Below are 48,685 nucleotides of genomic sequence, written 5' to 3'. Positions count from 1 at the left end.
CACCGATACCGTGGTCGCGTTCGCGCACGGTGGGGTGGTCAATATCCTGCTCCAGGACATTCTCGGCCAGCCCCGGATCCGCCGCCCCATCGACCTGCTCGATCCGGACGGGCTGGGCATGGCGAACGAGAATCAACTGCACACCCCTACTGTGCCGCATGGCGGCAGGCGGCGCGCACCGGGCATGTCGGTCGAGGGCCGCCCACGCCGAAACCACTCATTCCCCACCCGGCCGGCACGGTCCGCTCTCTCGACCCCGGCGGAGGAGCCATCACCCCCGGGAGCTTCAGCACACACATAGCGATCCCCGGAAAAGAGCCGACAACCTAGAGTTTCGAATTCCGGCAGCCGAATATGCGTGCGGCGTAAGAGAATCAGCAAATCCGATATTCCGCCGCTGTCCAACCCTCTTGCAGCGCAACGAATTGCGCGCGATAGGGTCACCGTGTGTCCGTTCATGGGGGACGGGCAAAGCGGAGGGAATTCACAGAATGAAGTTCGGAAAGATCACTGCTGCCGTTTTCATGGCCGTCACCGCGGTGGGGATCACCGCGGCCACTGCTAATGGTCAGCCCGCTGTGGCGAACGAGTCGGCCGTGGTGACCTCGGGGGACGCGACTTCCGGTGTTGTGCAGGGTATCAACTACAACACCACCGTTTCCCCTTCTGACAAGACCATCACCTGGGCCGTCGACAAGGGCCGGTTCGAGGTCGCCGCGGACGGCTCGGCCGTGCTGTTGAAGTCCGAGGACGGCGCGACCGTCGACCAGGTGCCGCTGCGCTCGGAGGTCGCGGGCCTGCCGATCGCGGTGGAAGAGGAGATCAGCGCCGATGGCCGCACCGTCACGCTGGCCGCCACCATGACGCCCGAGGACAGCGCCGAGCTGAAGGACGTCTCGAACCTGAAGGACATCAGCTCCTACGACCGGCTGATGGAGCAGGTCAACAAGAACCTGCCCGGCATCGCCATCGGCGCCCTGATCGGCTGCTTCGTGCCGTTCCTGTGGATCATCACCATCCCGGCAGGCGCCGTCATCGGTGGTTACGTGATGGGCGGCCAGCCGTTCCTGGACGCGCTGATCGCGTTCGCGACCGGCCAGCCGTGAGCTGAATCGACACAGTAAGTAGGGGTGCGCAGGCATATTGCCTGCGCACCCTTTGTGTTTCGGGAACCGAAACGATCGGGCACCGCGCCGGATTCTTCGATCACCGGGCGAAACCCCAGAACGCAAAAGGCGTTGTGCAGGAACACATCCTGCACAACGCCTTTTCGGCTGCTATCGGCTCAGCGCTGGGCGACCATCGTCGGGGTGATGGGCGCCGGGAGGGCGGTCTCACCCTCCAGGAACGTGTCCACCGCAGACGCCGCGGCGCGGCCTTCGGCGATGGCCCACACGATCAGCGACTGGCCGCGACCCATATCGCCGGCGACGTAGACGCCGGGGATGTTGGTGGCCCAGTTCTTGTCACGCTGGACGTTGCCGCGCTGGTCGTAGCCGACGCCGAGGTCGGTGAGCAGGCCCGGCTTCTCGGGGCCGACGAAGCCCATGGCCAGCAGCACCAGATCGGCTTCGAGGGTGAAGTCGGTGCCTTCGACCTTCTCGAAGCGGCCGTTCACCATCTTCACCTCGTGCGCCTCGAGGCCGGTGACCTTGCCGTTCTTGCCGACGAAGCGTTCGGTGTTCACCGAGAACACCCGCTCGCCGCCCTCCTCGTGGGCCGAGGACACCCGGTACATGAGCGGGTAGGTCGGCCACGGGGTGGAGCTGGCGCGCTCCTCCGGCGGACGCGGCATGATCTCGAACTGGTGCACGCTCTCGGCGCCCTGACGGTGCGAGGTACCGAGGCAGTCGGCGCCGGTGTCGCCACCGCCGATGATGACGACCTTCTTGCCGCGGGCGTGGATCGGCGGCAGGCCTTCGGCGTCGGTGACCGGATCGCCGTGCTGCACCCGGTTGGCCCAGGGCAGGAACTCCATCGCCTGATGGATGCCGTCCAGTTCACGACCGGGAATCGGCAGGTCGCGGGCCTGGGTGGCACCGCCGGCCAGCACGATCGCGTCGAACTGCTCGCGCAGTTCGTCGGCGGTGATGTCGACACCGACGTTCACACCGGTCTTGAAGATGGTGCCTTCGGCCTCCATCTGCGCCAGGCGGCGGTCGATGAAGCGCTTCTCCATCTTGAATTCCGGGATGCCGTAGCGCAGCAGACCACCGATGCGGTCGGCCCGCTCGAACACGGTCACGGTGTGACCGGCGCGGGTCAGCTGCTGGGCGGCGGCCAGACCGGCCGGGCCGGAACCGACGACGGCGACCTTCTTACCGGTGAGCCGGGTCGGGTACACCGGGGCGACCCAGCCCTCGTCGAAGGCGTTCTCGATGATCTCGACCTCGACCTGCTTGATGGTCACCGGGTCCTGGTTGATCCCGAGCACGCACGACGCCTCACACGGCGCCGGGCACAGCCGCCCGGTGAACTCCGGGAAGTTGTTGGTCGCGTGCAGCCGGTCGATACCGTCGCGCCAGCGGTCCTTGTAGACCAGGTCGTTCCATTCCGGAATCAGATTGCCCAGCGGACAACCGTTGTGACAGAACGGAATACCGCAGTCCATGCACCGGCTGGCCTGACGCTGGAGGGTCTCGTGGGAGAAGTTCTCCTCGTAGACCTCTTTCCAGTCCATCAGTCGCAGCGGCACCGGACGCCGCTTGGGCAGCTCACGCGAGGTGTGCTTCAAAAATCCCTGCGCGTCACCCACGAGCAGCCTCCATAATTGCCTCGTCCACGTCCTTGCCGCTCTTCTCAGCCTCGGAGATAGCGAGCAGCACCTTCTTGTATTCGCGTGGCATAACCTTCACAAAGTGGTTCACCTGCTGCGACCAGTCACTCAGAATGCGTTCGGCCACAGCCGATCCGGTCTGGTCGCGGTGCTGCGTGATGATGTCGCGCAGCCAGGTGAAGTCGTCGCCGGACAGCGGCTCGATGGCATCGGCCTGGTCCGGGTTCACCTTCGCTTCGAAGGTGCCGTTCGGGTTGTAGACGAACGCCACACCGCCCGACATACCGGCGCCGAAGTTGCGGCCGGTCTCACCGAGGATGACGACCTTGCCGCCGGTCATGTACTCACAACCGTGATCGCCGACGCCCTCGACCACCGCCGTGGCGCCCGAGTTACGCACCGCGAACCGCTCACCCACGATGCCGTTGATGAACGCCAGGCCGCTGGTCGCGCCGAACAGGATCACGTTGCCGGCGATGATGTTCTCTTCGGCCACGAACTCCGGCGGCGCGGTGGGCGCCGGGCGGACCACGATGTGGCCGCCGGACAGGCCCTTGCCGACGTAGTCGTTGGCATCGCCCTGCACCCGCAGGGTGATACCGGCCGGGACGAACGCGCCGAAGCTGTTGCCCGCCGAACCGGTGAAGGTGATGTCGATGGTGTCGTCGGGCAGACCCGCGCCACCGTAGAGCTTGGTCACCTCGTGGCCGAGCATGGTGCCGACCGTCCGGTTCACGTTGGTGATCTTGGTTTCGAACTTGACCGGCTTGCCGCGCTCGAGCGCATCGGCCGACTGGGCGATGAGCTCGTTGTCCAGCGCCTTGTCCAGCCCGTGGTCCTGGGTCTTGGTGCAGCGGCGGTCCTGGTACATGAACGCCGTCTCGACGTCGTCGAGGATCGGCGACAGGTCCAGCTTGGCCGCCTTCCAGTGCTGCTTGGCCTTGCTGGTGTCGAGCAGGTCGACCCGGCCGATGGCCTCGTCCAGCGTGCGGAAGCCCAGCGAGGCCAGCAGTTCGCGCACCTCTTCGGCGATGAACATGAAGAAGTTCTCGACGAATTCCGGCTTGCCGGTGAAGCGCTGGCGCAGAATCGGGTTCTGCGTGGCCACACCCACGGGGCAGGTGTCCAGATGGCACACCCGCATCATGATGCAGCCGGAGACCACCAGCGGCGCGGTGGCGAAGCCGTACTCCTCGGCGCCGAGCAGCGCGGCGATCATCACGTCGCGGCCGGTCTTCATCTGGCCGTCGACCTGCACCACGATGCGGTCGCGCAGACCGTTGAGCAGCAGCGTCTGCTGGGTCTCGGCCAGGCCGAGCTCCCAGGGACCGCCCGCGTGCTTGAGCGAGGTGAGCGGCGAGGCGCCGGTGCCACCGTCGTGGCCGGAGATCAGCACCACATCGGCGTGCGCCTTGGACACACCGGCGGCGACGGTGCCGACGCCGGGCTCGGCGACCAGTTTCACGTGAATCCGCGCCTGCGGATTCGCGTTCTTCAGGTCGTGGATCAGCTGGGCCAGATCCTCGATCGAGTAGATGTCGTGGTGCGGCGGCGGCGAGATCAGGCCGACACCGGGCGTGGAGTGCCGCACCTCGGCGACCCACGGGTACACCTTGTGCGCGGGCAGTTGACCGCCCTCACCGGGCTTGGCACCCTGGGCCATCTTGATCTGGATGTCGGTGCAATTGGTCAGGTAGTGCGCGGTGACACCGAAACGACCCGAGGCCACCTGCTTGATCGCGCTGCGGCGCCAGTCGCCGTTCTCCTCGACCTCGAACCGAGCCGGATGCTCGCCGCCCTCACCGGAGTTGGAGCGTCCACCGAGCCGGTTCATCGCGATGGCGAGGGTCTCGTGCGATTCGGCGGAGATGGAGCCGTAGCTCATCGCACCGGTGGAGAACCGCTTGACGATCTCGCTGGCGGGCTCGACCTCGTCGATCGAGATCGGCGCGCGCTCACCGGACTTGAACTTGAACAGGCCGCGCAGCGAGGCCAGCCGCTCGGACTGGTCGTCGACCAGCTTGGTGTACTCCTTGAAGATCGAGTACTGCCCGGTGCGGGTGGAGTGCTGCAGCTTGAACACGGTGTCCGGGTTGAACAGGTGGTACTCGCCCTCGCGCCGCCACTGGTATTCACCGCCGACCTCGAGCTCGCGGTGCGCGCGCTCGGTGCGGTTCTCCAGGAACGCGATCCGGTGCCTGGCCGCGACCTCGTCGGCGATGTCGTCGAGGCCGATACCGCCCAGGTGCGAGCGCAGACCGGTGAAGTACTCGTCGACCAGGCCCTGATCCAGGCCGATCACCTGGAACAGCTGGGCGCCGTTGTAGGAGGCCAGGGTGGAGATGCCCATCTTGGACATCACCTTCAGCACACCCTTGCTCGCGGCCTTGTTGTAGTTGGCCACGGCCTTGCGGAAATCGGCGGCGTGATCGCCGGTGCTGCCCGGCAGCTCCAGAGCGCCGCGCTCCATCATGTCCTCGATGGACTCGAAGGCCATGTACGGGTTGATGGCCGCCGCGCCGAAGCCGACGAGCATCGCCATGTGGTGCACCTCGCGGGCGTCACCGGCCTCGACGACCAGCCCGACCATGGTGCGGGTGCGCTCGCGGACCAGATGGTGATGCACCGAGGAGGTGAGCAGCAGCGACGGGATCGGCGCCAGCTTCTCGTTGGACTCACGGTCGGACAGCACGATGATGCGGGCGCCGCCGTCGATGGCGGCCGAGACCTGGGTGTTGATGGCGGCCAGCGCCCTGCGCAGACCCTCGCCACCCTCGGCGACCGGGTACAGGCCGCGCACGACCACCGAACGCAGATCGGGGTGCGAGCCGTCGTCGTTGATGTGCACGAGCTTGGCCAGCTCGTCGTTGTCCAGGATCGGCTGCTCGATGGCGATCTGCTTACAGGATTCCGGGCTCGGATGCAGCAGGTCGGCCTCTGGACCGATATTGCGCTTGAGGCTGGTGACCACCTCTTCCCGGATCGCGTCCAGCGGCGGGTTGGTGACCTGCGCGAACAGCTGGGAGAAGTAGTCGAACAGCAGCCGCGACCGGCTCGACAGCACCGCGATCGGGGTGTCGGTGCCCATCGAACCGAGCGCCTCACCGCCGGTCTTGGCCATCGGCGCGATCAGCAGGTTCAGTTCCTCGGTGGTGTAGCCGAAGATCTGCTGCCGGATCAGCACCCGGTCGTGCGACATGTGCACGTGCGGGCGGTCGGGCAGATCGGCCAGCCGGCTCACGCCCGCGTCCAGCCATTCCTGGTACGGGTGCTCGGAGGCGAGCTGATCCTTGAGCTCGTCGTCGCCGACGATGCGGCCCTGCGCGGTGTCGACCAGGAACATGCGGCCGGGCTGCAGGCGGACCTTCTTGATCACCTTGGCCGGATCGATGTCGAGCACGCCGACCTCGGAGGCCATGACGACGAGGCCGTCGTCGGTGACCCAGATGCGGCTGGGGCGCAGGCCGTTGCGGTCGAGCACCGCACCGATGACGGTGCCGTCGGAGAAGCACACCGATGCCGGGCCGTCCCACGGCTCCATCAGCATCGAGTGGTACTCGTAGAACGCGCGTCGCTTCGCGTCCATGGTCTCGTTGCGTTCCCAGGCCTCGGGAATCATCATCAGCACCGCGTGCGGCAGGCTGCGACCGCCCAGGTGCAGCAGCTCGAGCACCTCGTCGAAGCGGGCGGTGTCGCTGGCGCCGGGGGTGCAGACCGGGAAGATCTTCTCCAGCCGGTTCTTGCCCGCGGAGTCGGTGCCGAAGACATCGGAGCGCAGCAGCGCCTCACGCGCGCGCATCCAGTTCTCGTTACCGCTGACGGTGTTGATCTCACCGTTGTGCGCGACCCGGCGGAACGGGTGGGCCAGCGGCCAGGACGGGAAGGTGTTGGTGGAGAAGCGCGAGTGCACGATGCCGAGCGCCGACTCCACCCGGTCGTCCTGCAGGTCGAGGTAGAACGCCCGCAGCTGCGGGGTGGTGAACATGCCCTTGTAGACGAAGGTCTGCCCGGACAGGCTCGGGAAGTACACCGACTCGCGGCCGACCGCGCCCTCACCGGCGCCGGACTTGCCGAGCTCGCGCTCGACCCGCTTGCGGATGACGTAGGCACGACGCTCCAGGTCCATCCCGGACAGCTGCTCGCCGTCGGCGGGGGAACCGATGAAGATCTGCCGGAAGGTCGGCATGGCATCGCGCGAGAGTGCGCCGAGCGAGGACTCGTCGATCGGCACCTCACGCCAGCCGAGGACGGCGAGGCCCTCTTCCTTGACGATCTTGTCCACGCCGTACGCGGCGACGGCGGCTTCGCGACGGGCCTGCGGCAGGAAGGCGATACCGGTGGCGTAGGAGCCCTCCGGCGGCAGCTCGAAGTCGACCACGGCACGGAAGAACCGGTCCGGCACCTGGATCAGGATGCCTGCGCCGTCACCACTGTTGGGCTCGGCGCCCGCGGCACCACGGTGCTCCAGGTTCAACAAGGCGGTGATGGCCTTGTCGACGATGTCACGGCTGCGGCGGCCGTGCATGTCCACGACGAAGGCGACGCCACACGCGTCGTGCTCGTTCGCCGGGTCGTAGAGACCGATGGGTCCAGGTGACCTGTGGCCAGGAAGTTGCGTCATGCCTCTGCCTTCAAGAAAGTCGGCCCTCGATTCGGGCGGCCGTCGAAGACGGCCTGTCGAACGCCTCCGTCAAGACTGCGCCGGTACCTTCGGGAAGCCAGCCGCGCTGATGGTTCCCTGTATCCGATTCGCGGCGCTCGCCGCTGGGTGCAGTCACGTCTCTAGTTGTCCACCCGCTCCTGTTATGCAGTAGGGGTGCTCGGTGGTAACGGAACGCTTACGTGTTCCTTACCGCCGCGCGGGGTTGTGCCCGCTACGCTCGGCACCGGGTCAGGGTGCCTGTACGGGCGTTCGGGCACCGAACATTCTGTGTTCGGCGTAAGAGCAAACGATAAGTCAGGTCCCGAGCCCAACCAACTTAGGTTTCGCTAATAACCAGGTCTAGCTGGGCTTCTTCATTCAGGTCCTCCACGTGTGCGCGTCGTCCAGTGTAAAGCAGCATCCGGGCACTGATCGATCCCGTTCCGTGCAGGTCGGAGGGGGTTGTCAGGGGGCTTCCCGGAGGGTGACCGAGCGCGCCATTGCGCTCGAACACCCGCTTTCACCTGCATCGAAGCAGATTTCCCCGCGCCGGAGCCGGACAAACCATTCGTGGTGCGGCTAACCATTGCGCGGGCCGATGAGATATTTCCGACAGCGTTGTGACGAGCACAGAACATGATCCGACCGTCCGGCCTGTTTTACCCGATGTGCGCTTCAGCACACTTGCAGCAAACGGCGCCCGAGTGGTCTTCGACACATCTGATCGTGGTCTCGGCCGCGTGTGACGCCGGTCCGGATCTCGTTGCGGCAGCGCGGTCTTCGGCACATAGGGCGCTACCTGCGGCATCGGATCCGCGCGCGCGGCGGTCCGCCCCGCCGATCTCCGCCGCCGGCGACATCGACGCCGGCTGTGAGGCTGACCACATCACCCGCTCCGCGCTCGGTGGATCGGCAGATCGCCTGTCACGCTGTGACAACGAATCCGTGACACTTTCGCCACGCGCGGGCGATCGCCGTGGCAGTCGAGAAGCGAGCTGCGCGCGAACATCGGGGCCGAGCGCGACAAGGACTCGGACATAGAGGATGTGGGAATCCCATGACCGTCATCGGCATGCTCACCTGGCTCGGCGGGGACAGGGCCGGCGCCCGGCCTGATATCGACGACAGCCGAGAACACAGTGCATACGCGCTCACCGGCGCGGTGGTCGTGCTGTTCGCGGTGGTCGCGGGAGCGGTCACCGGTGCGGCGGGTGCGGCTTCGGGATGGCCTGCCTTCGGTGTGATCGCGGCGGCGGTGATCGTCGTGCTGCTGGCGGGCACCGTCGGCAAGGCGCTGGCCACGGTCGACCCGGAAACCGTGCTGCGCCGCGACGGCGAGACCGGCGACCGGCGCGGTTCGATCGGGCGGGTGGTCGTGGCCGCCCTGACCGGGGTGCTGCTGGCGGAACTGGCCTCGACCCTGCTGTTCGGCGGCACCATCGACCGGCTGCTCGATGAACGCGGTGCCGCCGCGGCGGCCTCGACGCCGTCCGTGCGCGATGCCCGCGCCGATCTCGACCGGGCCCGCACCGACCGTTCCAACCTGAACCAGACGATCGCGCAGGCGCAGGCCGATATCGACAAGGCCCTCATCACCGCGCGCTGCGAATACAACCCCACCCCGGAATGCCCGCAGACCCGGATCACCGGCGTCCCCGGGCGCGGACCGGAATCACAGACCGCCGAAGACATGCTCGCCGACGCCCGCGCCCAGCACGCCGCCGCGCTGGACCGGATCGCACCACTCGACCAGGCCGTCACCGATGCGCAGGTGCGCGTCGACGCCGCCGAGACCGCCGCCCTCGCCGCCGCCGACCGTGGACTCGGCGCGCGCTGGGTCGCCATGCACGACCACACCACCGCCCACGCCGGCGCCCTGCTGCTGCGGCTGCTGACGGTGACCGCGTTCGTGCTGCTCGCACTGCTGCCGCTGATCCTGCGACGCTGGCGCGGGGAAACCGCGCAGGACCGGCGGCTGGCCGCCGACACCATCCGGGACCGGGCCGAGCGGACCGCCGATGCCGCCATCGCGGTGAAGCGAGCCGAAGTGCGCACCGAGGCCGAGCGGTTGCGCGCCGATCAACAGCTCACCGCCGCCCGGCTGGCCGTCGAGGCCGATACCGCCATCGACCGGGAACGCCAGCGCACCCGCGTCATCGCCGCCATCGGCGGCCTGGAGATCGGCATCACCGAACCCCCGCGCCGGGCCGTCGGCGCGGGCGCGACCGCCGAACTACCGGCCGGAACTCCGGCCGCCGACCGAAAGGACCCCACCGTGTCGCACGACGGGATCGCCAGCCCGACGAATCTGCCCGCCCCGGTCGGCGCGAACGCGATCGCCCCGGCACCGGGCCCCCTCGCCCCCGCGGTGCCGGCGGCAGCGCCCGACCGGTCCGAACGCTCCGGTGCGGGTGGCGGACTGGAGTTGCCGCTGATCGGTCAGGTGCCGTTCACCGACACCGCCGCCCGCTGGATCCGCCCGCTGGTCCCCTCCTTCGTCGCCAACGCCATCGATACGGCGACCCATCCGCTGCGTACCGCGCGCCAGGCGTTCGAAGAGGTCGAGGAGATCACCTTCACGCTGCGCCGCACCCGCAAGGTCACCGTCGACTCCGAAGACTCGGCCGCCCAAGCCGCCCCGCAGGTGGGCTACCAGGTGCCGCCCGGGTACCAGCTGACGCCGGGCACGCCGGAGTACTGGCACGCTCAGCGCATCGCCGCCGCGGCCGTCGACCCCCAGGTGCCGCACTACTACCCGACCACCGACCCCCGCTACTCCACCGATCCGCGCTATTCGGCACTGCCGCAGGCCTCGGCCTCCGGGTACGGGCTGCCGTCGGCCACTCACGATGAACTGCCCGGCCGACAGAGCCCGGAGCTGCCCGGCCCGTCGGGCCCGCGTGAACTGCCGCCCGGTCGCTGAGCACCGTCCGCCCCGGACCCGAGCCGTGGCCGCGAGCACACGCCCGAACCGACGGTGGCCTCGGGGGCGAACTATGAGAGCCCGGCAGCGGCGGCGCGGTTCATCGGGCGGATCCGGGGCGGTTCACAACGGGACGGGGGCGCGCTTGTCCGGTCTCACCGCCGACGGCGCCGACCGGCCTGGCGGGCGCGCACCAGCGCATACGCTGCCAACCATGCCCGATAGCCAGCTCACGCCCGAAGCCTTCGGTTCCAAACCGTGGGGTTCGCGACTGCTCGGGCCCGCAGATGAGAAGTCCGGGATCCGGCGGGTGCGGATTCAGCTGCTACTGACGATTCCCTTGATCGGGGCCAACCTGATCGGGATCGCGGTGGCGATCGTGCTGATCGGGTTCGTGCTGCCGGGGCCGACCATCTTCACCCTGCGGCTGCTGCCGCTCAATGCGATCGCCGCGCCGCTGTATGCGGTGCTGGCGGTGGTCGTCGGCCTGCTGTGGGGAACGGTATCGGGGCTGCGGACATTGCGCTGGGCGACCGATCCCGAACATGTGCCCACCGAGGCCGAACAGCGCGCGGCCGTGCGGGTGCCGCGGCGGTTGGTGCGCCAGCAGGCATGGCTGTGGTTCGGCGGTGCCGTGGTGCTGAGCCTGCTCTACGGGCTCGCCGATCCGGCATTGATCCCGAAGATCGTGCTCGGCATCGGGTTCAGCGCGATCGTGGTGTGCGCCAACAGCTATCTGATCGCGGAGTTCGCGTTGCGTTCGGTGACGGCGCGGGTGCTCGACGCCGCTCCGGGGCAGGTCATCCACAGCATCGGCGTCTTCGGGCGGACCATGCTGATGTGGTTGCTCGGTTCGGCCGTCCCGGTGGCGCTGTCGATGGTGGTGGCGCTGTTGTCGCTGACCGGTTTCGACGTCAGCACCGAACGCATGGCGGTCTGCGTACTGACCCTCGGCGGCGCCACTTTGATATTCGGGATGCTGTTGATGATGCAGGCCTCGGCCGCGACGGTGGCGCCGATCCGCGGGGTGCGCCGGGCGCTGCGGCAGGTGGAGGGCGGCGACCTGAATGTGGCGGTCACCGTCTACGACGGCACCGAATTGGGCGAGCTGCAAAGCGGATTCAACCGGATGGTGCACGGGCTGCGGGAACGTGAACAGATCCGCGACCTGTTCGGCAGGCACGTCGGCCACGAGGTCGCGGTCGCCGCCATCGGCAGCAATCCGCAATTGGGTGGCCAGGAGTGCGAGGCGGCGGCGCTGTTCATCGACATCATCGGTTCCACCACCCTGACCGCGACCCGCCCCGCCGCCGAGATCGTCGCCATCCTCAACGAATTCTTCGCCATCGTGGTCGACGAGGTGGAACGCCACGGCGGGCTGGTCAACAAATTCGAAGGTGATGCGGCGCTGGCGATTTTCGGCGCCCCGGCACCGCTGCCCGATGCGGCGGGCTCGGCCCTGGCGTGTGCTCGCGCCATCCGCGTCCGGCTCGACGCGCACTCCTCCGACTTCTCCGCCGCCATCGGGGTGGCCGCGGGGCGGGTGGTCGCAGGCAATGTGGGCGCGCATCAGCGCTATGAGTTCACCGTCATCGGCGATGCGGTGAACGAGGCCGCGCGCCTGTGCGAGCTGGCCAAACAGGATCCGGGGCTGCTGCTGAGTTCGGCATCCACCGTCGCCTCCGCCGATGCCGAGGAGGCAGCGCAGTGGAAGCTGGGCGAGTCGGTGACGTTGCGCGGCCGTACTCAGCGCACCGAACTCGCCCGGCCCCGGACGAAGTGAGCGCGACCGGTCGGACAGGACGCTCACCACGTCACCCGATGAGCGGTTCAGCGCGACGACTCCCCCGTCAGCTCCGCGCGGCCCGCGAGCGGAACGCAAGTACCGCCGCCACCAGCAGGATGCCCGCGATGCCGACCGAGGCCAGGTGAATGCCGGTGACGAACGATTCGTGTGCCGACGTCAGCAGCGCCGAGCCGGCCGCCTCCGGTAGCTGCCGCGCCAGTTCCGCCGCACCGCCCAGCGATTCGGCGGCCGCGCCGGACGCCTCCGACGGCAGCTCCGCCAGGTCGAGCCCATTGCGGAACACCGCCATCACCGCACTGCCGAGCAGCGCCACACCGAGCGCGATACCGGTTTCGTAGGCGGTCTCGGAAATCGCCGCCGCCGCACCGGCCCGCTCGACCGGAGCCGAGCTGACCACCAGATCCGACGACACCGTCAGCGCGATGCCGACGCCGGTGCCGATCAGGCCGAAGCCGAGCACGAACGGCACGATCCCGGTCGCGGCGTCGGCGGTCAGCCAGCAGAACAGCGCCGCACCGACCGCCGCCACGGCCAGTGATCCACCGAGCACCGCGGTCGGCCGCCAGCGCTGCACGAGTACGGCGGCCAGCAGCGAGCCGACGACGCTTGCCGCGAGCCCCGGCAGGAGCAGCAATCCCGCCTGCATCGGCGAGCGGCCGAGCACCAGTTGCAGGTACTGCGAGCCGAAGAACAGCACGCCGGCCAGCGCGAAGACCGCGAGCAGGTTGGTCAGCACCGCCGTGCGGAACTGCGGCACCGCGAACAGTCGCAGGTCGAGCATGGGCTGTTCGATGGTGCGCTGCCTGCGCACGAACAGCACGCCCGCGACAACGCCGACCACACCGGCGACCATCGGCACCGCGCGCACACCGTGCGCCGCGAATTCCTTGACCGCGTACACGAACGGCACCAGCGCCAGCATCGACAGCACCGCGCTGGGGATGTCGAAGCGGCCCGGGTTCGGGTCCTTCGATTCCGGGATGAGCAGCGGTCCGAGCGCGACCAACACCAGCATCACCGGCAGGTTCGCCAGGAACACCGAACCCCACCAGTAGTGCTCGAGCAGCCAGCCGCCCAGCAGCGGACCCGCCGCGGCGCCACCACCGGCCATGGCACCCCAGACCGCGATGGCGAAGGTGCGCTGACGCGGGTCGAGGAACATCGCGCGGATCAGGCCGAGGGTGGCAGGCATCAGGGTCGCGCCGGTGATGCCCTGCAGTACGCGAGCGGCGATCAGCATCTCCGGGCTGACCGACCAGGCCGCGAGCAGCGAGGCGAGCCCGAAGCCCGCCGCGCCGATCAGCAGCAGCTTGCGCCGGCCGATCCGGTCGCCGAGGTTGCCCATCACCACCAGTAGGCCGGCGAGCACGAACGAGTAGACGTCGATGATCCACAGCAGCTGGGTGGTGCTCGGCGCCAGATCGGCGCTGATGGCGGGCACCGCGATATCGAGGACGGTCGCGTCGACCGCGAGCAGCAGCAGGGCAAGGGCCAGCACGGCCAGGCCGATCCAGTCCCGGGTGGTGGCGCGGGGTGGGGTGTCGCGCAGGTCGGGGCCGATCCCGGTGGTGATGTCCATGATCCTTCTCGACTTCCGTCGTTCGTGATTCTTACCGTCCAGACGGTATAGTACCGAACATTACCGTCCAGCCGGTATAGTGAATTCCGTGACAACCACCACCCGCGACCGCATCCTGGACGCCCTGGAAACACTGGTGCTGGACAAGGGCATGTCCCAGGTGACCCTGGAGAACGTCGCCGCCACCGCCGGCGTCTCGAAGGGCGGGCTGCTCTACCACTTCAAGAGCAAGGACGCCCTGCTCGCGGGACTGGTCCGGCGGCTCACCGAACGCGCCCGCACCCAGCTGGAAGATTCGGTGGCCGCGGGCGGTTCGGTGGCGCAGTGGTATCTCCAGATCCCGAACCCCGACTCCGCCGACGAAGCACTCGAGCTCGAGCTGTACCGATCGATGCTGGCCACCATGCGCACCGTCGACGCCAATGCGGGCCCGGAGGCCGACGCCGTCCAGCAGGCCTTGGCCGAGATGATGACCTCCTGGTCCGACGGCCTGGACGACGAGATCGACGATCCGGTGCGCGCGGACCTGATCCGCCTGGTCGGCGACGGGGTCTACCTGCGCGCCCTGCTCGGCCTGCCCTCGATCGACCCGGAGCGCTACCGGCGCGTGGTCGACCATCTACTGCGCTGAAGGCGCCCGGCGCACCCGGCCCCGACGGCAGTGCCCGCGCTGCACCGCGTCATCGGCGGGCTCGGCGCTCGCCGACCGGTTACACTCGGCCGCGTGCCACCAGCCGAAACGGCCGGTGCCGTCGGGGCGGGGAACGATCCGGTACCGGGGACTCTCGGAACGACGGTGCCGATCCGTCCGATGACCTTCCGCGAACTGCTCGATACGCCGTTCGCGCTCATCCAGTCGGCCATCCGGCCGCTGGCCGGTTTCGGTGCGACGCTGCTCGTGCTGGCCGAACTCGTCATCACCGGTGTGACGGCCGGCGTCGCGCGGCTGTCCGATGACGACGATGCCGCGGTCGCGTGGGCGGTGGTGGTCAGCACCCTGGTCTGCCTCTGGCTGGTCCGCATCGCGCTGCGCGGGCTCACCACCGCGATCGGCACCGGTGTGATCGCGGGCGCGCCCATCGATTGGCGCACCGCGCTGCGGCGTTCCGGGGCGCGGCTGGGCCCGCAACTGGTGTTCGGATCGCTGTTCACGCTGGTCGGCGTCGCGGTGCTCGGGCTGGGCACCGTGCTCATCATCGGGCTGCCGTTCGCCCTGCTGTGGCTGGGCTGGCTGCGCGCCAATCGTTTCGTGGCGGTGCCGGTGATCTTCGCCGAAGGTGCGAACCATCGGACCGCGGTGGCGCGCTCGAAATTGCTCATCGCGGGAGCCCAGTGGCCGACGGTATGGCTGTGGCTGTGTCTGCGCGCGCTGCTGTTGCTGACGGCCTTGCCGCTGCTCGGTATCCCGTGGTTCCTCTCCGATTTCTCCGGCACCCATCGTTGGGCGGTCATCGTCCTGACCACCTCGGCGGTGCTGCTGATCGTCGCGTTCGGTGAGATCGTCGAATCCGCCACCAGGGTGGTGGTCTACGTGGACCGCCGCTGCCGGCGCGAAGGCATGGACATCCGGCTGCCCGCTCCCGCGCCGGTCGCCCAGGGGGTGCGATGGCCGAGCTGAACACCCCCGACAACGGCTCGGCGCCGCAACCACCTCGGCTCGGCTCGGCCGCCGAGCACCGCGCCGCCGCCGACTCCGCGCTCGAGCGCCGCGATTACGACTCCGCCCTGCGGGAACGCTTCCGCGCCACCCTGCGCGGGCTCGAACAGCGCGGCCTGCTCGACGTCCGCCGATCCCGTACCGCCGCCGAGACCGCGGACGAGGTCACAGCCGCGGCCGCCCCGGTGCAGCATGCCGACGAATTCCGGCCCGCCGCACACAGTTTCGACGAGGTCGTCTACGGCGGCAGGCATGCGACCGAGGACGAGTACCGCAGGCTCGAATTCGTCGATCAATTCTCCGCGGCCGCGCCGGCACCGGCGGCCGAACCCCGCGAAGTCGACGCCGCCGAACGCACCTCACGCACCCGCCGGAGCCTGCCGCCGCTGCCGGATCTGCTGCGCGACCCGAAGTTCTGGGCCACCCTCGCCGGCATCGCGGTGCTGATTCTGCTGCTGTGGGCGGCACTGCAATCGTGCGACGCGCCCGACGCTCCCCCGCCACCGCAGCCGCCGGACATTCCGCCGGACCTGCCGGAACCCGACTACCCCGAGGACGTCGACCCCGACTTCGGCTCCGGATCGGATTCCATCTTCGAACGCCTGCCCGCGCCCGTCGCCTTCGGCGGCCTGCAGTTCCTCATCGCGGGGGCTCTGCTGGTGTGGTGGCGGGCGCGACGGCGCGGCGCGCTGGTCGGGGAACCGCGCCCGGTCGAAGTCACCGCCAATGAGCTGCTCGCCGGGCAGGCAGCGCTGTACCGGCGGTCGAAAGACTACGAATACGTCGCTGCGAAACTGCGTGCGGCCACCCTGCGCCGGGTGCGTTCGCCGCTCGGGATCACCGCCGATACCGCGCCGGATCAGGTGGCAGCCGCACTCACCGCACGCACGGGTGCGGACCCGAACTGGGTGTACACCGCGCTCTACGGGCCGGTACCCGATGAACACACCTTGGAAATGGTTGCCGCGCAACTCGAATGGATCGAAGCGGAGGTCTCGTGACCAGCATTGACACCAGCAAGGCGCCGAGCGCCGAGGAGGCGGCGGCCGCGTTCGCGGCGCTGCGCACCGAGATCGGTAAGGCGGTGGTCGGCAACGACAACGCCATCATGTATCTGGTGCTCGCGCTGCTGTGCCGCGGCCACGTGCTGCTCGAAGGCGTTCCGGGCGTGGCGAAGACGCTGCTGGTGCGTGCACTGGCCACCGCATTGGATCTGGAGCATTCCCGGGTGCAGTTCACCCCGGATCTGATGCCGGGTGACGTCACCGGCTCGCAGATCTACGACCCGCACACCACCGAATTCACCTTCCGCTCCGGCCCGGTGTTCACCAACCTGCTGCTGGCCGACGAGATCAACCGCACGCCGCCGAAAACTCAGTCCGCGCTGCTGGAGTCGATGGAGGAACGCCAGGTCTCCGTCGACGGGACCCCGCGCCCGCTGCCGGATCCGTTCGTGGTGGTCGCCACCCAGAATCCGATCGAACAGGAAGGCACCTATCCGCTGCCCGAGGCGCAGCTGGACCGCTTCCTGTTCAAGGTCGACATCCAGCTGCCCGAACGCGACGACGAATTCCGCATCCTGCAACGGCATGCCGGCGGTTTCGATCCGCGCGATCTGGCCGCGGCCGGTCTGCGCCCGGTAGCCGGTCCGGCGCATATCGCCGCGGGGCGGGCCGCGATCGGCACCGTCACGATCAGCCCCGAGGTGCTGGCCTACATCGTCGACATCTGCCGAGCCACCCGGGCGGCCCCGGCCGTGCAGCACGGCGCCTCCACCCGCGGCGCGACCGCGCTGATGGCGGCGGCCAGGGCGTTCGCCTGGTTGAACGGACGCGGCTTCGTTACCCCGGACGACGTGAAAACCGTTGCGGTGGCGGTGCTGCGGCATCGGATGCAGCTGCGCCCGGAGGCCGAGCTGGACGGGGTGAGCGCCGAAGGCGTCGTGCGGTCGCTACTGCTCGCGGTCCCGGTTCCGGTGTAGGCCCGTGGTCGTCACCGGTCGGTTGTTCGCCGTCGCCGTGGCGGCGGCGCTGGTGGTCACCTTCGTGCTGCCGTCCTGGTTCGGCGTCGCCGTGCTGAGCGCGCTGCTGGCGGTGGCGGTGCTCGTCGATCTCGGTGCGGCCGGTAGCGCCGCCGCGCTGACCTTGACCAGAGATCCGCTGACGGTGGTGCGGCTCGGACGCAGCACCGACGTGGAGCTCGTGGTGACCAACACCGGCCCGCGCACCGTCCGCGGTGTGCTGTGGGACGACTGGCCCGGCAGCGCGCACGCCGCCGGTCGCACCCACCGGCTCGCCGTCGAGCCGGGCACCCGCACCCGCTACCGCACCACCCTCACCCCCACCCGGCGCGGTGATCGGGTCGCCGGGCCGATCACCGTGCGCGTCATCGGCCCGCTTGGCCTGGCCGGACGGCAGACTCGGCACACGGTGCCCGCCCGGGTCCGTGCGCTGCCGCCGTTCCGCAGCGAGAAACTGCTGCGCTCGAAGGTCAAACGACTGCAGCATCTCGAGGGCCGCACGGTGGCGAACATGCGCGGGCAGGGCACCGAATTCGATTCGTTCCGCGAGTATGTCGCCGGCGACGACGTGCGCGCGATCGACTGGCGCGCCACCGCTCGCGCCGCCGACGTCCTGGTGCGCACCTGGCGCCCGGAACGCAACCGGCACATGCTCATGCTGCTCGACACCGGCCGCGTCAGCGCCGGACGGGTGGGCACCGGCGGTGCGGACGGCACCCGGCTGGATGCGAGCATCGAAGCGGCGTTGTTGTTGGGCGGGCTGGCCGCCGCGGCCGGCGATTCGGTCGATCTGCTCGCCTTCGACCGTCAGGTGCGCGCGGAGGTGCGCGGCATCGGCGGCAGACGGCTGCAATCGAAGCTGATGCACGCCCTGGCCGGGGTGACGCCGGCGCTGGTCGATACCGATACCGCCGCCCTGGTGCGCGCCGCCATCGACCGCACCCGGCGGCGCAGCCTGATCGTCTGGTTCACCACTCTCGACGGCGCCGCGGTGCAGGAGAATCTGATGCCGGTGCTCCCGGTGCTCGCCCATCGTCATCGGGTGCTGATCGTCTCGGTCACCGACCCGGAGGTCGCCGCGGCCGCCACCCGCCGCGACACTCCCGGCGAGCTCTACGGGGCGGCAGCGGCCGAATCGCTACTCGCCGAACGCGCGCTGGTGCGGGAATCGCTGCGCCGCAGCGGAATCGACGTGGTAGCGGCGGAGCCGGCGAAATTGCCGGAAGCGCTCGCCGACGAGTACCTGGAGCTGAAACAGTCCGGAGGGCTGTAGACCACCGGCCCGCGCGATCGGTGGGGCTCTTCGGCCGCACCGTCGCGTGCGCTGGACGGGGCTCCTCGACGCCCCCCACCGCCGGGTCCGGAGATACCTTTCGCCCGCATATGAGCGACAGAATTCCGAGTTGTCGCTCAAAGCCGGGCGAAAGGTGTTTGCCGGTAGCGTCGCGATCCGCTCACGTTCGGGCGACGGCAGGTTTTGTCGCCCACCCGAGGACCGCTGGTGCCGCGACCGGCGCCGCCAGCGCGCGACGCTGCCGTTCGGCCATGACGCTGCCGAGAATCTGGGGTGCCGGGTAATCGCCGGGGCGGGTGATGCCGAGGCGCGCGCAGACGGCGTCGGTGAGGGCATTGCCGAGTTCGACCTGTGCTGCCGGGGTGAGCGTGCGCAGCCGGGTCAGGTACTGACGGACTGCCAGCGCCAGATCGTCGGGCAGCGGGCTCGGATCGAGTCGGGTGGCCCACTCGGCGAGCCAGGGCGGCGGTACGGCGAGCGCCGGGATCGGCAGCCGCTGCTGCCCGTGGACGACGACCGTGCCCGCGAGCACATCGCCGACGCGGCGGGCGTTGGGCGAGCACAGCGAGCTGATCATGGCGATGGCGCCGAACCCGCCGAGCATCCAGAAATCGACGATCGCGCCGGCCAGGCCGCGGGTCAGCGCGTGCCGGAAATCGATCGGGCCGCCGTCGGCGCGCACCACGCGCAACCCGAAGATCAGCTTGCCGAGGGTGCGCCCGCGGCTGAGGGTTTCGCAGGCCACCGGATAGCCGACCAGCACCGTGACCACGGTGACGAGCACCGCCGTGGCCAGCCACGCGGAGTCGAGTTCGCTCGGCAGCAGGAGCGAGACGACGCCCAGCATCAGCGTCCAGCCCAGGATCAGCTGCATGATCACGTCGACGAGGAACGCCGCCGCCCTGGTGGGGATGCGCGCGATGGGCAGCTCCAGGGCCACTGCTTCGCCGGTGGTGAACTCAGCCATGTCGCCTAGCATTCTTCCCAGAGCGGGAGTGGGAGGCAACCGAATGGACGTGGACGCATACAGCTACGCGCATCGCGGGTCCTGGAACCGGCTGGACTTCCTGGCCCGCAAGGGCACCCTCACCGGCGCCGAGGCCGACGAGCTTGTCGCGCTGTATCGGCGCACCTCGCAGCAGCTGGCCCGGTTACAGACCCATAGCCCGGATCCGGAATTGGTGGCTGGGCTGAGCGCGGTACTGGCGCGGGCGCGGGCGAAGGTGCTCGGCACCAGGGCCGACACCTGGTCGGAGGTCGGCCGCTTCTTCACCCACCGCTTCCCCGCCGCCGTGTATCGCGCGTGGCCGTGGTGGGTGTCGGTGGGCGCGGTGTTCCTGCTGGTCTCGGGTGGGATCGCGGGCTGGGTGGCCGAGTCCGATTCGGCGCGTTCGGTTCTCGGCATTCCAGCCGATACCCGCGCGGTCACCGCGCCCGGTGGCGCGTTCGAGACCTACTACTCCGAGCATCCGAACGAGGCGTTCGCCGCGCAGGTGTGGACCAATAACGCCTGGGTGTCGGCGATCGCGCTGTTCACCGGGGTGTTGATCCTGCCCGCGCTGTATCTGCTGTTCATGAACGCGCTCAATCTCGGTGTCACGGCGGGATTGATGGCCGAGGCCGGGCGCTTGGAATCGTTCTTCGGGTTCATCCTTCCGCACGGCACGCTCGAGCTGACGGCGGTCTTCGTCGCGGGTGGCGCGGGCCTGAAACTCGGCTGGACGCTGATCGATCCGGGGCGGTCGAGCCGGTTGGAGGCGGTGGCGCGGCAGGGCAGGACCACCGCCACGATCGCGCTAGGGCTGGTCGGCGTGCTGCTGGTGGCGGGCCTGCTGGAAGGTTTCGTGACCCCGAGCGGCCTGCCCGCGCCGGTGCGGATCGCGATCGGGTTCGCGGCCGAGGCGCTGTTTCTGCTGTACGTGTTCGGTGCGGGCCGGCGGGCAGTGCTGGAACGGGACCGTTCTGAAACCGACCAGACGGTAGCTATCGCGACGGATCGGTGACTGCAGCCATCGCCGAGCACACGGTGAGCGATCACGGCTCTGGCAACCGTTGGCAACGCCGGGAATCGGATCGGTGAAGAACTCCCCCATTTGAGTTCCGCTGGCCGCAGCGAGTCGTGCTCAGCTGCGGCCAGCGTTGCCGTCGACTCTACACAATCGTTATGCCCACGCAACCCTCTGCGCGGCCGCCGAGCGTATAAAGCAGACCGCCCGCAAACCCATGTGAAGTCCTCGTTTTTCACGGTTCCAGCTAACTCACAGCGGCCGATGTGAACCGCGATTTGGTCCTTTCATCTGCAATTGCATTTCGTTTTTCGAGGTCACGGACTCGCTACAGCCGGACACCCCCAGGCGATTAGCCACGCCTACCCGCTCACTACCGGTCGGTACTCACAAGATGGCCCGCTACCTGGGGATTCAGTGTGGATAATGGGGATAGCTGAACGAAGCGTGGCGAGAAAGCGACCGCAGGTTTGTTTATCACGGAACAAACACGATCAGCATCATGCAGAGGGCGATCTACATGTACCAATACACAGTTAACCGGCAGGTTATCCGGTCGCCGCAATGCGATCAGCGCGCTCGACGGCGGGCGCGGATCAGCACCATCGGAGTTACTGAAATCTCTAGTGTGATCTTCGCCTCATCAGAGGTTTAAACGGGTGAATCGGACAGATCCGGCGGCCGTCAGCCCACCCGGACGATCCCCGTGACGGTGCCCTGTAAGAGCTTGCCGCTCTTGGTGATCAACGCCGACATCTGCAACGGATCACCGACGATCGTCGGAGGCAGCACACTGTTCGCCAGTACGCCACCGGTTTCCGGGTCGATCACCGTCAACGCGTAACCATCCAGCGGCGTCGTGGTCGGCAGCCCGATCCGCGACACGGTGTACACCAGGCCGTCCGCGGTCGACAGATGCGGTACCGCCGCGCTGCGCACCGGGCTGTCCCACACTGTGCGGCAACCGTTGTCGTCCACATCGACTCGGGTGAGGCCGCCGGCGAACGGCGCCGTCGGCGGCACCGCGGGACCCGCGCCCTCGGGCACGGCCGGATACGGGTAGCCGTAGGTGCTCGCGACGAACACCGACCGGCCGATCCCGATCGGCGAATTCTCGCTGCCCGCACCGTCTTCGGTCAGCACCGGCCGAGTGCAGACCAACTCCCCGCTGCCGGTGCGGAAGACCAGCAGGCTGACCCGGCCCTCGGCGTTGTCGACGATGGTGAGGTACTCGGCGCCGGTCCGCGGGCCGAAATAGGTGGGGGTGGAACCGGTCCCCCAGCTCAGCTGCCCCGGTTTGCGCGCCGGACCACGCTCATAGGGCGCGCGCCACAACACCTCGGGACCCGAACCACTTGCCCGCAGCTCGTAGAGCGCATGCGTGGTGGCCACCGCGACCCGCCCGCTCGGCGCCGCCGAGATGCTGTTGGCCACCTGCTCGCCGCCGGGCAGCGCGATCGCCGCCACCGCCCCTGCGGGCCGCACGAAGCCGACCACCCCGCCGCCGGTGGCGAACCAGACATTGCCGGACCAATCCGGCACCAGCCCGGTCACGTTGTCACCCGCCGGAATCGAGCCCGCCAGCGGCACGGAGGAGTCGACGGTGAGTTGCCAGCGTCCGGATTCGGTGCGGCGGTGCCCGATTCGCAGCAGATCCCGGTTGCCGTCCACCACCACCAGGCGGTCGGCGTTGTCGAGGTAGGCGTACACACCGCCGAGCAGACTGCCCTTGACCAGCGTCAGCGAGGCCAGCGGCAGGCCGACCGGTGACTGCGGGTCGATCAGGAACACCGTCGGCTCGCGCCCGGCGACCGTGGTGCACAACGCCACCACCAGACCGTCGTTGCCCTGCAACAGGGTCGGGCAGGCGGCGGCCAGCGGATAGATCGTCACCGCGTGCTTGCCGGCGCCCGGACCCGCCAGCGGTGTCGCGTCCGACGAGCCGGCGTCGCCGTGCATGGTCGCGGTGCCGAGCGGTCCCAGATGCGGATTGGGCGGCGCGAGTGGGCCCCAGACCGGTGCGGCGCTCGCGCTGCCCGCACTCATCAGGACACAGGTGGCGAGCAGGGCCAGTGGTGCGCGCATGGCGACCGCCTTTCGTTCGACATTTCCGTCCTATTGGAGACGCTGACGCAAATGCGCCGCCTGCTCGGCGGCCGGCCGTGACCGCGCCAGAACAGTATTGCCGCACCGGCACTCACGCCCGGCGCCGATACCATGGCCGCATGAGTGGGCTTCGTGACCGCATCCTGTCGACCGTCGCCGGACAGCTCGGTAATCCGCACGGCCTGCTCGGCAAGGTGGTCGCGCCGATATTGGATCGCGGCAACGGTCGCGCCGTCGCGGCGGCCGTCGACGCCGCTCTCGAGCCGGACGACACCGCCGGACAACCGCTCGGCGCACCGGCTGTCGCCGATATCGGTTTCGGCGGCGGCATCGGCCTGAAGAAGCTGCTGGGCCGGGTGGGTGCGGACGGCATCGTGCACGGCATCGAGATCTCCGCCGACATGCTCGATCGGGCCCGATCCGGTTTCGCCGGCGATATCGCCGCGGGCCGGCTGCGGCTGGCCGAGGGTTCGCTCACCGCACTGCCACTCGACACCGACAGCCTCGATGCCGCGATCACCTGCAACACCGTCTACTTCGTCGACGACCTGCCCGCCGCCTGCGCCGAACTGGCGCGGGTAGTCCGCCCCGGGGGCAGGCTCGTAATCGGCATCGGCGATCCCGATGCGATGAGGAAGTTGCCGTTCACCGGCTACGGATTCACCCTTCGCCCGGTCGCCGAGGTGATCGACACGCTGCGCGCGGCCGGCTGCGCGGTCGAGCACCGGCGGATCCCCAACCCGCCGATCCCGTTCCATCTGCTGATCGCCCGGCCCGCCGCGTCCTGATCGCACCGGCGCTCACATGAGGGCGCCGCCGTCGACCCGCAGCTCGGTGCCCGTCATATAGCGGCCGTCGTCGGAGGCGACCATGGCGACGACGCCGGCGATGTCCTCCGGGCTGCCGAGTGCGCCGCCGTTGAGCCAGCCGGTGAGCCGCGCGAACAGGCTCGGATCAAAACCCTCCGGCTGCTCCAGGATCGATTTGGTGGTGATCCCGCTGGTGATCCCCGCCGGCACGATGTTCACCGCGCGCAGGCCCTGCTTGGCGTATTCGAGCGCGATGGCATGGGTGAAGCTGGCCACGCCGCCCTTGGAGGCCGCGTAGGCGGCCAGATAGGGCGAACCCTGGAACGCCGCGGTCGACGACAGGTTCACCACCACGCCGCGTCCGGAATCGAGCAGGGCGGGCAGCGCGGCCTGGGTCATCAGGAAGGTGCCGGTGAGGTTCACCCGGATCACCGTGTCCCAGGCGTCGAGCGGCATTTCGTGCGTGCGGGCCGGTCGCAGGATGCCTGCGGAGTTCACCAGCACATCGAGCCCACCGAGGTACTCGAGGGCGGTCTCGGTGCCGGTGCGGACCGAGTCCTGATCGGCGATGTCGAGCCGGACCGTCCGCAGCCGGTCGGCGGCGTCGCCTGCCTTGTCCGCGGTCGCGGCCAGGCCGGGCTCGTCGATATCGACGGCGACCAGCTGGGCGCCCTCATCGAGCAGTCGCAAAGCGATGCCCTGTCCGATACCCGATCCGGCACCTGTCACCACCACCCGGCGGCCGTCAAATCTGCGCATGCCATGAATTAGAACAGGTTCTCATTGTCGGTCAAGCCTGTTCAACGAATTCTGCGGCAACACAATGCAACGCGTTCCACGAGTCAGTGGCCGGCTGCCAGGGGTCTTCACCGCGCCGACCGAGGCTTGCGGGACGACCGTGCTGAACCACGTGCCGACGTGGCGCGTATCACCTGACAGCGCGCAGCAGGCGCGGCAGCGGAGCCCACCACATTTCAGGTGGGTGGGGGTCGGTAGGAGCCGGCGGCGGCGCCGGGCTCCGGAATCAGTGGGGCGGGGCCACATGGGCGGAGAAAGCTATGACACAGACAATGCACACCGATCTGGGCGCATTGCGTTCGATGATCAGCGGGCCGGTGTTCGGTCCCGGCGAGGCGGGCTACGACACCGCCCGCTCCCTCTGGAACGGCGATATCGATAGGCACCCGGCCGCGATCGCCGGCTGTCTGTCCGCCGAAGACGTCTCCGCGGCGCTGTCCTTCGGCCGCGAGCGCGATCTCGAGATCGCCGTCCGCGGCGGCGGCCATGCCTTCAGCGGCTCCTCGTGCGTCGACGACGGGCTGATGATCAACCTCAGCGCGATGAACAAGGTCGTGGTCGATCCGGAGAAGGAAATCGCCAGCGTCGGCGGCGGCGCGACGATGGCCGATATGGATGCCGCCACCCAGGCCCACGGCCTGGCGGTACCCGCGGGCACCATCAGCCATACCGGCGTGGGCGGGCTGACCCTCGGCGGCGGGATGGGCTGGCTCACCCACAGCTTCGGACTCACCATCGACAACCTGGTCGCCGCACAGGTCGTGCTGGCCGACGGCAGCATCGTGCGTGCCTCGGACCAGGAGAATGCCGACCTGTTCTGGGGCCTGCGTGGTGGCGGCGGCAATTTCGGCGTGGTCACCGAGTTCGAATTCCGGCTGCACCGGCTCGGGCCCGAGATCCATTTCGGACTGTTCTTCTGGGACCGCGCCGCGGGCGCCGACATGCTGCGGATGTGCCGCGAGTTCCTCCCGACCCTGCCCGAGCGGGCGGGCGCGCTGATGGGACTCGGCCTGAGCGCACCGCCGGAGCCGTTCGTGCCGGAGCAATACCACCTGATGCCGGGCTATGCCCTGCTGGTGGCCGGTTTCGGCACCGCCGCCGAACATGCCCGGATGGTCGCGCCGATCCGTGACGCGCTGCCGCCGCTGTTCGAATTCGTCACACCCATGCCCTACACGGCATTGCAGAGCCTGCTCGACAACGCCGCGCCCTGGGGCATCTACGGCTATGAGAAGGCCGTGGATATAGACGACATCTCCGACGAGGCGATCGCGGTCATCACCGACGCCATTCCGAAGAAGGCCTCGCCGATGTCGTTCATGCCGTGCTTCTGCCTGGACGGCGCGTTCGCCGCGGTCGCCGCCGATGACACCGCCTTCGGCGGGGCGCGCACGCCGCATTACGTCTGCAATATCGCCGCCGTCGCCCCCGACCCGGAACTGCTGGCCGGAGATCGGCAGTGGGCCAGGCAGACGTGGTCCGCGCTCGGGCCGTTGTCGTCGAACCCAGGCAGCTATATCAACTTCATGGCCGAACCCGATGAGGAGCTGATCCGTAGGTCCTACGGTGCGAAGTACGCGAGGCTGGCCGCGCTCAAGGCGCAGTACGACCCGGGCAATGTGCTGCACCGCAACGCCAATATCAAGCCGGCCTGACCCGGAAACGAGAAAAGCCGCAGATCAGATTATCCATCTGATCTGCGGCTTTCCCGCATCTGTGGGCGAAGGGGGACTTGAACCCCCACGTCCCGAAGGACACTGGCACCTGAAGCCAGCGCGTCTGCCATTCCGCCACTCGCCCGAGCGACTGGGAGACAGTATCACGGAGCCCGCCCGGATACGAAATCGCGGTCCACCCCCGGCGACGACCCGCGGGAACCCGGCGCGAGTTCCATCAGTTACAGGTGTAGACGATCGCGGATATCATGCAAAGAACGTGCTCGTTGAACGACACGCCACGTCCGCGTGTCGTCGTTGCGAATGAGGAGACATCTCACCGAAGGGAGGGCCGAGATGGGCATCGTTTCGAGATTCGAGCGTCGCCTGCAAGGCGCCGTCGGTGATGTGTTCGCCAGGGTCTTCGGTGGGAGCGTCGTGCCGCAGGAGGTGGAGGCGGCGTTGCAGCGCGAGGCGGCCGATCACGTCCAGGAACTCGGCGGCGGGCATCTGCTCGCACCCAACAGTTATGTGATCACGATCAACTCGTCGGATCATCAGCAGCTCGACGCCGATCACGACCTCACGACGCGCGCGTTCGCCAAGCATCTGCAGGACTTCATCCGCGAACAAGGGTGGCAGACCTACGGCGAAGTACACGTGGCGTTCGAGGCATCCCCTACGCTGCACACCGGACAGTTCAGGGCGAGCGGCCGGGTCGATCCCGACGTCGGCCGTGCGGCTCCCGCAGCTCGCAGCCCGGAACCCCCGCCACAACGACCCGCACACCCGCAACCAGGAGCTGGCCCCATGACGCAGAACTCTGGCTACGACCCGAGCCGTGAGCCCGCGGAGTCCGATCCACGCAACCGCGGGTACGCACCCCCGCCCGCGGGACGCGGGCCGCAGAACGGCGCGTACCCCGAGGACTACGGTTCGGGCGCGCCCTACGGTTCGGGCGCCGACTATCGCGCGCCGGAGTCGCAGGGCTACGGCGATTACCAGGGTGGCGATTACCAGAACGGCTACGACTACCAGCAGGGCGGTCAGCAGGCCTACGGCCAGCAGGGCGGCTACGGCGACCAGGGTTACGGCCAGGCCGATCCCGGTTACGGTCAGCCCGGCTACGCCGACCAGGGCTACCAGCAGCAGGGCTACGCCGATCAGGGCTACGGCCAGCAAGGCGGGGGCTACTCCGAGCCCGGCTACGGGCAGCCCGGTTACGCCGATCAGGGCTACGCACCGGCCCCGGGCGGTCAGCAAAGCGCGGGGCAACCCGGCTACGGCGAGCAGGCCTACGCCGACCCGGCCTACGGCGCCCAGCCGGGCTACGGCCCGCAGGGGGCTCAGCAGGGCTACGGCCAGCCCGGCTACGCCGACCAGGGCTACGCGGATCCGGGATACGGCGATCAGGCCGGCTACGGCGACGATCAGAGCTACGGCCAGGCGTACTCCCAGCAGCCCGGTTACGGCGCGCAGGGCGGCTACGCCGGCGGCGGATATGCCGCGGCTCCCGCGGCCGGCTCGGGCTATTCGGCAACCCTCCAGCTCGACGACGGCAGCGGCCGCACCTACCAGCTGCGTGAGGGCAGCAACATCATCGGCCGCGGCCAGGACGCGCACTTCCGCCTGCCGGACACCGGCGTCTCCCGTCGGCACATCGAGGTCCGCTGGGACGGGCAGACCGCCATGCTGTCGGATCTCGGCTCGACCAACGGCACCCTGGTGAACGGTTCCCCGGTGCAGGACTGGCAACTGGCCGACGGCGATGTGATCCGCGCCGGGCATTCCGAGATCCTGATCCGCATCGTCTGATCCCGTAAGCTCGCGATGCAGGTCACGACATGACTGTCCGGAAATGGGCGGTCGTGGCGTGTCCGTATCGGCTGACGGCCCTATGATGTGCCCACACACGCGAGGCACCGCATACGGAGCCGGCAAGACCAGCACAGCGGTGGGGGTGGGTCGAACCACACCTACGGCACCGACACACGGTCGAACAGGAGGTGGAGCGCCGTGCAGGGACTGATCCTGCAGCTGACCCGTGCGGGCTTCCTGCTGCTGTTGTGGCTGTTCGTGTGGGCGGTGCTGCGGACCTTGCGCAGCGACATCTACGCGGCCTCCGGCATCCGGGTCCAGCCGAGGGCCGCGCGCGGTCCCGCGGTGCTGCCGTCCCTGCGCCGAGGCCAGAAGGGCGCCAAATATCTTGTGGTGACTCAAGGTTCACTAGCCGGCACCCGCATCACCCTCGGCACCCAACCGGTGCTGATCGGCCGTGCGGACGATTCCACGCTGGTACTCACCGACGACTACGCTTCGACCAGACATGCGCGGCTGTCACAGCGTGGTGACGACTGGTACGTCGAGGATCTCGGCTCGACGAACGGTACGTATCTCGACCGCGCGAAGGTCACCACCGCTGTCCGTGTTCCGCTCGGCGCTCCCGTCCGGGTCGGCAAAACTGTGATCGAGCTCCGATCGTGACACTTGTTCTCCGCTACGCAGCGCGCAGCGACCGCGGTCTGGTCCGGGCCAACAACGAAGATTCCGTCTACGCGGGTGCCCGCCTGCTCGCCCTCGCCGACGGCATGGGCGGACACGCGGCGGGCGAAGTGGCCTCGCAGCTGATGATCGCGGCGCTGGCCCACCTCGACGACGACGAACCGGGCGACGATCTGCTCGGCAAGCTCGACCGCGCCACCCGTGAGGGCAATGCGGCCATCGCCGATCAGGTCGAGGAGGAACCCGAGCTCGACGGCATGGGCACCACGCTCACCGCCATGCTGTTCGCCGGTAAGAAGCTCGGCCTCGTGCACATCGGCGATTCGCGCGCCTACATGTTGCGCGACGGCGAGCTGGCCCAGATCACCAGGGACGACACCTTCGTCCAGTCACTGGTCGACGAGGGCCGGATCACCCCGGAGCAGGCGCACACGCATCCGCAGCGTTCGCTGATCATGCGGGCGCTCACCGGCAACGAGATCGAGCCGACGCTGGTGATGCGCGAGGCACGCGCGGGCGACCGGTATCTGCTGTGCTCGGACGGGCTTTCGGATGTGGTCAGCGATGAGACCATCGCCAACACCATGCGCGAGGGCAGCACCGACGAATGCGCCGACCGGCTGATCGAACTCGCCTTGCGCAGCGGCGGACCCGACAACGTCACCGTGGTCGTCGCCGATGTCATCGACCTGGATTACGGGCAGAGCCACCCCATCGTCGCGGGCGCGGCGTCGGGCCAGGACGAGGACACTCCACCGCCGAACACCGCGGCCGGCCGAGCCGCCGCCATGCGCCCGCCGCGTGCGGCGCCGCGCCGGGCCGCCTCCGCACCGGAACCGCCGCCCGCGGCGAAATCGCATCGGCTGCGCTGGATCCTGCTCGCGGTCGCGCTGGTGGCCGCGGTCGGCGTCGGTCTGCTGGTCGGGTACAAGATGATCCGGTCCAACTACTACGTCGGCGCCGACAACGATCGCGTCGTCGTCATGCGCGGGCTGCCGGGCTCGATCCTCGGCTACTCGATCCATGAGGTCGATCTGGTCGGCTGTGTCGCCGCCGACGGCAAGCTGACGCTGGTCGACGCCGATGCGGACATGCCGGCCGATTGCCGGGAACTGAAGGTCGAGGACCTGAAGCAGACCGGACGCGACCAGGTGGACAAGGGCCTGCCGCCCGGCTCGCTGGACAAGGCCAAGGACCAGATGGCCGTGCTGGCCGACCGGGAACTGCTGCCGCCGTGCGACACCAAGAGCTCGGTGCCGCAGCCAGGTGTCGTCGCGCCGCCGGTTGTTCCGCCGACGGGCCCCGCCCCGACCACCACCACCGCGCCACCCCCGGCTCCGGCACCCAATGGTGAAGGCGCGCCGCCGGCCTCGGCCACCCCGACGCCGGCGCCGCCGACCACCACGGCTCCGCCGACCCAGCCCCAGACCGCGGGGGAGAACTGCCGGGTGACGGACTGATGTCCGCACCGGCACCACCGTCCGCCGGGGCCTATCCGAGTCCCCCGGGCGGCTTCGCTCCCGCGCCTGCGCCGAGCACCAGACGCAACAACGAGCTGTTGTTGCTCGGCTTCGCGGCAGTGGTCACCACCGCATCGCTGTTCCTGGTCGAGGCCAGCCAGGAGCAGTCGATCACCTGGGATATCGCCAAATACGGTCTGGCCTACCTCGCTCTGTTCGGGATCGCGCATCTGGCGATCCGCCGCTTCGCACCCTTCGCCGACCCGTTGCTGCTGCCCATCGTCGCGCTGCTCAACGGCCTCGGCCTGGTGCTGATCCATCGTCTCGATCTGGCCGATCAGCAGGCCGCCGCCTACAACGACTGGCCGGTGCCCTCCCCCGACGCCACCCAGCAGATCCTGTGGACGGCGCTCGGCACGATCGTGTTCATCACCTTGCTGATCGTGCTGCGCGACTATCGCACGCTGGCCCGCTACAGCTACACCCTGGGACTGATCGGGCTGGTCGCGCTGGCGATCCCGGCGCTGCTGCCGAGCCGATTCTCCGAAACCAACGGCGCCAAGATCTGGATCCGGCTGCCGGGTTTCAGCATGCAGCCGGGCGAGTTCGCCAAGATCCTGCTGATCATCTTCTTCGCCTCGGTGCTGGTGGCCAAGCGCGATCTGTTCACCGCCGCGGGCAAGCATTTCCTCGGCATGGAGTTCCCAAGGGCCCGCGATCTCGGCCCGATCCTCGCGGTGTGGATCGTGTGCATCGGGGTGCTGGTGTTCGAAAAGGATCTCGGCACGTCGCTGCTGATCTTCGGCACCGTGCTGGTGATGCTCTACATCGCCACCGAGCGGGTGGGCTGGCTGATCATCGGTGGCGGGCTGCTCGCACTCGGATTCGTCTTCGCCTATCAGCTGTTCGGGCACGTGCGGGTGCGCGTGGAAACCTGGCTGCACCCCTTCGACGACTACAACAACACCGGCTACCAGATCTCGCAGTCGCTGTTCGGGCTGGCCACCGGCGGGCTCGCGGGCACCGGGCTCGGTAGCGGCCGCCCGTCCCAGGTGCCCTTCGCCAAGACCGACTTCATCGTCACCACCATCGGTGAGGAACTCGGCCTGATCGGGCTGACCGCGGTGCTGGTCCTGTTCCTGGTGTTCATCATGCGCGGGATGCGCACCGCGCTCGCGGTCCGCGACAGCTTCGGCAAACTGCTCGCCGCTGGTCTGTCGTTCACCATCGCGGTCCAGTTGTTCGTTGTGGTCGGCGGTGTCACCAAGCTGATCCCGCTGACCGGTCTGACCACGCCGTTCATGTCCTATGGTGGTTCGTCGCTGCTGGCCAACTACGCGCTGCTCGCGCTGTTGATCAAGATCTCCGACGCGGCCCGCGCGCCGGCGCCGGTCCGCAAGAAGGAAGTCGCACCGCCGCCGATCGCCGAGGCGCCGACCGAGATGATGCGGCGGGATCAGAACCGTCAGGAAGGGGGGCCGAGGTAGTGAACACTCCCCTACGCCGGGTCGCCGTCGCGGTGATGGTCATGGTCGTCGCGCTGCTGGCCAACATCACCTATGTCCAGGTCATCAAGGCCGACGATCTGCGCGCGGATCCACGCAACTCCCGGGTGCTGCTCGACGAGTACTCGCGCCAGCGCGGCCAGATCTCGGCCGGCGGCACCGTGCTCGCCAGCTCGGTTGCCACCGACGACCGCTACAAATACCTGCGCACCTACCCCACCGCGCCCGAGGCCTTCGCCCCTGTCACCGGCTTCTACTCCATGCAGTACGGCAGCACCGGGCTCGAACGCGCGGAGGATCCGGTGCTCAACGGCTCGGACAATCAGCTGTTCGGCAGCCGGCTGGTCGATCTGTTCTCCGGGCGCGATCCGCGCGGCGGCAATGTGGTCACCACCATCGACCCGGTCATGCAGCAGGTCGCCTACGACGAGCTGACCAGCAAGGGCTACACCGGATCGGTGGTCGCGATCGAGCCGAGCACCGGCAAGATCCTGACGATGGTGTCCACCCCGAGCTACGACCCGAACCTGCTGTCGGGCCACGACGGCGCCCAGGGCACCAAGGCCTGGGAGCAGCTGAGCTCGGACCCGAACCAGCCGATGCTCAATCGCGCCGTCTCGCAGACCTATCCGCCCGGCTCCACCTTCAAGGTGATCGTCACCGCGGCGGCGCTGTCCAACGGGGTCGCCACCCCGGAAAGCCAGTTCACCGCCGCGCCGAACATCACCCTGCCCGGCACCAGCACCACGCTGGAGAACTACAACGGCACCACCTGCGGCCCAGGCCCGACCGCCTCGCTGTACGACGCGTTCCGTATGTCGTGCAACACCGCGTTCGTCGAGCTCGGTGTCGATGTGGGCGCCTCGAACCTGAAGGACGAGGCCGCCGCCTTCGGCATCGGGCCGCATCGCGGGGTGCCGATCCCGGTCGCCGAGAGCACCGTCGGGCCGATCCCCGACGATGCCGCACTCGGCCAGACCAGCATCGGTCAGCGCGACGTCGCGCTGACCCCGCTCAACAACGCGGTGATCGCCGCGACCATCGCCAACGGCGGCGTGCGGATGGAGCCGTACCTGGTCGACCAGCTGCAGGGCCCCGATCTGAGCGTGCTGTCGGAAACCACACCGGTGTCGGTCGGGCAGGCCGTGAGCGCCCAGGTAGCGTCGACCGTGACCAACCTGATGGTCGCCTCCGAACAGAACACCAAGGGCGGTGGCGGACGGCCGTACCAGATCGCGTCCAAGACCGGAACGGCCGAACACGGCTCGGACCCGCGTAATACCCCACCGCACGCCTGGTATATCGCCTTCGCGCCCGCGCAGAACCCGAAGATCGCGATTGCGGTCATCGTGGAGAACGGCGGTGACCGCGGGGAGGCGGCAACCGGTGGGTCGGTCGCCGCGCCGGTAGCCCGCGCGGTACTGGACGCGGGCCTGCAAGGGCGCTGAACGAGATGGATGTGCGAGTGAATCTGCGGGGAATCCGATGCTGAACAACGGTGCGATGATCGCGGACCGGTACCGGCTGCAGCGGCTGATCGCCACCGGCGGTATGGGCCAGGTCTGGGAAGCCCTCGACACCCGTCTCGACCGGCGGGTGGCGGTCAAGGTGCTCAAGTCGGAGTTCTCGGCCGATCCCACCTTCCGGCATCGGTTCCGCACCGAGGCCAAGACCACCGCGCAGCTCAACCACTCCGGCATCGCCGGCATCTACGACTACGGCGAGACCGTCGACCCGCAGGGCGGGGAGGTGGCCTACCTGGTCATGGAACTGGTGCAGGGCGAACCGCTCAATACGGTGCTCAACCGCCTCGGCAGGCTTTCGGTGGCGCAGGGCCTCGACATGCTCGAACAGACCGGCCGGGCGCTGCAGGTGGCGCACGCCGCCGGTGTGGTACACCGCGATGTGAAGCCCGGCAATATCCTGGTTACCCCCGCCGGGCAGGTGAAGATCACCGACTTCGGCATCGCCAAAGCGGTGGACGCCTCGCCGGTCACCAAGACCGGCATGGTGATGGGCACCGCGCAGTACATCGCACCGGAGCAGGCCGTCGGCGAGGACGCCACCGCCTCCAGCGACGTGTACTCCCTCGGCATCGTCGGCTACGAGGCGCTGGCGGGCCAGCGCCCGTTCAGCGGCGACGGCGCGATCACCGTCGCGATGAAGCATGTGCGCGAGACACCACCGCCGATGCCCTCGGATCTGCCGCCCAACGTGCGCGAACTGATCGACATCACCATCGGGAAGGATCCGGCCCAGCGGTACGCCGATGGCGGCGAATTCGCCGACGCCGTCGCCGCGGTGCGCGCGGGCCGTAGGCCACCGCCGCCGCGCGGGATGGGCACCGGGCCCGCGCCCACCGGCGCCACCAGGGTGCTCCCACCGGGGCCGACGGTGGTGCTGCCCTCGGCCCAGCCCGCCTACGACAACGGCGCGACCGTGCGTTATCCGACGGCGGCGGCGACCGGCGCGGCGACTCCGACGACGGTCGGTGCCACCGCCGCCTCCGGGCGCGCGCCGATGCCGCCCGACGACCACAAGCGCGGCCCGACCTCTACCCAGAAGTGGATGGCCGGGCTCGGTGTCGGCGCCGTGGTGCTCGGCGGGCTGGTGATCTGGCTGCTGTTCGGTGGCGACACCAACCCCGATCCGACCAGGCAGATCGAGTCGACCACGGTCGCGCCGCACACCACAAAGCCGCTGCCGCCGCCGGTCACCACGACGGTGCGGCCGCTGCCGCCCCCGGTGACCACCACCGAGGAACCGACCACCACGCAGCCGCCGACCACCACCACCGAACCGCCCACGTCGACGACCACCGAACCGACCACCACCGAACCGTCGACGACCGAGCCGACCACCACGGTTCAGCGCACCTCGACACAGCCGACGACCACCCGCGGGCGGGTGCCGACCGTCGACATACCATTGCCCGAGATTCCCGGTGCCCGACGTCCCGTCGTCACCGAAAGCAGCACGCCGGCTACTTCCCAGCAAGGACTGCCATGACGACCCCGAAGAATCTCTCCTCCCGGTACGAGCTGGGCGAGATCATCGGGTTCGGCGGGATGTCGGAGGTCCACAAGGCACGCGACCTGCGACTGAGCCGGGATGTGGCGATCAAGGTGCTGCGCGCCGACCTCGCCCGCGACCCCACCTTCTATCTGCGCTTCAAACGAGAGGCGCAGAACGCGGCCGCGTTGAATCATCCGGCCATCGTCGCGGTGTACGACACCGGCGAGGCCGAGGTCGACGGCGGCCCGCTGCCCTACATCGTGATGGAGTACGTGGACGGCGAGACGCTGCGCGACATCGTGCGCGGCAAGGGTCCGCTGCCGCCGCGCCGGGCGATGGAGATCATCGCCGATGTCTGCGCCGCACTGGATTTCAGCCACAAGGCCGGGATCGTGCACCGCGATATGAAGCCGGCCAACATCATGATCAATCGGTCCGGCGCGGTGAAGGTGATGGACTTCGGCATCGCCCGCGCCATCGCCGATGCCGCCAACCCGATGACGCAGACCGCCGCCGTCATCGGTACCGCGCAATACCTCTCGCCGGAGCAGGCGCGCGGCGAATCCGTCGACGCCCGCTCGGATGTGTACTCGGTGGGCTGTGTGCTCTTCGAGATCCTCACCGGCGAACCGCCTTTCACCGGCGACTCGCCGGTGGCGGTGGCCTATCAGCATGTGCGCGAGGATCCGCGGCTGCCCTCGCTCGTGCACGACGGGGTGCCACGCGAACTGGATTCGGTGGTGCTCAAGGCGATGAGCAAGAACCCGGCCAACCGGTATCAGACCGCCGCCGAAATGCGCGCGGATCTGATCCGGGTGCTCGGCGGGCAGAAGCCGAGCGCGCCGATGGTGATGACCGACGAGGACCGCACCACCATCCTCGGCTCGGAGGAACCGGCACAGCACTCGTACCACACCGTCGACAACCATGACCGCTCCGCTTATCGCGGCGGTGACGACACCGGTGAACAGGAGCCGGTGGAGCCGCCGAGCCAGCGGCGCACCGCCTATCTGACGTTGGGCGCGGTGGCCGCGGTGATCGTCGCGATCGCCCTGTTCTGGGTGCTGATCGGGCCGGGCAGCAAGCCCGATCAGATCGCGGTGCCGGATCTGTCGAACAGTTCGGTGCAGCAGGCCGAGCAGAAACTCGAGGATCTCGGTTTCCACGTCGCCATCCAGGAGAAGCCCGACGCCAGGGTCGCTCCCGGCAATGTGATCGCCACCCAGCCGCTCGGCGGTTCCCGCGTCGACGAGGGCAGCACCATCACCCTGCACGTGTCCACCGGGCCCGCGCAGATCCAGGTGCCCCGGCTGACCGGATTGACCAGGCAGGAGGCCGAGCAGAAGCTCAACGCCATCGGATTGCGGCTGGATCCCCAGGTCGACAAGGAGGCCTCCAGCACCGCCGAGTTGGACAAGGTGATCGGCCAGAACCCGGCCGAGGGCGCGAGCGTAGAGGTCGACCGGGCCGTCAAGGTGACCATCGGCAGCGGGCCGGAGCAGGTCCGGGTGCCCAATGTGGTCGGCCAAGACATCGAGGTCGCCGAACCGAATCTGGTGGAGGGCGCGCAGTTCAAGGTCGTCGTCCAGGAGGTCGTCTCGTCCCGGCCGAAGGGTGAGGTCATCGCGACCAGCCCGGCCGGCGGTTCTACGGCGGAGAAGGGATCGACCGTCACGGTGCAGGTCTCGCTCGGCGCCGATTTCACCATGCCCAGCCTGGTCGGGCTGAACGCCTCGCAGGCCGTCGACCGGCTGCGCCAGGCCGGCTGGGCCGGCTCGACCACCCAGATCGTGCAGAACACGCAGGTCACGCTGGATTCGGCGAATGTCGGCAAGGTGCTGAACCAGCAGCCGGCGGCGGGCTCCTCGGTCGGGCGCAACAGTACCGTCGTCATCTACACCGGGGTGCTTCCGCTCGGCCCGCCGTGATCCGACGCGCCGCCGGACCGGCCGCCGGATTCGGGTGAACGGGATGCCGATTCACCGAACCGGTCGGTCCGTGCGGTGCGACAATTGATGGGCTCCATCCCGATCAGCTCAGCTGAATCCATGAGGAGGTAGCCCAGATGACCACTGCCAGGGACATCATGAAGCCCGGCGCTCAGTGGATTTCCCGAGATCAAACGGTCGCACAGGCGGCCCGCGTGATGGCCGAACTCGGTGTCGGCTCGCTCGTCATCGCCGACGAGAACGAACGGATGTGCGGCATCATCACCGACCGCGACATCGTGGTGAAATGCATCGCCCAGGGTCTGTCCCCGTCGGGCACTCGCGCCGCGGAGCTGTGCGAAGCGACGCCGCGCTGGATCTCGGCCGACGCCGACGTCGACGAGGTGCTCGACGAAATGGAGACCCACCAGGTCAAACGCATGCCGGTGATCGAGAACAAGCGCCTGATCGGCATGATCAGCGAGGCCGATCTGGCCAGGCATCTCGATGACAACCAGCTCGGCGAGTTCGTCACCGCCGTCTACGGCAGGCCGTGACGCGCTGAACCGATCAGGACAGGTCGAGGTGGCGGTTCATCGCCATCGCCGCCTCGGCCAGTTCCGGTAGTTCGACCACCTCGACGCCCTGCTGCCGCAGCCGTTCCACGCCGACGCAGTTGGTGACAAAGGTGCCCGGTTCCCGCCAGGCGATGACGACTCTGGGGATTCCGGCCCGCAGGATCCGCTCGGTGCACGGCAGCCGCGTCGCCGTGGCGCGCTCCGAACACGGTTCGAGGGTGCTGTAGATCGTCGCACCCGCCAACCGGGGATCATCCGCGGCCACTTTGTCCAGCGCGGACTCTTCCGCGTGCACCTTCGGATCGGTTTCCCGCGAATATCCGGAGCTGATCTCGACACCGTCGGCGACGATCACCGCACCGACGGAGAAGGCGGTCGCGCTGCGCGGGGCGAGGTTGGCGAGGTTGATCGCGCGCAGCATCCAGTTGTGGTCGGTCGACGCGATACCCACTATTGCCGCCTCCTTTTACGCTTCGGGCAGATCACCGGTCTTGGGTAGATAGCGCAGCACCGCCACATCGCCGGCGCGCCCGACCTCGGCCAGCCGCATCCGCCGCCGCGCACCACCGGGGAAATCGGCCGGTTCCAGTATCCGCGGGGCGGCGGCGTCGCCGACGATCAGCGGCGCGATCGCGAGCACCAGTTCATCGGCGAGCCCGGCCGCCAGGAAACCGGTGAGGATGCGGGTGCCGCCCTCGACCATCAACCGGCCGATTCCACGATGGCCGAGATCATCGAGCAACCGGCCGAGCTCGATCTGTTCGCCGAGCGCGACGACCTCGGCGGACTCGCCAAGCCGGTCGCCGAGCCGAGCCGCTCCGGCGACGGTGGTGTAGACCAGCTTGTCACCGCCGTGATGCCAGAACCGCAGCTCGGGATCGAGGTCACCGCCGGCCGTCACCGTGACCTTGAGCGGGTACTCGGGCTTGCCTGCGGCGAGACGCTCGGCTCGCCGAGCCGCGTCGTTCACCAGCAGTCGCGGATTGTCACTGCGCAAGGTCTGCGCGCCGACCAGGATGGCATCCGATTCGGCCCGCACCTGATCGACCCGGTCGAAGTCCTCGGCGCTCGACAACAGCAGCCGCTGCGGGCTCGCGTCGTCGATATAGCCGTCGACGCTCGCGGCGACCGAGAGCAGCACGTACGGCCGGCTCATGAGATCGCCAGCGCCGCGACCTCCGCCTCCAGCATCTCCACCAGACCCTCGGCGGGCCGTTCGCCGCACACTTCCAGCCAGTTGGCCAGCATCCGGTGGCCGCCCTGGGTGAGCACCGATTCCGGATGGAACTGCACGCCGTGGATGGGCAGGTCGTGGTGCCGCATGGCCATCACGATCCCGCTTTCGGTGCGGCCGAGCACCTCGATCTCCTCGGGCAGGGTGTCTTCGAGGACGGTCAGCGAGTGATAGCGGGTGGCGGTGAACGGATCGGGCAGCCCGGCTAGCACGCCCGCGCCGATGTGGAACACCTCGCTGGTCTTGCCGTGCAGCAGCTCCGGCGCGCGGGTGACGGTGGCGCCGAAGGCCGCCCCGATGGATTGATGGCCGAGACACACACCGAGCAGCGGGGTGCGCTGCCGGGCGGCGGCGTGGACCAACTCGATGCTCGCACCCGCGCGATCGGGGGTGCCGGGCCCGGGGCTGATCAGAATGCCGTCGAATTCGATGGCCACCGCATCCAGATCGGCCAGGCGCTGGTCGTCGTTGCGCCAGACTTCGGCCTCCGCGCCCAGCTGGCCCAGGTACTGGACCAGGTTGTAGACGAAGCTGTCGTAATTGTCGACGACCAGAACACGCATGGTTCGAGATTACGTGGCCTACCCACAGGCCGTCGCATCCATTACCAGTTGGGATAGCCTAGAGAGAACCGGAGGGACGCCGGTATTGCCCTGTTCGCCGAATTCGAGGACGTCATGCCCAAGTCCAAGGTCCGTAAGAAGACCGACTACTCCAGCTCCCCCGCCAGCCGCACCCCGGTGAAGGTGAAGGCCGTCGGTCCGTCGCCGGTCTGGTACGTCGCCATCATGCTCGGGTTCATGCTCGCGGGCCTGGTGTGGCTGCTTGTGTATTACCTCGCGGGCGATCAGATCAGCTGGATGCGCGACCTCGACGCCTGGAACTTCCTCATCGGCTTCGGCCTGATGGTGATCGGCCTGATCATGACCATGAGGTGGCGCTGAGCCCGGTTGCCGGCCGCCCGTATTACAGACGTGTCATTCATGCACACCTGTGGATGAACCTGTGGACAACTCGAGGAAATCGTGAATCCTGAGTCGCGCCTTTCGTGGACCACACCGATGTCCGCGCTGGTCGCGGCGAGCGCGGGCGGCGTCATCCTGGCGGTGGTCGCGGTGCTGAACAACGATCCACCGGGCCGGTTGCTCATCGGCCTTGCCGCCGTGCTGCTGCTGGGGCTGGCCGGTCTCGGGTTCCGGCAGCGCCCCCGGCTGTCGGTGATTCCCGGCGCGGATCCACGCTTGGTGGTGCGTTCACTGACCGGCCCCACCGAATATCGCCCCGACCAGATCCTGCGCGCGCGCATCGTCTACTACCGCCGTCTCGGGCGCCGCACGCCGATGCTGGAGATCGAGCTCATCCACAATGACGCCGAGCGGCTGCTCATCTTCGGGCGCTGGGACCTGGGCACCCACCCCGAAGACGTCTACGACGTCCTGGTCGAGCAGCTGCGGCTGAGCGGGGACATCACCCGGCCCTGAGCAGGATGCGCAGCCTCGCGCTTCGCGGTCGGTGTTTCGCGTGAAACATTCCCGCCCGTGCGTGCGCTCAGGGCAGCAGTGACGCTGCCGCCGTCCCGAGGACGGCCAGCGAGATCACCGCGACCGCAGCGACCGCGGACCAGCCGATGATCTGCGCGCTGCGCGTCGACCCGGCCTTCAACCAGGCGGGCAGGAACAAGATGCCGAGGGTGGCAACTGTGCCCGCCGCGAGCCCGCCGAGATGACCGAACAGTGAGATGCCCGGCAGCGAGAAGCTGATGAACACGTTGATGCCGATCAGGATGAACATGCTGTTGGCGTTCTGCCGTAGCCGGATCAAGATCACCGTGATGGCCCCGAACAGGCCGTAGACCGCGCCGGACGCGCCCGCCGTGAGGCTGTCCTGGGAGAACATCATGACCGCGGCCGAACCGCCGAGCAGCGAGACCAGATACAGCGCGAGGTAGCGCGTCCGGCCGAGCACCAGCTCGATATCGCGGCCGACCACATACAGCGCGAACATATTGAGCAGCAGGTGAATCGGCCCATAGTGCAGGAAACCGGAGCCGATCACCCGGAACCAATCGCCATCGGCCACCGCAGGCGGGTACATCACCCAGCGCAGGAACAGCTGCGAGCCGTTGTAGTTGTCGATCAGGCTGCGTGATTGCGCGGCGGTAATGGCGAATACCGCGACGTTGATCGCGATCAACGCGTACGTGACATACGGGATCCGCACTCGCGGTGCAACGGCCGTCGACACCGTGCGCACCTGCGGGGCGCCGCGGTTGTCCGCGCGCAGGCAATCCACACAGTGCTGGCCGACCGAGGCCGGACGCAGGCATTCCGGGCAGGCGGGGCGACCGCACCGGGTGCAGGCCAGACCGGTCACCCGATCCGGGTGCCGGACACACGTCGTCGCGGGAGGTTGGGGGTTCATCGGCTCATTCGAATCGTGCCGGCGGCGCCGACGCGGTCATGGTCACCCGACCATCGTGCCATGACGTCCCGGGCAGCGCGCTGACCTGGGGCTCGGTGCGCGAGCCCGGGGTCTGTGTCAGAGTTGACCCATGAGCTCGAGGTCCCCGCACCTGTCTTCGCGTTCCCGTAATCGGCTTCTGACCGCCGCCGCCGTCGCGGCCGCGGGCGGTGCCGCCTGGCTGGCCCGGGCCAAGCGCCCGCAGCCGCCGGAGCCGGCCCCCGCCCCGCCGCGCATCGGCTACTCCCGAAACGGTTCCGCGCCGACCCCCGAGACGGGTGCCGGCGCGGATTCGCAGAGCTGAGCCTCAGCGGCTGACGCTGCGCTTGTACCGCCACAGGGTGAGCGGGACGAAGACCGCCAAGATCACCACAACCCAGATCAGGGTCGTCGCGACCGGATGCTGCATCGGCCAGGTGTCCGGCGGCGGCTGTACCGGCGAGGTGTTGCCGAACAACTCGCGAATCGCCTGCGTGACGGCCGAGACCGGGTTCCATTCGGCGAATACGCGCAGCACCGTCGGCAGTTCCTCGATCGGCACGAAGGTGTTGGCCAGGAAGGTGAGCGGGAAGATCACCATGAAGCTGGCATTGTTGAACACCTCCGGTGCCCGCACGATCAGACCGACGAAGGCCATGATCCAGGAGATCGCGTAGGCGAACAGCAGCAGCAGCACATAGGCCAGCACCGCGTCCACCAGTGAACCCCGGATCCGCCAGCCGACGATCAGGCCGGTCAGCGACATGACCACCAGGCTCACCACATTGATGACGACATCGCTGATGGTGCGCCCGATGAGCACCGCGACCGGCTCCATCGGCAGCGACCGGAACCGGTCGATGATGCCCTTCTGCATATCCTCCACCAGGCTCAGCCCGGTGAAGGTCGCGCCGAACACGCAGGTCTGGGCGAAGATGCCGGCGATGAGGAATTCGCGGTAGCCACCCTCCAATCCGGGCACCTTGATCGCCGTGCCGAAGATGTAGGCGAACAGCAGCACGAACATGATCGGCGAGAGCGTGCTGAAGATGAGCACATCGGGCACGCGCTTGATCTTGATGACGTTGCGCTTGGTGATGGTGATGGTGTCGGAGACGACGGTCGAGAGCCGCTCACCGAGACCAGGGCCGTGATCGGGCACGACCGGTGTGGTGCTGACCGCGGTCATCGAGTCTTTCCTTCCGTAGCTTCCAGCGCGCCGAGGCCCTCGGCCGCGTCGTCGGCGTTGATCAGTTCCTCGGCCTCGTGTCCGGTGAGGGTGAGGAAGACGTCGTCGAGCGATGGGCGCCGCAGGCCGACGTCGTGGATTTTCACGCTGTGGTCGTTGAGCTTGCCGACGGCCTCGACCAGGGCCTGCGAGCCGTTGCTGACCGGCACGATGATGCGCCGCAGGCCCGGTTCCAGATGGATCTCGCCGTCGGCCAGACCCGCCAGCGCCTGCTGCGCGATGGCCAGGTTGTCCACATGGTCGACGGTCAGCTCGATGCGGTCACCGCCGACCATCGTCTTCAGCTCATCGGCGGTGCCCTTGGCGATGACCTTGCCGCGATCGATCACCGCGATGGAATCGGCGAGCCGATCGGCCTCCTCCATGTACTGGGTGGTGAGCAGCAAGGTGGTGCCGCCGGCCACGAGTTCCTCGATCACATCCCACAGATCCAGCCGGGCTCTCGGGTCCAGGCCGGTGGTCGGCTCGTCGAGGAACAGCACCGGCGGCGCGGCGACCAGCGCACCCGCCAGGTCAAGGCGCCTTCGCATACCGCCGGAGTAGCCCTTGACCGGGCGATCGGCGGCGTCGCTGAGCCGGAATCGGTCGAGCAGTTCGCGCGCGCGTTCTTTACTGCGCTGGACGCCCATGTGGTACAGGCGTCCGACCATTTCGAGGTTCTCGAAGCCGGTGAGGTACTCGTCGACCGCCGCGTACTGGCCCGACGCGCCGATCCGGCGGCGCAGTGCCCGCGGATCACGCAGCACATCGATGCCCGCGACGGTGGCGCGGCCGCCGTCGGGGATCAACAGCGTCGTCAGGACGCGGACGGTGGTGGTTTTCCCGGCGCCGTTCGGGCCGAGCAGGGCGGTGACGGTGCCCTCGGGCACGGTCAGGTCGAGCCCGTCGAGGGCGACCTGCGGGCCGTATCGCTTGACGAGACCCTCGGCGACTATTGCGTCACCCATGATTCTCCTGAAGTTCGTAGAGCTCGATGACATGCGGTGTCGGTGGCCGGCTTCCTCGGCGACCTGCTGATATGACGGCCCCGGGTGCCGAAATTAATCGCGAGGGCCGGCAACCGGACCGATCGCACCATTCGGACGATCGACCAGACCTGGTGTGAGTATTGCGCGTCGGGTGACCGATTTCATCCGATTTGCCGGGCCGCCCGGTTACCGGTGGGCAACGAAAGAAGGCCGCACCGCGATCCGGGCGGTGCTCGGGGGTACCGGATCGGGGTGCGACCGATTCGATGATCCCGCCGACGGGGGCGAGCGGTCGCGCGTACCGGACTACTCGAATCCCGGCGGGCCGGTACTCGTTCGGGCGCGGGGACGGCCCGCGTCCGGGTAACCGGAGGCGGAAATACACCGGCGACGGCAGCGTTCGCGAGGCGAGGTCGTCCACGCGAGGGATGCTGCCACGGGGGTACGACACATTTCTGATATCGCGTCGGCTACCGCACAATGGCCGGCACCGTCGGCGACGACACGCGGCCGGCGATAGCACCCCGGCAGACGCTACAGCGACCGGTCGGCATGTTTACCGATCGCACCTGAACTCCTGGACAACCGCGTATACAGCCCGGTAAACCGGTGCGGGCCTGCGCTTTTGGCAACCATGGAGCCATCGGCGGGCCGACCCGGGATCGAGCCGGGTGTCCGATTCACCAACCTCGGGACCCGAACCCTGTGAATTACCCCGAAAAAACTTCGAAACCGACTGTCCTCATACACACAAAAACGTGGATCTTCGCGTAGGATCGTTCTCGTCGGCCCCTCCCCCCCGGGCCGACCTTACGCGGGCCTCGGCTAACTCCCCCCCTTCGCCGAGGCCCGCTCTCATGTCCGGACGAGGTTCCGCCGGAACCGATTGGCGGAACCTCGTTTCCGGCACTAATGAGCGGGGCCGTGCACCGATTGCCAGGCCGCGGTCAATCGCAGGCCCCGCACCTTCCCGGCAACCCGGAGCAACGGCAGATCGCGCTCCCATCGGCGGGCGTCCTCCGGCTCGGCGGCCGCCCAGATCGGCGCCGTCATCGTGGGTAGTTCGTCGAAGCGGGCGAGCACCCCGCCCAGCGCGATATGGACACCGGGCGAACTAGCCGGCGCCCGCCCGAGATCACGCAAGATCGCCGCGTCGGCCAGCAATTGCTCCAGCAACGATCGCGCCACCGCTCCCTTGCGCCCCATCCTGATCAGCCAGCCCAGCGCTGCCGCGAGCACGTGAATGTCCTCGATGGTGCGGAATGGTTTCAGATAGTCGGTGTAGCCGTCGCCGGGCAGCAGTCGCCCTCGGGCAGCGGTGAATGTGACCGTCGCATGCGGTATTTCCGGGATGAACGGGGTTTCGGGAAGCGCGGACCGCACCACGGTCGGCTGCTCGGCATCGACGAGCGCGGCTGCCAATCGGTTGCGGCCACCGGCATCGGTGCCCGCACTGGCGATCACCACCAGACGGTCAGCGGGTTCGCCGAGGGTGGCGAAGGTCTTGGTCCCGTCGACCAGCCCGTGCCCGGCCCGCTCGGTGACGGTGGTCCGGATCGCCGCCGGATGCCCGCCGCCCTGCTCGGTCGCGCACAGCGACACCAGATCCCCCGGGGACAGCTGCGGCAGCAAGGCTCGCAGTGCGGCTTGATATCCGGACAGGAACGCGTATCCGAGTCGATCAGCGCCGAACCCGCAGGCCAATGCCGCATCGACGGGGGTCTCGAACCGCGCGGCGGTGTCCCGGTGCCGCTGCCAGGCCTGCGACACATCGGTGAGCGCCGCGACCTCGGCCGGCGCGGTGAGCAGGTAATCGAGTACAGAATCCACCCCTGCACGCTAGCGGTGTGCCGTCGGCTCGGCGTCCGGCCAAGGAAACACGCACTGCGATCGTGAGAGAGTTAGAGTATTATTTTCTCACGCTCGCTCACTGTCGCCGATCAAGGGAGATCGCAATGACCGCGTCCGTAGAGGCCGAATCTCGCACCACCCACCTGCCCGAACCACGGCCCATCGGCCCGGGAACCCGGATGTGGGACGAAGTCGGTCTGGTCACCTTCTCGCTCACCGCTGGTTCCGCCTTCCTGCTACAGACGATGGAGCCGACGATCTCCGCGGTCGTAGATGAACACTCCACCTTCCGCACCGACCCGATCGGCCGCGCCGTACGCAGCCTGTCCGCGGTGATGACCTGGACCTATGGCGGCCCGGAAGCGCTGGCCGAAACCGCCCGGCTGCGCGCCATGCACGCATCGCTGAACACCACCGACGCCGCGGGCGTCAAGCATCGTGCATTGTCCAGTGGGCCGTGGGCCTGGGTCTTGCACACCGGCACCTTCGCCTTCAGTGAGAACGCAAAGTACTTTTCCAAGCGTCCACTCACCCCGGCGGAAAAGGAGCAGTACTACACCGAGACCTTGCAGCTCATGCGTAACTTCTCGGTGCCACCGAAGGAAGTGCCCGCCACCTACGCCGACTTCGAGAAGTTCTTCGCCGACACCGTCGAGAACCATCTGGTCGCCACCCAGACCGCGCACGATTATCTGCGGGTGATCCGCTCGGTCGGCGCTCCGAAGGGCCTGCCCAAGGTGCTCGTGCCGGTGTGGAAGCGGGCGGCTGCCCCGATCGGCGCGCTGCAATACTTCGTCACCGTCGGTACCACGCCCGAGTCCGCCCGCCGCAAGCTCGGCCTGACCTGGTCGGAATCCGACGAACGCAAGCTGCGCGCCATCGGCTGGGTGATCGCCAGGCTCGTGCCACTGCTGCCGGAACGGTTGCGCTACTTCCCCATTGCCTATGAGGCCCGCAAGCTGGAGCGGGATCGCGCCCGCTTGCAGACCGTCATCGCCAAGCGCCCGATCTGAGCTCTCACCGGGATACCGGGGCGGGCCCGGCCGTTACGTCGGCCGGCGCCTGCCAGATCCGGCTGCGCAGATCCCGGCCGCGGATGACCTGGATCCGCCACGGCTCCAGCCGCATGATGTGCAGGGTCGGATCGTCGGGTGCGCTCCAGAATTGCCCGAGCTGATATCCGGCGCCGCGCGGGCTGGTGCGTGCGTACATCCGCCAGATCCGTTCCCTGGTCCGCGGGTCGTGCACACCGTTGGCCGGATCGTCGATCCACTGCGCCGTCGCATCGACGGCGACCGAATTATTGCTGCCCTGAGCCCAATACGAGAAGTTCACGTGCGGGTTGCGGGCGATGTGGGCGGACTTGATCGGCGTCCGGTAGGTCGCCAGCCATCCGAGCGGCGTGCCGTCGACGTTCTCCCATACCGGGATCAGCACCCTGGTGCGCGGACGGTTCTTGCTGTCCACGGTCACCATCGTCGCGTACACGATGCGCCCCACATAGGCATCGAATTCGGATTCGATCTCCGCGAACGACCCCACTTTGCCGACCATCACGCCACCTCCACCTCGGTTCCCGAAGTACCTGTCGGTTACTTCTTGTAACTGAGAGCATCATCGGTCACTATTTGATTCCATGGAAGACGGCACTTCTGAGTCACTCGGTTACTGCGCGGATACCGACGACTACACCGCGAAACAATGGGACACCCGCGAAGACTGCGATGTGCGCCAGATCCTGGACCGCATCGCCGACAAATGGTCATTGCTGACGATCGCACTGCTGGCCGGTCGCACCATGCGCTTCACCGAATTGCGGCGTGAGATCGACGGTGTGAGCCAGCGGATGCTCACCCGCACGCTGCGGCATCTGGAACGCGACGGGTTGGTGCGGCGCACGGTGTATCCGGTGGTTCCGCCTCGGGTGGAGTACCAGCTCACCCCGCTCGGCGGGAGCCTGCACGAAACTATTCAGGCGCTGGTCACCTGGACCGAAACACATCAGCGCGAGATCGCGGCGGCGCGCACCGCCTACGACGGCAGGGCCGAAATCGCTTGATACCCGGCGGTTGTCGCCAACGCCAGGAAGTGTCGTAGGCGACCGTTACCGTGTGCGACGTGACCGACTTCGAGGTTCCTCAGAACTGGGCCGAGGCCCGTCCCCTGCTGCGGCCGGTGCTCCGGCCCGTGACCTACCGCAGCACCGTGCCCGCGTCCGATCAGCCGCTCGGGCGCACCGTGCTGCCGTTCGTGGACGAGCTGGTGGCCGTCGACCTGCCCGATCGGCGCACCATCGTCAATGACGATCATCGAGCGGCGTGGAATGTGTCGGCCGATGAGGTCTTCGCGGCCGCGTTGGCGAATCTGTCCACGATGGCCCAGCTGCCGGACCTGGAGGCCGGTTCCGTGCTGCGTTTCGCCGACGACGGCGACGGCTACTTCACGTCCTGGCTGCTGGTTCCGGGCTGGTTGGCGGGCTTCCGGGCCGGCTACGGCCGCCGCCCCGTGGCGTTCCTGCCGGATGCGGACACGTTGATCGTGGCGCCGGATGATCCGGAGATGATCGGTTCGCTGTTCGAGATGGTCGAGGAGCAGTACGGCGAGTCCGAGCGTCCGCTCAGTCCGCAGGCCTACACCGTCGATGACGACGGCCGGGTGGTGCCCTTCGATCAGGCAGGCCCGCATGAGCAGCTGCCTGCCGCGCAGCGGGCCCGCTGCGGCCTCGCCGTCACCGAGTATGCCGCGCAGACCGAGTGGTTGAACGAAATCCTCGAAGAGGACTTCGATTTCGAGTCGCTGGACGCCGAGCTCGCCGACTCCTCCAGCGCCTATGTCGCCTCGCTGATGTACTACGACCCGGGCGACGGCCCGCGCACCATCACCGCATGGGGTGAGGGTGTGGATTATCTGTTGCCGGAGGCCGATCTCGTCGTCTTCTGCGATACCGACGACAACGGTGAGGAACGCACGTTGTTCGACGCGCCGTTCGCCCGCGTGGTCGAGATCCTCGGCCTGACGCCGGTGCCGGGCCTCGCGCCCACCCGCTACGAGATCAGGAGCTGGCCCGAGCCGGAGCAGCTGCGCCGGATCGAGCAGGCCGCCGCGCTCGGCTGAGCAGCGTTCACCGTTCCCGGCGTCGTGGGAACCGGATGTTCAGCGGCGCCGGGTCACGCACCTGGGTGCGTTCGGCGGGCGCCACCAGGATCGCCGCCAGCCCGAGGACGGGTAGCAGTGCCGCCGCGAGAACGCTGAATGTGTAACTCACGCCGCCCATCTCGGCCGGTTTGTGGAGCAGGTGGTAGATCAGGTGCGGTACTCCGAAAACCACCCACCCGAGCCCGGCGACCCGCGCCAGCAAGCTGTCCCCGTAATACAGTGCCGCGCCGGTGACGGCCGCCAAGGCGAGGAAGAACGCCCCAACGTCCGCGGCCAGGTGATGGTTGTACGGCCCGTCGGCGGATATCCACCGCATCCCGAATCCGGGAAAGCTGGTGTACCAGGACCGCGGCGCCACCACTGCCCACGCCCCGACCACCAGCCCCTGAATCGCGAGTATCCACAGGGCGATTCGCAGAATCAGCCACCGCCGCCGATTGATCTCGAACCGCATCCGAACCCGCAGCCCGTCCCCATCCCCCCGTATCGAGATCCGCATCGGCCCCTCCATCCACACCCGTGCCCTCGGCGAGTGCAGTAAACGTAAGCCCACAGCAGTGCGCTGACAAGACAGGCGCAGCTGGGAAGATTCACGAACTCCCACCCGTAAGGCTGTGCGGTGATCGCAGCCCACCGGCCACGACAAGCGTCACCGCAGTCACCGACCGAGCACCTTCACGGCGGGCCTACCTGAGAGGGGGTCCGGGGGCAAAGCCCGCCGTGAAGGT

The 48,685-nt window shown here is 68.3% G+C and carries 40 protein-coding genes and 1 tRNA gene; 25 read left to right on the top strand and 16 right to left on the bottom strand.

Features of this window, described 5'->3' with window-relative positions:
- Window positions 1-491: 491 nt before the first annotated feature.
- Window positions 492-1,106 (top strand): hypothetical protein, encoded by a 615-nt coding sequence (locus GV790_RS24805; protein ID WP_178128302.1) that lies wholly within the window; start codon window positions 492-494, stop codon window positions 1,104-1,106.
- 179 nt (window positions 1,107-1,285) lie between these two features.
- On the opposite strand, the gene GV790_RS24800 is transcribed toward GV790_RS24805, so the two are convergent.
- Window positions 1,286-2,755, bottom strand: coding sequence for a glutamate synthase subunit beta (locus tag GV790_RS24800; RefSeq protein ID WP_163816626.1), 1,470 nt, complete (start codon window positions 2,753-2,755; stop codon window positions 1,286-1,288).
- Window positions 2,748-7,397, bottom strand: a complete 4,650-nt coding sequence (gene gltB, locus GV790_RS24795; RefSeq protein WP_163816624.1) for a glutamate synthase large subunit — start codon at window positions 7,395-7,397, stop codon at window positions 2,748-2,750. Before gltB ends, GV790_RS24800 begins: the two co-directional genes overlap by 8 nt.
- Before the next feature lie 1,078 nt (window positions 7,398-8,475).
- Between gltB and GV790_RS24790 the strand changes: the two genes are divergently transcribed.
- Together GV790_RS24790 and GV790_RS24785 are read left to right on the top strand one after the other, a co-directional pair.
- Window positions 8,476-10,341, top strand: coding sequence for a DUF4407 domain-containing protein (locus GV790_RS24790; RefSeq protein WP_163816622.1), 1,866 nt, complete (start codon window positions 8,476-8,478; stop codon window positions 10,339-10,341).
- A gap of 214 nt (window positions 10,342-10,555) precedes the next feature.
- Window positions 10,556-12,124 carry an adenylate/guanylate cyclase domain-containing protein gene (locus GV790_RS24785; RefSeq protein ID WP_163816620.1) on the top strand — a complete coding sequence of 523 codons (1,569 nt, stop codon included), beginning with the start codon at window positions 10,556-10,558 and terminating at the stop codon, window positions 12,122-12,124.
- Between the two features lie 67 nt (window positions 12,125-12,191).
- On the opposite strand, the gene GV790_RS24780 is transcribed toward GV790_RS24785, so the two are convergent.
- The gene (locus GV790_RS24780) at window positions 12,192-13,727 is read right to left on the bottom strand and encodes an MFS transporter (protein WP_163816618.1); all 1,536 of its coding nucleotides are present in this window, start codon (window positions 13,725-13,727) and stop codon (window positions 12,192-12,194) included.
- A gap of 88 nt (window positions 13,728-13,815) precedes the next feature.
- Between GV790_RS24780 and GV790_RS24775 the strand changes: the two genes are divergently transcribed.
- The 5 genes from GV790_RS24775 (at window position 13,816) to GV790_RS24755 (ending at window position 18,677) form a co-directional block, all read left to right on the top strand.
- Window positions 13,816-14,358, top strand: coding sequence for a TetR/AcrR family transcriptional regulator (locus GV790_RS24775; protein WP_163816616.1), 543 nt, complete (start codon window positions 13,816-13,818; stop codon window positions 14,356-14,358).
- A gap of 93 nt (window positions 14,359-14,451) precedes the next feature.
- Window positions 14,452-15,345: a hypothetical protein gene (locus GV790_RS24770; protein WP_309139035.1), complete on the top strand. Its 894-nt coding sequence runs from the start codon at window positions 14,452-14,454 to the stop codon at window positions 15,343-15,345.
- Complete coding sequence (locus GV790_RS24765; protein ID WP_163816614.1) at window positions 15,333-16,385, top strand: DUF4129 domain-containing protein; 1,053 nt, start codon at window positions 15,333-15,335, stop codon at window positions 16,383-16,385. Before GV790_RS24770 ends, GV790_RS24765 begins: the two co-directional genes overlap by 13 nt.
- The gene (locus tag GV790_RS24760) at window positions 16,382-17,365 is read left to right on the top strand and encodes an AAA family ATPase (RefSeq protein ID WP_280498562.1); all 984 of its coding nucleotides are present in this window, start codon (window positions 16,382-16,384) and stop codon (window positions 17,363-17,365) included. The genes GV790_RS24765 and GV790_RS24760 overlap by 4 nt, the downstream gene beginning before the upstream one ends.
- A 4-nt stretch (window positions 17,366-17,369) precedes the next feature.
- The gene (locus GV790_RS24755) at window positions 17,370-18,677 is read left to right on the top strand and encodes a DUF58 domain-containing protein (RefSeq protein ID WP_163816610.1); all 1,308 of its coding nucleotides are present in this window, start codon (window positions 17,370-17,372) and stop codon (window positions 18,675-18,677) included.
- 181 nt (window positions 18,678-18,858) lie between these two features.
- On the opposite strand, the gene GV790_RS24750 is transcribed toward GV790_RS24755, so the two are convergent.
- Complete coding sequence (locus GV790_RS24750) at window positions 18,859-19,665, bottom strand: RDD family protein (protein WP_163816608.1); 807 nt, start codon at window positions 19,663-19,665, stop codon at window positions 18,859-18,861.
- 43 nt (window positions 19,666-19,708) lie between these two features.
- Here GV790_RS24750 and GV790_RS24745 point away from each other — a divergent pair, with 43 nt between their 5' ends.
- Window positions 19,709-20,701, top strand: a complete 993-nt coding sequence (locus GV790_RS24745; RefSeq protein ID WP_163816606.1) for a stage II sporulation protein M — start codon at window positions 19,709-19,711, stop codon at window positions 20,699-20,701.
- 687 nt (window positions 20,702-21,388) lie between these two features.
- Here the strand turns inward: GV790_RS24745 and GV790_RS24740 are convergent.
- Complete coding sequence (locus GV790_RS24740; RefSeq protein WP_163816604.1) at window positions 21,389-22,789, bottom strand: hypothetical protein; 1,401 nt, start codon at window positions 22,787-22,789, stop codon at window positions 21,389-21,391.
- 140 nt (window positions 22,790-22,929) lie between these two features.
- Between GV790_RS24740 and GV790_RS24735 the strand changes: the two genes are divergently transcribed.
- A complete protein-coding gene (locus GV790_RS24735) occupies window positions 22,930-23,598 on the top strand; it encodes a methyltransferase domain-containing protein (protein WP_163816603.1) in 669 nt (222 codons plus the stop codon).
- 12 nt (window positions 23,599-23,610) lie between these two features.
- Here GV790_RS24735 and GV790_RS24730 read toward each other — a convergent pair whose 3' ends face one another.
- Complete coding sequence (locus GV790_RS24730) at window positions 23,611-24,378, bottom strand: SDR family NAD(P)-dependent oxidoreductase (protein WP_163816601.1); 768 nt, start codon at window positions 24,376-24,378, stop codon at window positions 23,611-23,613.
- Between the two features lie 299 nt (window positions 24,379-24,677).
- On the opposite strand from GV790_RS24730, the gene GV790_RS24725 reads away from it, so the two are divergent.
- Complete coding sequence (locus GV790_RS24725) at window positions 24,678-26,072, top strand: FAD-binding oxidoreductase (RefSeq protein WP_163816599.1); 1,395 nt, start codon at window positions 24,678-24,680, stop codon at window positions 26,070-26,072.
- Window positions 26,073-26,134: 62 nt separating this feature from the next.
- Here GV790_RS24725 and GV790_RS24720 read toward each other — a convergent pair.
- Window positions 26,135-26,217: transfer RNA gene (locus GV790_RS24720), tRNA-Leu, on the bottom strand.
- Between the two features lie 212 nt (window positions 26,218-26,429).
- Here GV790_RS24720 and GV790_RS24715 point away from each other — a divergent pair.
- The 8 genes from GV790_RS24715 (at window position 26,430) to GV790_RS24680 (ending at window position 37,039) form a co-directional block, all read left to right on the top strand.
- Window positions 26,430-27,887 carry a DUF3662 and FHA domain-containing protein gene (locus GV790_RS24715; protein ID WP_163816597.1) on the top strand — a complete coding sequence of 486 codons (1,458 nt, stop codon included), beginning with the start codon at window positions 26,430-26,432 and terminating at the stop codon, window positions 27,885-27,887.
- 201 nt (window positions 27,888-28,088) lie between these two features.
- On the top strand, window positions 28,089-28,556 hold the full coding sequence (locus GV790_RS24710; RefSeq protein ID WP_014348331.1) for an FHA domain-containing protein FhaB/FipA: 468 nt from the start codon (window positions 28,089-28,091) through the stop codon (window positions 28,554-28,556).
- A complete protein-coding gene (locus tag GV790_RS24705) occupies window positions 28,553-30,034 on the top strand; it encodes a PP2C family protein-serine/threonine phosphatase (RefSeq protein WP_163816595.1) in 1,482 nt (493 codons plus the stop codon). The genes GV790_RS24710 and GV790_RS24705 overlap by 4 nt, the downstream gene beginning before the upstream one ends.
- Complete coding sequence (locus GV790_RS24700) at window positions 30,034-31,521, top strand: FtsW/RodA/SpoVE family cell cycle protein (protein ID WP_163816594.1); 1,488 nt, start codon at window positions 30,034-30,036, stop codon at window positions 31,519-31,521. The genes GV790_RS24705 and GV790_RS24700 overlap by 1 nt, the downstream gene beginning before the upstream one ends.
- Window positions 31,521-32,987, top strand: coding sequence for a peptidoglycan D,D-transpeptidase FtsI family protein (locus GV790_RS24695; protein WP_163816592.1), 1,467 nt, complete (start codon window positions 31,521-31,523; stop codon window positions 32,985-32,987). The genes GV790_RS24700 and GV790_RS24695 overlap by 1 nt, the downstream gene beginning before the upstream one ends.
- Before the next feature lie 37 nt (window positions 32,988-33,024).
- Window positions 33,025-34,548 carry a protein kinase domain-containing protein gene (locus GV790_RS24690; RefSeq protein WP_163816590.1) on the top strand — a complete coding sequence of 508 codons (1,524 nt, stop codon included), beginning with the start codon at window positions 33,025-33,027 and terminating at the stop codon, window positions 34,546-34,548.
- Entirely contained in the window at window positions 34,545-36,482 is a 1,938-nt protein-coding gene (gene pknB, locus GV790_RS24685) for a Stk1 family PASTA domain-containing Ser/Thr kinase (RefSeq protein ID WP_163816588.1), read from the top strand. Before GV790_RS24690 ends, pknB begins: the two co-directional genes overlap by 4 nt.
- 137 nt (window positions 36,483-36,619) lie before the next feature.
- The gene (locus GV790_RS24680) at window positions 36,620-37,039 is read left to right on the top strand and encodes a CBS domain-containing protein (protein WP_014348325.1); all 420 of its coding nucleotides are present in this window, start codon (window positions 36,620-36,622) and stop codon (window positions 37,037-37,039) included.
- 13 nt (window positions 37,040-37,052) lie between these two features.
- Here the strand turns inward: GV790_RS24680 and GV790_RS24675 are convergent, their stop codons facing one another.
- The 3 genes from GV790_RS24675 to GV790_RS24665 are packed head-to-tail and all read right to left on the bottom strand — an operon-like array spanning window position 37,053 to window position 38,857.
- Window positions 37,053-37,511, bottom strand: coding sequence for a deaminase (locus GV790_RS24675; protein ID WP_280210610.1), 459 nt, complete (start codon window positions 37,509-37,511; stop codon window positions 37,053-37,055).
- Between the two features lie 15 nt (window positions 37,512-37,526).
- Window positions 37,527-38,216, bottom strand: a complete 690-nt coding sequence (locus GV790_RS24670) for a RibD family protein (RefSeq protein ID WP_163816586.1) — start codon at window positions 38,214-38,216, stop codon at window positions 37,527-37,529.
- Window positions 38,213-38,857 carry an aminodeoxychorismate/anthranilate synthase component II gene (locus tag GV790_RS24665; protein ID WP_163816584.1) on the bottom strand — a complete coding sequence of 215 codons (645 nt, stop codon included), beginning with the start codon at window positions 38,855-38,857 and terminating at the stop codon, window positions 38,213-38,215. Before GV790_RS24665 ends, GV790_RS24670 begins: the two co-directional genes overlap by 4 nt.
- Before the next feature lie 114 nt (window positions 38,858-38,971).
- Here GV790_RS24665 and crgA point away from each other — a divergent pair, with 114 nt between their 5' ends.
- On the top strand, window positions 38,972-39,238 hold the full coding sequence (gene crgA, locus GV790_RS24660) for a cell division protein CrgA (RefSeq protein WP_014348321.1): 267 nt from the start codon (window positions 38,972-38,974) through the stop codon (window positions 39,236-39,238).
- Window positions 39,239-39,355: 117 nt separating this feature from the next.
- On the top strand, window positions 39,356-39,775 hold the full coding sequence (locus tag GV790_RS24655) for a PH domain-containing protein (protein ID WP_178128301.1): 420 nt from the start codon (window positions 39,356-39,358) through the stop codon (window positions 39,773-39,775).
- 67 nt (window positions 39,776-39,842) lie between these two features.
- Here GV790_RS24655 and GV790_RS24650 read toward each other — a convergent pair whose 3' ends face one another.
- Complete coding sequence (locus GV790_RS24650) at window positions 39,843-40,715, bottom strand: rhomboid family intramembrane serine protease (RefSeq protein WP_163816579.1); 873 nt, start codon at window positions 40,713-40,715, stop codon at window positions 39,843-39,845.
- A gap of 130 nt (window positions 40,716-40,845) precedes the next feature.
- On the opposite strand from GV790_RS24650, the gene GV790_RS24645 reads away from it, so the two are divergent.
- Window positions 40,846-41,058, top strand: a complete 213-nt coding sequence (locus GV790_RS24645) for a hypothetical protein (RefSeq protein WP_163816577.1) — start codon at window positions 40,846-40,848, stop codon at window positions 41,056-41,058.
- A 3-nt stretch (window positions 41,059-41,061) separates the two neighbouring features.
- On the opposite strand, the gene GV790_RS24640 is transcribed toward GV790_RS24645, so the two are convergent.
- The 3 genes from GV790_RS24640 to GV790_RS24630 form a co-directional block, all read right to left on the bottom strand.
- On the bottom strand, window positions 41,062-41,922 hold the full coding sequence (locus GV790_RS24640) for an ABC transporter permease (RefSeq protein ID WP_163816575.1): 861 nt from the start codon (window positions 41,920-41,922) through the stop codon (window positions 41,062-41,064).
- Window positions 41,919-42,929, bottom strand: coding sequence for an ATP-binding cassette domain-containing protein (locus tag GV790_RS24635; RefSeq protein WP_163816573.1), 1,011 nt, complete (start codon window positions 42,927-42,929; stop codon window positions 41,919-41,921). Before GV790_RS24635 ends, GV790_RS24640 begins: the two co-directional genes overlap by 4 nt.
- A gap of 930 nt (window positions 42,930-43,859) precedes the next feature.
- Window positions 43,860-44,780 (bottom strand): acyl-CoA dehydrogenase family protein, encoded by a 921-nt coding sequence (locus GV790_RS24630; protein WP_163816571.1) that lies wholly within the window; start codon window positions 44,778-44,780, stop codon window positions 43,860-43,862.
- A gap of 125 nt (window positions 44,781-44,905) precedes the next feature.
- On the opposite strand from GV790_RS24630, the gene GV790_RS24625 reads away from it, so the two are divergent.
- Window positions 44,906-45,814, top strand: coding sequence for an oxygenase MpaB family protein (locus tag GV790_RS24625; protein WP_163816568.1), 909 nt, complete (start codon window positions 44,906-44,908; stop codon window positions 45,812-45,814).
- Window positions 45,815-45,818: 4 nt separating this feature from the next.
- Here GV790_RS24625 and GV790_RS24620 read toward each other — a convergent pair whose 3' ends face one another.
- Entirely contained in the window at window positions 45,819-46,355 is a 537-nt protein-coding gene (locus GV790_RS24620) for a pyridoxamine 5'-phosphate oxidase family protein (protein WP_163816566.1), read from the bottom strand.
- Between the two features lie 82 nt (window positions 46,356-46,437).
- Here GV790_RS24620 and GV790_RS24615 point away from each other — a divergent pair, with 82 nt between their 5' ends.
- Complete coding sequence (locus GV790_RS24615) at window positions 46,438-46,860, top strand: winged helix-turn-helix transcriptional regulator (RefSeq protein WP_163816564.1); 423 nt, start codon at window positions 46,438-46,440, stop codon at window positions 46,858-46,860.
- Between the two features lie 59 nt (window positions 46,861-46,919).
- Window positions 46,920-47,915 (top strand): hypothetical protein, encoded by a 996-nt coding sequence (locus tag GV790_RS24610; protein ID WP_163816562.1) that lies wholly within the window; start codon window positions 46,920-46,922, stop codon window positions 47,913-47,915.
- 7 nt (window positions 47,916-47,922) lie between these two features.
- On the opposite strand, the gene GV790_RS24605 is transcribed toward GV790_RS24610, so the two are convergent.
- Complete coding sequence (locus GV790_RS24605) at window positions 47,923-48,456, bottom strand: hypothetical protein (protein ID WP_228806202.1); 534 nt, start codon at window positions 48,454-48,456, stop codon at window positions 47,923-47,925.
- Window positions 48,457-48,685: the final 229 nt, after the last annotated feature.

This window comes from Nocardia cyriacigeorgica, from assembly GCF_010858045.1.
GTDB classification, from domain to species: domain Bacteria; phylum Actinomycetota; class Actinomycetes; order Mycobacteriales; family Mycobacteriaceae; genus Nocardia; species Nocardia cyriacigeorgica_E.
The sequence above is the reverse complement of the archived record's forward strand: the minus strand, read 5'-3'. Positions and strand labels throughout refer to the sequence as shown.

Bases quoted from the DNA above. Each gene is read 5' to 3' on its own strand.
- GV790_RS24725 (WP_163816599.1), top strand. From the start codon at position 24,678: ATGACACAGACAATGCACACCGATCTGGGCGCATTGCGTTCGATGATC.
- GV790_RS24605 (WP_228806202.1), bottom strand. From the start codon at position 48,456: ATGCGGATCTCGATACGGGGGGATGGGGACGGGCTGCGGGTTCGGATG.
- GV790_RS24765 (WP_163816614.1), top strand. From the start codon at position 15,333: ATGGCCGAGCTGAACACCCCCGACAACGGCTCGGCGCCGCAACCACCT.
- GV790_RS24715 (WP_163816597.1), top strand. From the start codon at position 26,430: ATGGGCATCGTTTCGAGATTCGAGCGTCGCCTGCAAGGCGCCGTCGGT.
- GV790_RS24635 (WP_163816573.1), bottom strand. From the start codon at position 42,929: ATGGGTGACGCAATAGTCGCCGAGGGTCTCGTCAAGCGATACGGCCCG.
- GV790_RS24620 (WP_163816566.1), bottom strand. From the start codon at position 46,355: ATGGTCGGCAAAGTGGGGTCGTTCGCGGAGATCGAATCCGAATTCGAT.
- GV790_RS24655 (WP_178128301.1), top strand. From the start codon at position 39,356: ATGTCCGCGCTGGTCGCGGCGAGCGCGGGCGGCGTCATCCTGGCGGTG.
- GV790_RS24735 (WP_163816603.1), top strand. From the start codon at position 22,930: ATGAGTGGGCTTCGTGACCGCATCCTGTCGACCGTCGCCGGACAGCTC.
- GV790_RS24645 (WP_163816577.1), top strand. From the start codon at position 40,846: ATGAGCTCGAGGTCCCCGCACCTGTCTTCGCGTTCCCGTAATCGGCTT.
- GV790_RS24730 (WP_163816601.1), bottom strand. From the start codon at position 24,378: ATGCGCAGATTTGACGGCCGCCGGGTGGTGGTGACAGGTGCCGGATCG.
- GV790_RS24650 (WP_163816579.1), bottom strand. From the start codon at position 40,715: ATGAACCCCCAACCTCCCGCGACGACGTGTGTCCGGCACCCGGATCGG.
- GV790_RS24615 (WP_163816564.1), top strand. From the start codon at position 46,438: ATGGAAGACGGCACTTCTGAGTCACTCGGTTACTGCGCGGATACCGAC.
- gltB (WP_163816624.1), bottom strand. From the start codon at position 7,397: ATGACGCAACTTCCTGGCCACAGGTCACCTGGACCCATCGGTCTCTAC.
- GV790_RS24785 (WP_163816620.1), top strand. From the start codon at position 10,556: ATGCCCGATAGCCAGCTCACGCCCGAAGCCTTCGGTTCCAAACCGTGG.
- GV790_RS24690 (WP_163816590.1), top strand. From the start codon at position 33,025: ATGCTGAACAACGGTGCGATGATCGCGGACCGGTACCGGCTGCAGCGG.
- crgA (WP_014348321.1), top strand. From the start codon at position 38,972: ATGCCCAAGTCCAAGGTCCGTAAGAAGACCGACTACTCCAGCTCCCCC.
- GV790_RS24780 (WP_163816618.1), bottom strand. From the start codon at position 13,727: ATGGACATCACCACCGGGATCGGCCCCGACCTGCGCGACACCCCACCC.
- pknB (WP_163816588.1), top strand. From the start codon at position 34,545: ATGACGACCCCGAAGAATCTCTCCTCCCGGTACGAGCTGGGCGAGATC.
- GV790_RS24700 (WP_163816594.1), top strand. From the start codon at position 30,034: ATGTCCGCACCGGCACCACCGTCCGCCGGGGCCTATCCGAGTCCCCCG.
- GV790_RS24665 (WP_163816584.1), bottom strand. From the start codon at position 38,857: ATGCGTGTTCTGGTCGTCGACAATTACGACAGCTTCGTCTACAACCTG.
- GV790_RS24670 (WP_163816586.1), bottom strand. From the start codon at position 38,216: ATGAGCCGGCCGTACGTGCTGCTCTCGGTCGCCGCGAGCGTCGACGGC.
- GV790_RS24625 (WP_163816568.1), top strand. From the start codon at position 44,906: ATGACCGCGTCCGTAGAGGCCGAATCTCGCACCACCCACCTGCCCGAA.
- GV790_RS24680 (WP_014348325.1), top strand. From the start codon at position 36,620: ATGACCACTGCCAGGGACATCATGAAGCCCGGCGCTCAGTGGATTTCC.
- GV790_RS24790 (WP_163816622.1), top strand. From the start codon at position 8,476: ATGACCGTCATCGGCATGCTCACCTGGCTCGGCGGGGACAGGGCCGGC.
- GV790_RS24805 (WP_178128302.1), top strand. From the start codon at position 492: ATGAAGTTCGGAAAGATCACTGCTGCCGTTTTCATGGCCGTCACCGCG.
- GV790_RS24640 (WP_163816575.1), bottom strand. From the start codon at position 41,922: ATGACCGCGGTCAGCACCACACCGGTCGTGCCCGATCACGGCCCTGGT.
- GV790_RS24745 (WP_163816606.1), top strand. From the start codon at position 19,709: ATGGACGTGGACGCATACAGCTACGCGCATCGCGGGTCCTGGAACCGG.
- GV790_RS24750 (WP_163816608.1), bottom strand. From the start codon at position 19,665: ATGGCTGAGTTCACCACCGGCGAAGCAGTGGCCCTGGAGCTGCCCATC.
- GV790_RS24740 (WP_163816604.1), bottom strand. From the start codon at position 22,789: ATGCGCGCACCACTGGCCCTGCTCGCCACCTGTGTCCTGATGAGTGCG.